The organism is Stenotrophomonas sp. HMSC10F06 (assembly GCF_001807865.1).
GTDB classification, from domain to species: Bacteria; Pseudomonadota; Gammaproteobacteria; order Xanthomonadales; family Xanthomonadaceae; genus Stenotrophomonas; species Stenotrophomonas bentonitica_A.
In genome coordinates, this window is record NZ_KV791306.1 from 14882 (window position 1) to 72552 (window position 57671).

The 57671-nt window shown below is 67.4% G+C and carries 45 protein-coding genes and 2 pseudogenes (1 of these 47 cut by a window edge); 34 read left to right on the top strand and 13 right to left on the bottom strand.

Going from position 1 to position 57671, the window contains the following annotated elements; genetic code table 11:
* The 4 genes and pseudogenes from HMPREF3113_RS19055 to HMPREF3113_RS16095 form a co-directional block, all read left to right on the top strand.
* Positions 1 to 71, top strand: a pseudogene (locus HMPREF3113_RS19055) (cytochrome o ubiquinol oxidase subunit III); the annotation flags it as partial.
* A complete protein-coding gene (gene cyoD, locus HMPREF3113_RS16085) occupies positions 68 to 421 on the top strand; it encodes a cytochrome o ubiquinol oxidase subunit IV (RefSeq protein WP_070473928.1) in 354 nt (117 codons plus the stop codon). The pseudogene HMPREF3113_RS19055 and the gene cyoD, both read left to right, overlap by 4 nt.
* Positions 418 to 900: a copper chaperone PCu(A)C gene (locus tag HMPREF3113_RS16090; protein WP_070473930.1), complete on the top strand. Its 483-nt coding sequence runs from the start codon at positions 418 to 420 to the stop codon at positions 898 to 900. Before cyoD ends, HMPREF3113_RS16090 begins: the two co-directional genes overlap by 4 nt.
* Entirely contained in the window at positions 897 to 1466 is a 570-nt protein-coding gene (locus HMPREF3113_RS16095) for an SCO family protein (RefSeq protein ID WP_083298830.1), read from the top strand. The genes HMPREF3113_RS16090 and HMPREF3113_RS16095 overlap by 4 nt, the downstream gene beginning before the upstream one ends.
* 82 nt (positions 1467 to 1548) lie before the next feature.
* Here the strand turns inward: HMPREF3113_RS16095 and HMPREF3113_RS16100 are convergent, their stop codons facing one another.
* Positions 1549 to 2382 carry a class I SAM-dependent methyltransferase gene (locus tag HMPREF3113_RS16100; RefSeq protein WP_070473932.1) on the bottom strand — a complete coding sequence of 278 codons (834 nt, stop codon included), beginning with the start codon at positions 2380 to 2382 and terminating at the stop codon, positions 1549 to 1551.
* 85 nt (positions 2383 to 2467) lie between these two features.
* On the bottom strand, positions 2468 to 3808 hold the full coding sequence (locus tag HMPREF3113_RS16105; RefSeq protein ID WP_070474109.1) for an Nramp family divalent metal transporter: 1341 nt from the start codon (positions 3806 to 3808) through the stop codon (positions 2468 to 2470).
* 116 nt (positions 3809 to 3924) lie between these two features.
* Between HMPREF3113_RS16105 and HMPREF3113_RS16110 the strand changes: the two genes are divergently transcribed.
* Together HMPREF3113_RS16110 and HMPREF3113_RS16115 are read left to right on the top strand one after the other, a co-directional pair.
* Positions 3925 to 4695, top strand: coding sequence for a hypothetical protein (locus tag HMPREF3113_RS16110; RefSeq protein ID WP_070473934.1), 771 nt, complete (start codon positions 3925 to 3927; stop codon positions 4693 to 4695).
* A gap of 51 nt (positions 4696 to 4746) precedes the next feature.
* Positions 4747 to 5724: a zinc-binding dehydrogenase gene (locus tag HMPREF3113_RS16115; RefSeq protein ID WP_070473936.1), complete on the top strand. Its 978-nt coding sequence runs from the start codon at positions 4747 to 4749 to the stop codon at positions 5722 to 5724.
* A gap of 160 nt (positions 5725 to 5884) precedes the next feature.
* On the opposite strand, the gene HMPREF3113_RS16120 is transcribed toward HMPREF3113_RS16115, so the two are convergent.
* Positions 5885 to 6778, bottom strand: coding sequence for a LysR family transcriptional regulator (locus HMPREF3113_RS16120; RefSeq protein WP_070473938.1), 894 nt, complete (start codon positions 6776 to 6778; stop codon positions 5885 to 5887).
* A gap of 203 nt (positions 6779 to 6981) precedes the next feature.
* Between HMPREF3113_RS16120 and HMPREF3113_RS16125 the strand changes: the two genes are divergently transcribed.
* From HMPREF3113_RS16125 to HMPREF3113_RS16135, 3 genes are all read left to right on the top strand, one after another.
* Positions 6982 to 7446, top strand: coding sequence for a (R)-mandelonitrile lyase (locus tag HMPREF3113_RS16125; RefSeq protein ID WP_070473940.1), 465 nt, complete (start codon positions 6982 to 6984; stop codon positions 7444 to 7446).
* Between the two features lie 87 nt (positions 7447 to 7533).
* Positions 7534 to 8181, top strand: a complete 648-nt coding sequence (locus HMPREF3113_RS16130) for an SDR family oxidoreductase (RefSeq protein ID WP_254665319.1) — start codon at positions 7534 to 7536, stop codon at positions 8179 to 8181.
* A gap of 65 nt (positions 8182 to 8246) precedes the next feature.
* On the top strand, positions 8247 to 9173 hold the full coding sequence (locus HMPREF3113_RS16135) for a M14 family metallopeptidase (protein WP_070473944.1): 927 nt from the start codon (positions 8247 to 8249) through the stop codon (positions 9171 to 9173).
* Here the strand turns inward: HMPREF3113_RS16135 and HMPREF3113_RS16140 are convergent.
* Positions 9146 to 10012 carry a LysR family transcriptional regulator gene (locus tag HMPREF3113_RS16140; protein ID WP_070474111.1) on the bottom strand — a complete coding sequence of 289 codons (867 nt, stop codon included), beginning with the start codon at positions 10010 to 10012 and terminating at the stop codon, positions 9146 to 9148. The two genes, HMPREF3113_RS16135 and HMPREF3113_RS16140, sit on opposite strands and share 28 nt — an antisense overlap.
* A 276-nt stretch (positions 10013 to 10288) precedes the next feature.
* On the opposite strand from HMPREF3113_RS16140, the gene HMPREF3113_RS16145 reads away from it, so the two are divergent.
* Together HMPREF3113_RS16145 and HMPREF3113_RS16150 are read left to right on the top strand one after the other, a co-directional pair.
* The gene (locus HMPREF3113_RS16145) at positions 10289 to 10660 is read left to right on the top strand and encodes a DMT family transporter (RefSeq protein ID WP_070473946.1); all 372 of its coding nucleotides are present in this window, start codon (positions 10289 to 10291) and stop codon (positions 10658 to 10660) included.
* Complete coding sequence (locus tag HMPREF3113_RS16150; RefSeq protein ID WP_019184628.1) at positions 10657 to 10977, top strand: SMR family transporter; 321 nt, start codon at positions 10657 to 10659, stop codon at positions 10975 to 10977. The genes HMPREF3113_RS16145 and HMPREF3113_RS16150 overlap by 4 nt, the downstream gene beginning before the upstream one ends.
* Positions 10978 to 10983: 6 nt before the next feature.
* On the opposite strand, the gene HMPREF3113_RS16155 is transcribed toward HMPREF3113_RS16150, so the two are convergent.
* Complete coding sequence (locus tag HMPREF3113_RS16155; RefSeq protein WP_139146390.1) at positions 10984 to 11817, bottom strand: isocitrate lyase/PEP mutase family protein; 834 nt, start codon at positions 11815 to 11817, stop codon at positions 10984 to 10986.
* A gap of 123 nt (positions 11818 to 11940) precedes the next feature.
* Between HMPREF3113_RS16155 and HMPREF3113_RS16160 the strand changes: the two genes are divergently transcribed.
* On the top strand, positions 11941 to 12141 hold the full coding sequence (locus tag HMPREF3113_RS16160) for a hypothetical protein (RefSeq protein ID WP_139146391.1): 201 nt from the start codon (positions 11941 to 11943) through the stop codon (positions 12139 to 12141).
* Positions 12142 to 12162: 21 nt separating this feature from the next.
* Here the strand turns inward: HMPREF3113_RS16160 and HMPREF3113_RS16165 are convergent.
* A pseudogene (locus HMPREF3113_RS16165) lies at positions 12163 to 13301 on the bottom strand (MFS transporter).
* Positions 13302 to 13326: 25 nt separating this feature from the next.
* Positions 13327 to 14109 (bottom strand): DeoR/GlpR family DNA-binding transcription regulator, encoded by a 783-nt coding sequence (locus tag HMPREF3113_RS16170; protein ID WP_070473952.1) that lies wholly within the window; start codon positions 14107 to 14109, stop codon positions 13327 to 13329.
* 600 nt (positions 14110 to 14709) lie between these two features.
* Here HMPREF3113_RS16170 and glgA point away from each other — a divergent pair.
* From glgA to glgX, 7 genes are read left to right on the top strand one after another with little or no spacing between them, the layout of a single operon-like run.
* A complete protein-coding gene (glgA, locus tag HMPREF3113_RS16175) occupies positions 14710 to 16269 on the top strand; it encodes a glycogen synthase GlgA (RefSeq protein WP_139146392.1) in 1560 nt (519 codons plus the stop codon).
* Positions 16266 to 18506 (top strand): 1,4-alpha-glucan branching protein GlgB, encoded by a 2241-nt coding sequence (glgB, locus tag HMPREF3113_RS16180; RefSeq protein WP_083298831.1) that lies wholly within the window; start codon positions 16266 to 16268, stop codon positions 18504 to 18506. The genes glgA and glgB overlap by 4 nt, the downstream gene beginning before the upstream one ends.
* Positions 18503 to 20239 carry a malto-oligosyltrehalose trehalohydrolase gene (gene treZ, locus HMPREF3113_RS16185; RefSeq protein WP_083298832.1) on the top strand — a complete coding sequence of 579 codons (1737 nt, stop codon included), beginning with the start codon at positions 18503 to 18505 and terminating at the stop codon, positions 20237 to 20239. Before glgB ends, treZ begins: the two co-directional genes overlap by 4 nt.
* Positions 20236 to 22128, top strand: coding sequence for a 4-alpha-glucanotransferase (locus HMPREF3113_RS16190; protein WP_070473956.1), 1893 nt, complete (start codon positions 20236 to 20238; stop codon positions 22126 to 22128). The genes treZ and HMPREF3113_RS16190 overlap by 4 nt, the downstream gene beginning before the upstream one ends.
* Before the next feature lies 1 nt (position 22129).
* Entirely contained in the window at positions 22130 to 24667 is a 2538-nt protein-coding gene (gene treY / locus HMPREF3113_RS16195; protein ID WP_070473957.1) for a malto-oligosyltrehalose synthase, read from the top strand.
* Positions 24668 to 24677: 10 nt separating this feature from the next.
* On the top strand, positions 24678 to 24842 hold the full coding sequence (locus HMPREF3113_RS18475; RefSeq protein ID WP_019184616.1) for a DUF2934 domain-containing protein: 165 nt from the start codon (positions 24678 to 24680) through the stop codon (positions 24840 to 24842).
* Positions 24839 to 26974 carry a glycogen debranching protein GlgX gene (gene glgX / locus HMPREF3113_RS16200; RefSeq protein WP_070473959.1) on the top strand — a complete coding sequence of 712 codons (2136 nt, stop codon included), beginning with the start codon at positions 24839 to 24841 and terminating at the stop codon, positions 26972 to 26974. The genes HMPREF3113_RS18475 and glgX overlap by 4 nt, the downstream gene beginning before the upstream one ends.
* Before the next feature lie 46 nt (positions 26975 to 27020).
* On the opposite strand, the gene HMPREF3113_RS16205 is transcribed toward glgX, so the two are convergent.
* Positions 27021 to 27929, bottom strand: coding sequence for a LysR family transcriptional regulator (locus tag HMPREF3113_RS16205; protein WP_070473961.1), 909 nt, complete (start codon positions 27927 to 27929; stop codon positions 27021 to 27023).
* Between the two features lie 104 nt (positions 27930 to 28033).
* On the opposite strand from HMPREF3113_RS16205, the gene HMPREF3113_RS16210 reads away from it, so the two are divergent.
* Both HMPREF3113_RS16210 and HMPREF3113_RS16215 read left to right on the top strand, forming a co-directional pair.
* Positions 28034 to 28795, top strand: a complete 762-nt coding sequence (locus tag HMPREF3113_RS16210) for an SDR family NAD(P)-dependent oxidoreductase (protein WP_070473963.1) — start codon at positions 28034 to 28036, stop codon at positions 28793 to 28795.
* 205 nt (positions 28796 to 29000) lie between these two features.
* Entirely contained in the window at positions 29001 to 29303 is a 303-nt protein-coding gene (locus tag HMPREF3113_RS16215) for a DUF3817 domain-containing protein (protein ID WP_037553548.1), read from the top strand.
* 47 nt (positions 29304 to 29350) lie between these two features.
* On the opposite strand, the gene HMPREF3113_RS16220 is transcribed toward HMPREF3113_RS16215, so the two are convergent.
* The 4 genes from HMPREF3113_RS16220 to HMPREF3113_RS16235 all read right to left on the bottom strand — a co-directional run bounded on the left by HMPREF3113_RS16220 (position 29351) and on the right by HMPREF3113_RS16235 (position 33696).
* Positions 29351 to 29674 carry a thioredoxin family protein gene (locus HMPREF3113_RS16220; RefSeq protein WP_070473966.1) on the bottom strand — a complete coding sequence of 108 codons (324 nt, stop codon included), beginning with the start codon at positions 29672 to 29674 and terminating at the stop codon, positions 29351 to 29353.
* Complete coding sequence (locus HMPREF3113_RS16225; RefSeq protein WP_070473968.1) at positions 29668 to 30132, bottom strand: flavodoxin; 465 nt, start codon at positions 30130 to 30132, stop codon at positions 29668 to 29670. Before HMPREF3113_RS16225 ends, HMPREF3113_RS16220 begins: the two co-directional genes overlap by 7 nt.
* 12 nt (positions 30133 to 30144) lie before the next feature.
* Entirely contained in the window at positions 30145 to 31185 is a 1041-nt protein-coding gene (locus HMPREF3113_RS16230) for a ribonucleotide-diphosphate reductase subunit beta (protein WP_070425230.1), read from the bottom strand.
* 132 nt (positions 31186 to 31317) lie between these two features.
* Positions 31318 to 33696 carry a ribonucleoside-diphosphate reductase subunit alpha gene (locus HMPREF3113_RS16235; protein WP_070473970.1) on the bottom strand — a complete coding sequence of 793 codons (2379 nt, stop codon included), beginning with the start codon at positions 33694 to 33696 and terminating at the stop codon, positions 31318 to 31320.
* A gap of 472 nt (positions 33697 to 34168) precedes the next feature.
* Here HMPREF3113_RS16235 and HMPREF3113_RS16240 point away from each other — a divergent pair, with 472 nt between their 5' ends.
* The 13 genes from HMPREF3113_RS16240 (at position 34169) to HMPREF3113_RS16300 (ending at position 55395) form a co-directional block, all read left to right on the top strand.
* Complete coding sequence (locus HMPREF3113_RS16240; protein ID WP_070473972.1) at positions 34169 to 35368, top strand: MFS transporter; 1200 nt, start codon at positions 34169 to 34171, stop codon at positions 35366 to 35368.
* Positions 35365 to 36543, top strand: a complete 1179-nt coding sequence (locus HMPREF3113_RS16245) for an isochorismate synthase (protein WP_070473974.1) — start codon at positions 35365 to 35367, stop codon at positions 36541 to 36543. Before HMPREF3113_RS16240 ends, HMPREF3113_RS16245 begins: the two co-directional genes overlap by 4 nt.
* 16 nt (positions 36544 to 36559) lie before the next feature.
* Positions 36560 to 38212, top strand: coding sequence for a (2,3-dihydroxybenzoyl)adenylate synthase (locus HMPREF3113_RS16250; protein WP_070473976.1), 1653 nt, complete (start codon positions 36560 to 36562; stop codon positions 38210 to 38212).
* Positions 38212 to 38847 carry an isochorismatase family protein gene (locus tag HMPREF3113_RS16255; protein WP_070473978.1) on the top strand — a complete coding sequence of 212 codons (636 nt, stop codon included), beginning with the start codon at positions 38212 to 38214 and terminating at the stop codon, positions 38845 to 38847. Before HMPREF3113_RS16250 ends, HMPREF3113_RS16255 begins: the two co-directional genes overlap by 1 nt.
* A complete protein-coding gene (locus HMPREF3113_RS16260) occupies positions 38844 to 39095 on the top strand; it encodes a phosphopantetheine-binding protein (RefSeq protein WP_070473980.1) in 252 nt (83 codons plus the stop codon). The genes HMPREF3113_RS16255 and HMPREF3113_RS16260 overlap by 4 nt, the downstream gene beginning before the upstream one ends.
* Positions 39092 to 43006 carry a non-ribosomal peptide synthetase gene (locus HMPREF3113_RS16265; protein WP_070473982.1) on the top strand — a complete coding sequence of 1305 codons (3915 nt, stop codon included), beginning with the start codon at positions 39092 to 39094 and terminating at the stop codon, positions 43004 to 43006. The genes HMPREF3113_RS16260 and HMPREF3113_RS16265 overlap by 4 nt, the downstream gene beginning before the upstream one ends.
* Positions 43003 to 43773 carry a 2,3-dihydro-2,3-dihydroxybenzoate dehydrogenase gene (locus tag HMPREF3113_RS16270; protein ID WP_070473984.1) on the top strand — a complete coding sequence of 257 codons (771 nt, stop codon included), beginning with the start codon at positions 43003 to 43005 and terminating at the stop codon, positions 43771 to 43773. Before HMPREF3113_RS16265 ends, HMPREF3113_RS16270 begins: the two co-directional genes overlap by 4 nt.
* Positions 43774 to 44059: 286 nt before the next feature.
* Positions 44060 to 44767, top strand: coding sequence for a response regulator (locus HMPREF3113_RS16275; RefSeq protein ID WP_167390380.1), 708 nt, complete (start codon positions 44060 to 44062; stop codon positions 44765 to 44767).
* Between the two features lie 156 nt (positions 44768 to 44923).
* The gene (locus HMPREF3113_RS16280; RefSeq protein ID WP_070473988.1) at positions 44924 to 45427 is read left to right on the top strand and encodes a CS1 type fimbrial major subunit; all 504 of its coding nucleotides are present in this window, start codon (positions 44924 to 44926) and stop codon (positions 45425 to 45427) included.
* 51 nt (positions 45428 to 45478) lie between these two features.
* On the top strand, positions 45479 to 48202 hold the full coding sequence (locus HMPREF3113_RS16285) for a TcfC E-set like domain-containing protein (protein ID WP_070473990.1): 2724 nt from the start codon (positions 45479 to 45481) through the stop codon (positions 48200 to 48202).
* Entirely contained in the window at positions 48199 to 49332 is a 1134-nt protein-coding gene (locus tag HMPREF3113_RS16290; RefSeq protein WP_070473992.1) for a CfaE/CblD family pilus tip adhesin, read from the top strand. The genes HMPREF3113_RS16285 and HMPREF3113_RS16290 overlap by 4 nt, the downstream gene beginning before the upstream one ends.
* Positions 49333 to 49349: 17 nt before the next feature.
* Complete coding sequence (locus tag HMPREF3113_RS16295) at positions 49350 to 50048, top strand: pilus assembly protein (RefSeq protein ID WP_070473994.1); 699 nt, start codon at positions 49350 to 49352, stop codon at positions 50046 to 50048.
* 70 nt (positions 50049 to 50118) lie between these two features.
* Complete coding sequence (locus HMPREF3113_RS16300; protein ID WP_083298834.1) at positions 50119 to 55395, top strand: ESPR-type extended signal peptide-containing protein; 5277 nt, start codon at positions 50119 to 50121, stop codon at positions 55393 to 55395.
* Positions 55396 to 55515: 120 nt separating this feature from the next.
* Here the strand turns inward: HMPREF3113_RS16300 and HMPREF3113_RS16305 are convergent, their stop codons facing one another.
* Positions 55516 to 57671 carry the 3' portion of an ATP-binding protein gene (locus HMPREF3113_RS16305; RefSeq protein ID WP_167390379.1) on the bottom strand. It continues 184 nt past the right edge of the window, so 2156 of the gene's 2340 nt are visible here — the last part of the coding sequence; the start codon falls outside the window, past its right edge — the gene reads right to left on this strand; it ends in the stop codon at positions 55516 to 55518.

The following is a 57671-nucleotide window of genomic DNA, read 5'->3' on the forward strand; positions in this document are numbered from 1 at the left end:
TGTTCTGGCACTTCCTGGATCTGATCTGGATCTGTGTGTTCACCTTCGTCTACCTGAGGGAGTTTGTATGAGCGCGAACGCGCCTGATGCCGATCACGGTGGCGGCCACGCCACCCTGACGGGCTACCTCCTCGGCCTGCTGCTGTGCCTGGTGCTCACCGGTGCCTCGTTCGGCGTGGTCATGACCGATCTGGTGCCGCAGCCGCTGCGCCTGACCGCCATCGTGGTGCTGTGCGTGGTGCAGCTGGTCGCCCAGCTGGTGCTGTTCCTGCATATCGGGGCAGGGCGCAGCCAGCGCGAGAACACCGGCATCTTCCTGTGCACCGCCTTCCTGATCGCCATCGTGGTGGCCGGTTCGCTGTGGGTGATGCACAACGCCAACCTCAACATGATGCCGATGCAGATGTCGGGCACGCCATGAGCCGCTCATCCTGCGCAACCCTGCTGGCCGGGCTGCTGCTCTCCTCTCCCGTGATGCCGGTGGTGGCTGCGGCCCCGCAGGCCCACACCGCGGCAACGGTGTCGGTCAGCGGTCCCTGGGTCCGCCTGCCACCGCCGGCGGCGAATGTCGCCGCCGGTTATGTGCTGCTGCATAACGGCGGCGCTGATGACCGGCTGCTGTCGGCCGCGTCCTCGATGTTCGCCGAGGTGCAGATCCATGCCATGCGCATGGACGGTGAAGTGATGCGCATGCAGGCGCTGCCCGATGGCCTGGCTTTGCCGGGGGGGCAGACCGTCGCGCTGGAGCCCGGCGGCTACCATCTGATGCTGCTCAAGCCGAAGCGGCCGTTGTCGGCCGGGCAGACGGTGCGGGTGAGGCTGCAGTTCGCCCGCAGTGCACCGCAGGTGGTGGAGTTCAGCGTGCGCGATGGCCTGGTGCTGCACGGAGCGGCGAAGTGAGGCGCTGGGTCGCGGCGGGCATCATGACGGTGGCGCTGCTGGGCGGTTGCGCCGATGATCAGGCACCGGTAATGGGCCAGGCGGCACTCGGCGCGGTCAAGCTGGAGAGCAGCGACGGCCGAACGCTTGCGATCCGCGACCTGCAGGGCACGCCGACGCTGCTGTTCTTCGGTTTCACCCACTGCCCCGAAGTATGTCCGCTGAGCCTGGTCAAGGCGGTGCAGATCAAGCGGCTGCTGGGCCCCGCGGCAGAGCAGCTGCAGGTGGCCTTCATCACCGTCGACCCGCAGCGCGATACGCCCGGGCACCTGCGCGAGTACCTGGCGGCCTTCGATACGACCTTCCTCGGCCTGGCCGGCGACGAGGCCGGTACCCGCGCCATCGCCGAGAGCCTGGGCGTGAGCTATCGGCGCGTCGGCGAAGGGGACAGGGCGACCTTCGAGCACACGGCCTCGTGGTTCCTGCTCGGTGCTGACGGCCAGCTGCAGGACGTCTACGGCTATGCAATGAGCGAACAGGATATCGTCGAGAAGCTGCGCGTTCGGCTGGCCGAGGCCGGCACGTAAGCGGGCTGCAGGCCACTCCCCACGCCGTCGCATGGCCATGGACCGTGCAGGCGCGCACCGCGCGGATGGATCCGCCCGGTGGTCACCACGCGCGGGCGCGCACGTCCCAGCAGGCCGCGGTGAAGGTTACGGACTCGCCGTCGACGAACGGCTCGAAGACATGCAGCACCTCCTCGAGCACCTTCGTTCGTACGTCCGCAGCTAGGTTGTTGTTGCGCAGTGCGCTCCCGACCGGTCCCAGCAGCGAGACGTACGTCGCCAGATCCGCTCGGTTGATCCGGCACACGACATCCAGCGGCAGCAGCTCGATATCCTCCCAGCCGCCGTCGCCCAGGATCTGCTCGACCCGGGCCTGATCGGCAAACGCAAACTGACCCGGTGCGCCGGGCTGGCGCGGTGGCAACGGCAGCCAGGGCGCCGCGGCGCGCTCGGCGGTGGTCATGAAGGCATTCTCGTCCGCCCCACGCCAGACCAGCGCCTGCAGCACCCCGCCGCGTCTGGCGGCGCGCTGCAGTTGGCCAAAGGCCTGCACCGGCTCATCGAAGAACATCACGCCGAAGCGCGACACGATCCGGTCCAGGCTCCCCGGGGCGAATGCGTGCTGCTGCGCGTCGGCGACGATGAACTCCACGGCCAGGCCGGCGCGCTGCGCGCGCACGCGCGCCAGGGCGATCATCGGGGCGGAGATGTCGACCCCGGTGACGTGTGCCTCCGGCCCCAGGCGCCCGGCCATGCCCAGCGCCACTGCGCCGGTGCCGCAGCCGACATCCAGCACCCGCAGATCGTCGCCCGGCGGGATCGCGGCCAGCAGATGGTCGGCCAGCGGCGCGAACATCTGGTCGAGAAGGCGCTGCGCGTCCACCCAGGCCTCACCGGCCGGGCCATTCCATAACGCGTGCTGCGAGGTATCGGTCATTGAACGGCTCGATCTGGGCGTGCCAGTGGTATGAAGAGAATGCACTGTGCCACCTCAACCAACGTTGAGGTCAAGTAGCCAGGCCTCAGCCCCGCCACACATCCACGAGCAGTTTCACGTTCAACACGATGATCAACCCGCCGATCAGCCACGACAGCACGATCAGCCAGCGTGGCGCCACCAGCGCCCCCATCTTGGCCTTGTCCGAGACGAACCGCACCAGCGGCACCACCGCGAACGGCAGCTGCATCGAGAGCAGCACCTGGCTCAACACCAGCAACCGTGCGGTGCCTTGCTCGCCATAGATGGCCGTGACCACCACCACCGGCACGATCGCGATGCCGCGGGTGATCAGCCGCCGCGCCCACGGGGCGATCCGCAGCCGCAGGAAACCTTCCATCACGATCTGGCCGGCCAGCGTCGCGGTCACGGTGGAGTTGATGCCCGAAGCGAGCAGGGCGACCGCGAACAACGTCGAGGCCAGGCCGACGCCCAGCATAGGCGCGAGCAGTTCGTAGGCCTGCTCGATCTCCTGCACATCGGTCCGGCCATGCGCATGGAACACCGCGGCCGCCAGGATCAGGATCGAGGCGTTGATGAACAACGCCAGCATCAGCGCGATGGTGCTGTCGGTCACCGCCCAGTGCAGCGCGCTGCGGCGACCGGCATCCGTGCGCGGGTAGGCGCGGGTCTGCACGATGGAGGAGTGCAGGTAGAGATTGTGCGGCATCACGGTGGCACCGATGATGCCGATCGCCAGGTACAGGGCCCTGGGATCGGTCACCACCTGCGCGTGCGGAATGAACCCGGCCAGCACCGCCTGCAGCGGCGGGGCGGCGATGAAGATCTGGATCGCAAAGCAACCGAAGATCACCAGCAGCAGCGCGATCACGAACGCCTCAAGGGCACGGAACCCACGGTTCATCAGCAGCAGCACCAGCACCACGTCCACCGCGGTGATGATCGCGCCGGCCAGCAGCGGGATCCCGAACAACAGCTTCAGCGCGATTGCCGTGCCGATGACTTCCGCCAGATCGCAGGCGATGATCGCGATCTCGCACAGCAGCCACAGGCCCAGGTTGACCGGCTTTGAATAGTGGTCGCGGCAGGCCTGCGCCAGATCGCGCCCGGTGGCGATGCCCAGGCGCGCCGAGAGCCCCTGCAGCACGATCGCCATCAGGTTGGAGAGCAGGATCACCGAGAGCAGCAGGTAACCGAACTGCGCACCGCCGGCGATGTCGGTGGCCCAGTTGCCCGGGTCCATGTAGCCGACCGAGATCATGTAGCCCGGGCCGAGGAAGGCCAGCAGCCGGAACCACCAGTGACCGCCACTCGGGACCGCGACGCTGGCGTTCATCTCGCCCAGGCTGGGCGTATGCCCGGCCGAGGACGGCCAGGCGGGGGCGTTTTCTGGGCGGCGTTGGATATCCACGGCCGCAATATAGCAGAGGCTATGTTAGTAAGGCTTTGCAATCCGTGGCCTCCCAACGCCTTAACCCTGAACCGCGTATCGTCACCGCTCTTTTCAGCTGGAGTGGATGCATGCGTTGGATCGTGTTGTTGGCCGCATTGGCCATGCCCGTGGTGGCGTGGTTCTCACAGACCGGCGCGTTCGGCCCGACCAACGGTGCAGTGTCCGACCAGTACCCGACCCTGCTGGTCGCGGCCGGTTATGCCTTCGCGATCTGGGGTCTGATCTTCCTGTGGGACGTGCTGTTCGGATTCTGGCAGCTGCGACTGCGCAAGCCGGACATCACCGGGGTGCGCCCGTGGGCGGCGGCCGGTTTCGCGTTGACCGCCGCCTGGATGCCCGTGTTTTCCAACCAGTGGTTCCTCCCGGCGCTGGCGATCATCTGGGCCGCCTTGCTCTGCGTGATCGTGGCCGCCTACCGCGCCTCGCCGGTCACCGCGCCGGGTGGCCAGCGTGCGTGGGCTGCCTATCCGTTGGCGCTGCATGCCGGTTGGTTGTCGCTGGCGGCCTTCCTCAATACCGCCCAGGTGATCGTCGCCCATGGCTGGCTGCCGACCGACAACATGCTCGGCTGGAGCCTGGTGCTGCTGGTGCTGGCCACGCTGCTGGTGCTGGTGGTCAACCAGCTGCTGCGCGGGCACTTCGCCTATCCGGCCGCCGTCATCTGGGCGCTGGCCGGGATGTACGTCAAGCAGTCCGGCTGGGATCTGCCGGGGGCCCACAACATCGCCATCCTGGCGCTGGTGCTGATCATCATCGTGGTGATCCAGACCATCTGGCTGCGCGTGCGCGCCTGGCACCAGCCGCGCGCCATCGTCGCCGCCCATCGTCATCGCCGTTGATTCCTTCTGCAGGAGATACCCCATGAACATCGCAATGAAGGCGCGCGGCTGATGCGCGCTGCCATCCACACCACCTTCGGTGACCCGACCCAGGTCCTGCACGGCGGCGACGTGCCGCAGCCGGCCCCGGCGGCCGGCGAGGTGCGCATCCGCACCGTGCTGGCGCCCATCCACAATCATGACCTGTGGACCGTTCGCGGTCAGTACGGCTACAAGCCCGAACTGCCCGCCGTCGGTGGCAGCGAAGGCACCGGCGTGATCGACGCGCTGGGCGAAGGCGTCGACGGCCTGAAGGTCGGCCAGCGCGTCAGCGCCGCGTCGGTGCACGGCACCTGGGCCGAGTACTTCATCGCGCCGGCGCGCATGGTCATTCCCATGCCCGACAGCATTGATGACAACGCGGCGGCACAGCTGATCGCCATGCCGCTCAGTGCCTTGATGCTGCTGGAGTTCCTGCAGGTGAAGCAAGGCCAGTGGATTCTCCAGAATGCGGCCAACGGCGCGGTCGGCAAGGCGCTGGCGATGCTGGCCAAGGCACGTGGCGTGCACTGCATCAACCTGGTGCGGCGCGACGCGGGCGTGACCGAGATGGCCGGACTCGGCATCGACCACACCATTTCCACCGCGCAGTCCGACTGGATGGCCCAGGTGCAGGCCACGGTCGGCAAGGCATCGATCGCCGCCGCCGTGGACTCGGTTGGCGGGCGCGCCAGCAGTGAGTTGATGACCCTGCTGGGCGATGGCGGCACGTTGGTGTCGTTCGGCTCGATGACCGGTGAGCCGATGCAGCTCAGCTCGGGCGATGTGATCTTCAAACAGGCCACGGTGAAGGGCTTCTGGGGCAGCAAGGTCAGCCAGGCGATGGCGCCGGAAGACAAGCGGCGCCTCGTTGGCGAACTCCTGCAGCTGGCCGCACGCGGTGGATTGAGCCTGCCGGTGGACGGCGTGTTCGGGCTGGATGAGGTGGCCGCTGCCGCCAAGGCCAGCCTGGAGCCAGGCCGTAACGGCAAGGTGCTGCTGCGCCCCTGAGAAGGACCGGTAGAGCCGACCGTTGGTCGGCTGCCCTTGACCCGGGCGCTGCGTCAGCCGACCAACGGTCGGCTCTACGTGGGATGTGGCGCCGCCTCAGCCGACCAACGGTCGGCTCTACGTGGAATGTGGCGCTGCGTCAGCCGACCAACGGTCGGCTCTACCTTTCTGCGCGCAATGCTTCGATCACCACGCGCATCGCGCTGGAGGATTGCCGGCGGCTGGGGTAGTAGGCGTAATAGCCGTCGAAGGGATCGCACCAGTCCGGCATGACACGCCGCAAGGCACCGGCGGCGATGTCCTCGAGCACCATGTCCTCGGGCAGATAGGCCAGTCCGGCACCGGCCAGGGCGGCGCGACGGATCGCGCTGCTGCCGTTGAAGGTCCATTGGCCGTCCACGCGCACGTTCACCTCCTCGCCGTCCTTTTCCAGGTCCCACACCATCAGCCCGCCGTGGGTTGGCAGGCGCATGCCGATGCAGTTGTGTGCGGCCAGATCGGCCGGCACCTGCGGCGCGGTATGCGTGGCGAAGTAGGCCGGGCTGGCCACGATCGCCATGCGCTGCGGCGGGCTGATCGGCACGGCGATCATGTCCTTGGCCACGCGCCCGCCCAGACGGATGCCGATGTCGTAGCGCTGGGCGACGATGTCGGCCAGGCCGTAGTCGATGGTGAGCTCCACACGCAGGTCGGGGTAGGCGGGCAGCACGGCCGACAGCCGCGGCCACACGATCGTGTTGGCCGCATGTTCGGCGGTGGTGATGCGGATCGTGCCGGCCGGGCGGTCGCGGTACTCGCTGATCGCGGCCACTTCGGCCTCGATCTCCTGCATGCGCGGCGCGACGGTGTCGTACAGCCGCTCGCCAGCCTCGGTCATCGAGACGCTGCGCGTGGTCCGGGTCAGCAGGCGCACGCCCAGGCGCTCTTCCAGGCCGCGGACGGTGTGGCTCAGCGCAGACTGCGAGACGCCGAGCTGGGCGGCCGCGCGGGTGAAGCTGCGCTCGCGCGCGACAGTGACGAACACCTGCAGATCGTTGAAATTCTCGCGGGCCATGGAGCGGGGGCCGAGGGCGCATGGCAGTCATGCGCGCCCATGATGCGCGGGCCCGACTGATGAACTCAAGTAGCGTTGTTTACCCATTGATGAGGATCAGTCATGGCTGCATCCCGGTTGCGATGGGTAGTTCCCGCGCGGGGCCAGGCCTAGAGTGAGGGTGCCGGCGGCGTGCTTCGTCGCTCCCCACAGGAGATCGCTTCATGGACTTGTTCACCGCCGCGCTGTCGCTTTCGATGGCCGCCACCGCGCCCGCCGAAGCGGCGCCCATCGCCATCACCCGCGCCGGCAGCACCGCCTCGGCGGCCGGCCCGGCCGATTACTTCACCGGCCGCGTGCGCATCGATGCGCCCTTCCAGGCCGATGCGCCGGCACGGGTCGGCGGAGCGACGGTCACCTTCGAGCCCGGTGCCCGCACCGCATGGCATACCCATCCGCTGGGCCAGACCCTGATCGTGACCGCAGGCGTGGGCAGCGTGCAGGAGTGGGGCAAGGCTGCGCGCGAGATCCGCCCCGGGGACATCGTCTGGATTCCACCGGGCGTCAAGCATTGGCACGGCGCGCAGGCCACCACGGCGATGACGCATATCGCGATCGCCGAAGCGGTGGACGGCTCGCCGGTGACGTGGATGGAGCAGGTCAGCGACGCGCAGTACAGCGGTAACTGAACCACGCTCCGTGACAGGGACGGTCATGTCACATCCGCCTGCGTACCCTTACAGGCGGGTTGAAACAGGAGAACCGTCTTGAGCAATGTGTTCATCGTCGGCGCAGCCGGCAAGGTTGGCCGTCATCTGGTCGAACAGCTGGCCGACAAACAGCATCGAGTGCATGCCCTGCATCGCCGCGCCGAGCAGGGCCCGGAACTGAAAGCACGTGGCGCCACGCCGGTCACCGGTGATCTCACCGCCACCGACGTCGATACGCTGGCCGGCCAGATGGCAGGCAGCGACGTCGTCGTCTTTACCGCCGGCGCGGGTGGCGCCGGCATCGAAGTGACCAACGCCATCGACGGCCGCGGCCTGGAACTTGCCGTGGATGCCGCCCGGCAGGCGGGCGTGCGTCGTTTCCTGTTGGTCTCGGCATTCCCCGAAGCCGGCCGCAACAAGGCCATGGGCGAGGGCTTCGAGAATTACATGACGGTCAAGAAACGCGCCGACGTGTATCTGGCCGCGACCGATCTGGACTGGGTCATCCTTCGCCCGGGCACCTTGAAAGATACAGCAGGCACCGGCCGCGTCACCGCGGGACCGGCGATCGCCTACGGTGATATCCCGCGCGCCGATGTGGCCGCCACCCTGGTCGCGCTGGTGGAACAGCCGCAGCTGCGGCGGACGATCATCGAGCTGACCGAAGGCGACCAGCCTGTCGATGCAGCGATCGCGGCGCTCGCCCACGCGTAAGCGGGGCTGCCTGGTGCGGCAATGGTAAAATCGCGCTTCCACACCGCAACACAGACGAGCACGCCATGACCAACGCCTCCTTCTATCCCATCGGTACCCCTGGCCAGCCCTGGGGCGCTGAAGAGAAGGCGCAGTGGCGTGCCCGCCAGGTGCCGCAGCGGCGCTATGCCGATGACGTGCTGCCGGTGCTGGAGGCATTGCGCGGCCGCTTCGATGTCAGCCAGTACGGCACGTTGGATTACGCCCCGGACCAGTACCCGCTGTTCGCCGTGCGCAGCCGCGACTGGAACCCCGCGCTGCCGACGATGCTGGTCACCGGCGGCATCCACGGCTACGAAACCAGTGGCGTGCAGGGTGCCCTTCAGTTCCTGCAGACCCGCGCGGCCGAGTACGCCGGGCGCGCCAATCTGCTGGTGGTGCCCTGCGTCAGCCCGTGGGGCTATGAGCGCATCCAGCGCTGGAACGCCGAGGCGATCGATCCGAACCGCTCCTTCATGGTCAACAGCCCGGCGGCCGAAGCGGCCGCGCTGATTGCTCTCGTCGCGCCGCTGAAGGGCAGTATCGTGATGCATATCGACCTGCACGAAACCACGGACAGCGATGAAACCGAGTTCCGCCCGGCCCTGGCCGCGCGCGACGGCAAGCCGTTCGAGCCGGGTCTGATCCCGGATGGTTTCTATCTGGTCGATGACAGCGAGAACCCGCAGCCTGCGTTCCAGACCGCCGTCAACGCGGCCGTCGAACGGGTGACCCACATCGCCCCGGCTGACGACAAGGGCGAAATCATCGGCTCGCCGGTGGTCGCCCCCGGCGTGATCGAATATCCGCTGGAAAAGCTGGGTCTGTGCGCCAGTGTCAGCGGTGCGACCTTCACCTCCACCACCGAGGTGTACCCGGACAGCCCGCGCGCCACCCCGCAGCAGTGCAACGATGCCCAGGTGGCGGCGATCTGCGCGGCGATCGATTACGCGTTGGCCGCCCCCAGGAACTGATCCAGCAACCACAGCGCGGCCGGCCCCAGCGGCGCGCCCTTGCGCCACACCGCATCGGTGGAAACCAGCCGTGGCCAGCCCGGCAGGGGCAGCTCCACCAGCATGCCCCGGCCGTAGCGCGTGACCAGCGCGCGCGGCAGTTCGGCCCAGCCGAAGCCGTCCTCGGCCATCTCCAGCACCATCAGGTAGTCCGAGGCGGACCACGTCCGCCCGCGTGCGTGGCCCTCACGGCAGGCGTCGCCGCTCAGGCAGATCTGGCGATGACCGGCCAGGTGCAATTCCTCCGGCGCGGCCACGGCGGCCAGCGGGTGAGCGGCGGCCACGAATACCGCCATCTCCGCACGCAGGGGCAGGGCGCGTACCGCCAGTTCGGAAGGATAGGGCGGCTGATGCGGGATCAGCCCGAGCTGGGCACGGCCGCGCTGCACCACGTCCAGCACGTCACTGCCTTCGGCATCCAGCCATTCCAGTTCGATATCCGGAAAACGATGCTCGAACCGACGCAGCAGATGCTGATCCGGATTGAGCTGGTAGATGTCCGAGAACACCAGGGTCAGGCGCGGTTCGACCTCGTCGGCCAGGCGGATGCTGAGCTGCTCGAGGCGGTCGGCGGCGGCCAGGATTTCCTGCGCATGGCCGAGCACTTTGCGGCCGTCTTCGGTCAGCACCGGGTAACGACCACTGCGATCGAACAGGGTGAGGCCCAGATCCGCTTCCAGCGTGGCGATCGCGGTGCTGATGGTGGATTGGGTCTTCTTCAAACGGCGTGCGGCGGCGGAGAACGAGCCGAGGGCCGCGGCCTCGACGAACGCGTGCAGGGATTCAGGGCCATAACGCATGGATGTATCGCCTTTGTCGATGGATTCCATCTTGGGACTGATGGAAAAGGCGATGATAATGGGCGCGTCGCTTGGGTGCCATTGACCGGCTGCCGTACCGACCAACGGTCGGTACCTACCGGACTGCATGCCCGGATTTACCGGACCACGTGCCGACCCGGTGTCGGCAGCCATGTCACCCGGCCAGCAGCGACGCATGCGCATCCGCCATCCCGGCCGATGCCCCGGTGCCCGGCATTCCGCCGGCGCGTACCGGCCGCAATCAAGGAGCTTTCCATGCACACACAGGTGCATTCGCAACCCCGTGCCCGCGGTGGACTGATCGCCTGGGCCTGCCTGACCATGGCGATCGTCGCCGAAGTGGTCGGTACCTCGTTCATGGCCGATGCCGCCCGTCATGGCGGCTATGTGGGCTATGCCGTGATGGCCGTGGCCCTGGCCATTTCGTATTACTTCCTTGCGCTGTCGGTGCGCGGCATCGCGGTCGGTGTCGCCTACGCGGTGTGGGAAGGCCTCGGCCTGACCCTGCTGACCCTGGTCGGTATTTTCGTGTTCAAGGACAGCCTGTCGGTGCAGCAGATGTTCGGCCTGGTGATGGCGGCGGTCGGCATCGTCTGCGTCACGCTCGGCGAGGAGCACACGTCATGAATCTCACCGCCTTTCTGTTCGTGGTCTGCTCGGCCCTGATCGACATCGCCGCCAACATGATGGTCGCCAAGTCCGATGGCTTCCGTAAGCCAGCATGGGGCGTCGCCGCGATCGTGCTGGTCTGGATCGCGTTCGCGATGCTCGGCCAGGCGGTCAAGACCCTGGACCTGGCCACCGCTTATGCGATGTGGGGTGCGATCGGTGTGATCGGCACCGCGCTGTGCGGGCGCGTGCTGTTCGGCAATCGTCTGCGCCCGATCGGCTGGGTGGGCATTGCGCTGGTCACCGCGGCGGTGGTGGTGCTGTCCAGCCACTGATCCCGCTCAGCGGAACAACTGGTTCAGCACCGTGCCGGAGGCCGCGTCCGCGAAGCCGTCGAAGCGGCCTTCGTCCTTGAGCAACTGCGAGGCGCGCATCATCCCGCCCCAGGCAGTACGCGCCATCGCACCGCCAACGCTCACCCGGCGCACGCCCATGGCGGCAATGTCCTGCAGGGTGAACGGCAACGCGCTGCCCACCAGCAGGTTGACCGGTCGCGGTGCCACTGCGGCCACCACCGCCTCGATCTGCTCGCGGGTGCTGATGCCCGGTGCGTAGAGGCAGTCCGCACCCGCCTCGGCATAGGCGCGCAACCGCGTGATCGCATCCTCCAGGTCCGGGCGGCCGACGAAGAAGTTTTCGGCACGGCCGATCAGCAACACATCCTCTCCGGCCTCGTCGATCGCACGGCGCGCCGCGCGCACCCGGGCCACGGCATCGTCCAGCGTGCGCAGCGGATGGTCCGGGTCCGGGCTGGCGTCTTCGATGGAGATGCCAGCCACGCCCGTGGCGATGGCAAGGGCGACGTTGCGGCCGACCTCCTGCAGCGTGCCGAAGCCATCGCCGAAATCGGCGTTCAACGGCAGCGGGGTCGCGGCGGCGAGGGAGTGGAGATGGGCGAGCGTTTCCTCCAGCGTCAACGTGCCATCGGCCTGGGCCTGGCTCCACGCATAGCCGGAACTGGTGGAGGCCAGTGCCTGGAAACCGAGGCTGTGCAGATAGCGTGCGCTGCCGGCGTCCCACGGGTTGGGCAGCACGAAGCAGCCGTCATCGTGCAACGCGCGGAAGGCCGCGCGGCGCGGGCGGGGGTCGAAGGACAGGTCCGTCATCGTGCGCATCCGGTAAACAGTGGCCTGATGGTAACGCCCGCCGCTGCCACGCCCATGCTGCGCTTGCCCGGGTGCCTTTTGCGTGCAAGCCTGGTGCTGCGCCGGGCGGCCGGCGCAGCCAAGGAGGCGCGCATGCTCGAGGTGATCGATCTGCTGTTGGCCCCGCTGTTCAGGATCAGCCCGGTGCGGTGCCTGCGCGATCCGGCCTACCGCCAGCGCATCCACCGCGAACAAGGCAAGGCCGGGCGCTATCGCATGATCTTCCTGATGCTGCTCGTACTGGCCGCGATCGCACTGTTGGCGCTGGTGATCCTCGCGCGCTACGGGCGTTAGCGAGGAACAGTCAGGGCAGTCTCAGGCGCGCACCCACCGCGCGCACAGCCCCACCAGCACCAGCGTCACCGCCACCGCGCTGAAGGCGAACACCAGGCTGCTGGCCTGCGCCACGAAACCGATCAGTGCCGGGCCGGCCAGCACACCGGCATAGCCGAGCGTGGTGATCGCCGGGATGGCCAGGCTTTCTGGCATGACCTTCTGGTTGCCGGCCATCGAGAACAGGGCCGGCACGATGTTGGCGCAGCCCAGGCCGACCAGGGCATAACCGCACAGGGCCAGCGGCATCCAGGCAGCGAACGTTGCCAGCGCGAAGCCCGACGCCGCGACCAGGCTGCCGATCAGGATCGAACGATGGCGGCCGAGCCTGGCCACCACGCCATCGCCGACGAGACGGGTCACGGTCATCGCGATGGCAAAGGCCAGGTAGCCCAGGCCGGCGCGCGAGGGATCGACCTGCTGCACTTCATGCAGGAACACCGCGCTCCAGTCCAGCACCGAGCCTTCGGCCAGGAACGCCACGAAACACAGCACCCCGATCGTGAGCACCACGCCGTGCGGCACCGCGAACATCGGCGCATCACTGGGGGCCTTGTCGGTCCGCCAGTGCGGCAGCGAAAGGGCCAACAGCGCGGCCATCACCGCAGACGCCAGCAGGCAGACCAGCCACGGCGGCAGGTGGAAGGCGAGCAGGGCGGTCATCGCGCCGGCACCGACGGCGCCGCCGATGCTGTAGAAGGCGTGGAAGCCGGACATCATCGGCCGGCCGCTGTCGCGCTCGACCATGATCGCCTGCATGTTCATCACGCAATCGCAGGCGCCCACGCCGGCACCGAACACGAACAGCACCAGGCCCAGGGTCAGCGGCGAGGGCGCGACGGCAAGCAGGGGCAGGGTGGCGATCACCATCACCAGCGTGGCGATCATGACCGCGCGGCAGCCGTGGCGTGCGGCGAGCATGCCGGCGATCGGCATCGCCAGCAGCGAGCCGGCGCCCAGGCACAGCAGCACCAGGCCCAGTGATCCTTCATCCAGCCCGGTGCGGCGCTTGGCGAACGGGACCAGCGGCGCCCAGGCAGCGGTGGCGAAGCCGGGCAGGAAAAGGCAGCGCGGGTGGCGTGCTGCTGCCCGCGGGCGGCAACGGAAGAGAGCGGGGTCATTGGTCTGGAGATTCCTGGGAAAGTGTCAACGGCGCGAGGCGAGCTGGATATCCACGCCGCGACGGACGAATGCGTCGATCTGCGGCGCAGGCGCATCGGCTTCGAGCACCAGCACATCGATGTCATCGACGGTGCCGATGCGATGGCTCGCCTGGGCGCCGAGCCTGTCGTTGGTGGCCACCACCACGCAGCGGCTGCTGGCGGCCAGCATCGCCCGCTTGAGGGCGGCTTCTTCGCCATCGACTGCCCACAGCCCCTGCTGCGCATCCACTGCGCAGGTGCCGATGAAGAACAGATCCACGCGTAGTCCGCCCATGGCCTCCAGTGCCTGCGCGCCCACGGTGGCGCCGATGCGAGGGTCAAGGCGGCCGCCGATCAGCGTGACCTCGATGCCGCCGCGCGCCATCAGGGTGAGCGCGATATCCGGTCCATTGGTCAGAATATGCAGGCCTTCCAGCGCTGGCAGGCAGGCGGCGATGGCGCTGTTGGTGGAACCGGCATCGAGCAGAACGGTGTCGCCGGCCCGGATCTGAGCGGCGGCCTCGCGTGCCAGTGCCTGTTTCTGCGTTTTCTGCACGGTTTGGCGGGCACTCAGCGGGGGAAAGTCCGGGGTTGCGGGCAGTGCGCCGCCATACACCTTCCGGCACAGGCCCTGCTGCGCGAGATCGCGCAGATCGCGGCGGATCGAGTCCTCGGAGACCTGAAGGTCCACTGCCAGCTGGGCCGAAAGAACCCGGCCGTGTTGCTGGAGCAGGCCGAGGATGGTCTGCTGGCGTTCGCTGGGGAGCGTGTCCGGGGCGGGTGTCATGGCGAAAGCGGCCTGTGCTGCGTCTGCGTGTTGATGCGCATTCTATTGATATGCGCATGAACGTGCAAATGCCCGGAGCGGCCGCATTCAACCGTCTTGCTCGCGTGTAAGCCCGCTGGTCGAACGTGTCCTTCGCTGGCGTCGCGGGCGTCTATGTCGACTCTGGCGTCGCTGCCATCGGTGCGTCACCGCCATCGCCGCCATCACTGCCATCAACGGCACGGAGGGCTGGAGGATGTTCTGGGTCACGACATTGGTTTGGTCCAGAACCAGAAGGCATGTCGATATGTATTGCGCACCGCACTCGCCAACGGTAGGTGCGCACACGGTTTTCATCGAATCTGAAAGATTCATCGAGCGCAATGCGCGCGGCGTGCAAGGCGTTGTGGACCGTTTTCGGCAGCGACGTCCCGCGTAGTCAACAAATCGTCGCCGAGGGTTCACAGTCCATTGATTCAGCGGGAGTGTAGATTCGATCCACAGGTCGAGGTTGTGTCTCCGACCGATTCTTTTTCCAGGCAGATCACGCTTCGTCCTGTGCGTATCACGCGCGGGGCGGCGAGTGGCTGCGCCATGCCTCCCCCGTTGAGTCTTCCCCCAATGTCCGCTCGCAATCGCACCCGTGAGGTCTCCGCCGCCAAGGCCGAGGCCCTGGTCAAAACCGATGCCCTGCGTGCGCGCCGGCGCCGCATCACGCAGACCGTCGTGCCTGGCGACCACATCGAACGTGCCAGTGGCCGCGACCATCGCGTGCTGTTTGTCGTCTCGGAGATGGCCGACTACATCAAGGCCGGCGGCCTGGGTGATGTCGCCGCCTCGCTGCCGCGTGCGCTGCGCGACCGCGCGGACATGCGCGTATTGATTCCCGGCTATCGCGAGGTGCTCGAGCGCACCGGGCCGATCCAGGTGATCGGGCAGACCCCGGCGCACGCGGCGTTGCCAGCCTGCGTGATCGCACACACCGTGCTGGACGACGGACTGCCGGTCTACGTGCTGATCTGCCCGGAGCTCTATGAACGCGACGGCTCGCCGTACGTCGACGCGGCCGGGGAGCCGTGGGCCGACAACGCGGTGCGCTTTGCCACGCTGTCGCGCGCGGCGGCGGTGATCGCCGCAGGTGAGGCCGGCATGGACTGGACGCCGGGCCTGCTGCACCTCAATGACTGGCCGTGCGCGCTGGCCGCAGCCTACGTGCGCTGGTCGGGCAGCAAGGCCTCGTGCCTGCTCACCATCCACAACCTGGCCTACCAGGGCCTGTTCCCGGCCAGCCTGGCCGCAGACCTGGGCATCGCCGAGGCGCAGCGCGAAGCGCTGGATTTCCACGGGCAGCTGTCCTTCCTGCGCGGCGGCATCGTGCATGCCGACCAGGTCAATACGGTCAGCATCAGCTATGCCGCGCAGATCACCGCGCCGGCGGAGGGCTGTGGTCTGGACCGGCTGCTCTCGCGCCGTGCAGCGCTGGGGCACCTGAGCGGCATCGTCAACGGCATCGACAGCAGCTGGGACCCGCGCACCGACCATCACCTGCCGGTGCACTTCAGCGTGCAGTCCTGCGAAGGGCGCGACCACAACGCGCGCCATGTCCGGCGTGCGTTCGGCCTGCCCGAAAGCCGGGGCCCGCTGTTCGCGGTGGTCTCGCGGCTGGTCCACCAGAAGGGCCTGGACCTCACCTGCGACGTCGCCCCGCAGATCGTGGCCGCCGGTGGCCAGCTGGTCATCATCGGCGGTGGCGAGCCACAGATCGAAGCGCAGGTGCGTGAACTCGCGCGCCGCTATCCGGGTAGCGTCTCGGCCTACATCGGTTTCGATGAAACGCTTGCGCGCCGCATGTTCGCCGGCGCCGACTTCCTGCTGATGCCATCGCGGTTCGAGCCGTGCGGCCTGAGCCAGATGTACGCCCAACGCTTCGGCTGCCTGCCGATCGCGCACGCCACCGGCGGCCTGATCGATACCGTGGACGATGGCGTCACCGGCTTCCTGTTCAACGGCGCCGAAGCCGATGCGCTGCGCCGCTGCGTGCAGCGTGCATTCCGCACCTTCCGTCAGTCCGGGCTGATGGCGGCGATGCGCCGCGCGGCGATGCTGCGCCCGAGCGGCTGGGATATCGCCGGCACGCATTACCTGGATCTTTATCAACGCACCACGGAAGCACGCGCATGAGCACGCAATGGGAACTGGATGCCGGGATCGAGCCCGGCGGTGAGAGCGTGTCCGCAGCGCCATTGGCCGAGGCGGCGTTGTTGCCGGCGCGGGCGTCGATTGCCGTCGGCGCGCCTGGCGATGCCTTCGCGCTGCTGGGCCCCCACCGTGATGCCACCGGTGCCTGGCGCCTGCACGTGCTGTTCCCGGCCGCACTCGCGGTCCTGCGCCGCGACGCGGCCGGCCACTGGCGGCCGATGGCCGCCATGGGCGAGGGCATCTTCGAGGCGCCCATCGAGGGGCCCGTGGTGAGCCTGTTGCGGGTCGATTGGGGTGGCGTGCAACAGGAGATCGAAGACGTTTACGCCTTCGGTCCCGTGCTGGACGAGGACGCACTGGCCGGCATCGCCGCCGGCGACCCGAACAGCATCCGCGTGGCGCTGGGTGCACACCAGGCACAGCAGCAGGGCATCGATGGCGTGCGTTTCGCCGTCTGGGCCCCGAACGCGCGCCGTGTTTCGGTGGTGGGCGACTTCAATGGCTGGGACGGGCGGCGTCACCCGATGCGGCTGCGCCATGGCGCTGGCGTGTGGGAGATCTTCCTGCCGCGCGTGGAGGCCGGCGCGCGCTACAAGTTCGAGATCACCGCGGCCGACGGGACCCAGCTGACCCACAAGGCCGACCCGATGGCCCGCCAGTCCGAGCTGCTGCCGGGCACGGCCTCGGTAGTGGCCGATGGGGCGCAGCGTGCATGGCAGGACGACGCCTGGATGCAGGCGCGCGCATCGATGGATGACCGCGCGATCTCCATCTATGAAGTGCACGCCGGTTCCTGGCGGCGCGGTGAGAACGGCGACGTGCTCGACTGGGACCAGCTCGGCGACCAGCTCATTCCCTACGTGACGGGCCTGGGCTTCACCCATATCGAACTGCTGCCGGTCAGCGAGCATCCGTTCGGCGGTTCGTGGGGCTATCAGCCGCTCGGCCTGTACGCCCCCACCGCGCGGCACGGCGGGCCGGACCGTTTCGCACGCTTCGTCGATCGCTGCCACCAGGCTGGACTGGGGGTGATCGTGGACTGGGTCGGCGCGCATTTCCCATCCGATGCGCATGGCATGCAACGTTTCGACGGCACTGCGCTGTATGAGCACGATGACCCGCGCCAGGGCCTGCACCCGGACTGGGACACGCTGATCTACAACTTCGGCCGCAGCGAAGTGACCGGCTTCCTGATCGGCAGCGCACTGGAGTGGATCGAGCGGTTCCATATCGATGGCCTGCGCGTGGATGCCGTCGCCTCGATGCTGTATCGGGACTACAGCCGCGAGGACGGGCAGTGGATCCCCAACGCGCACGGTGGCCGCGAGAACCTGGAAGCGATCGCCTTCCTGCGCGACCTCAACGATGCCATCGCCCGGCAGGCACGCGGCGTGCTGGTGATCGCCGAGGAATCCACTGCGTGGCCGGGCGTGACCGCCCCCAGCGGCGAGGGCGGGTTGGGCTTCACCCACAAGTGGAACATGGGGTGGATGCACGACACGCTGAGCTACCTGGGTCGCGACCCGATCCATCGCTCGCATCATCACAGCCAGATGACCTTCAGCGCGATGTACGCCTTCTCCGAGCAGTTCGTCCTGCCGCTCTCCCACGATGAAGTGGTGCACGGAAAGGGATCGCTGCTGGGCAAGATGCCCGGCGACCGCTGGCAGCAGCTGGCCAACCTCAGGGCCTACCTCGGTTTCATGTGGGCCCACCCGGGCAGCAAACTGCTGTTCATGGGCGGCGAATTCGCGCAATGCACGGAATGGAACCACGATGCCCAGCTGGACTGGGCACAGGCGTCCGAGCCGGCACACGCGGGCGTGGCGCGGATGGTCGGCGACCTCAACCGGCTGCTGCGCGAGCTGCCGGCGCTGCAGCACGGCAACCGGACCGAGCAGGGATTCGAGTGGAGCGTTGGCGACGATCACGTCAACAGCGTGCTCGCCTTCATCCGCCACGATCCGCGTGGGAGCGCCGGCCCGCTGCTGGCGGTCAGCAATTTTACCCCGATGGCGCGCCACGGCTATCGCGTAGGGGTGCCGCACGCCGGGCGCTGGCAGGAAGTGTTCAACAGCGACAGCCGTTTCTACGGTGGCAGTGACATCGGCAACCATGGGCAGGTCGATACCCTGCCGATCGCGATGCACGGGCACGCGCAGTCACTGGCCTTGACCCTGCCGCCACTGTCCACCGTGTTCCTGCAGGTGGAGGGGTGACGGCGGGAGAGCGATTCGGCGCCTGGCGGCAGCCTGGAGGTGACCATGTCTTCCGTCTCTGGGCACCGGCCGCGCAGTCCGTGGAGCTGCTGCTCGACGGCGAGGCGCTGCCGATGCAGGCAGCCGATGACGGCAGCTACTGGATCCGGCTGGCGTGTGCAGCGGGGGCGCGCTACCGCTACCGCATCGACGGGACGCTCAGCGTTCCCGATCCGGCCTCGCGCTGGCAACCCGAAGGGCTCAACGGCCCCAGTGCCGTGCTGGACGAAGATGGCCATGCATGGCAACACGCCGATTGGGCGGGCAGGCCGTGGGAGGAAGCCGTCCTCTATGAAGTGCACGTGGGTGCTGTGGGCGGCTACGCCGCGCTGCAGGCGCAACTCCCGGCACTGGCAGCGATGGGCATCACCGCTCTTGAACTGATGCCCCTGGCCACCTTTCCGGGTACGCAAAACTGGGGCTACGACGGCGCATTGCCCTACGCGCCGGCCGCGGCCTATGGCAGCCCGGACGAGCTCAAGGCGCTGATCGACCACGCACATGCGCTGGGTCTGATGGTGCTGCTGGACGTGGTCTACAACCACTTCGGCCCGGAGGGCAATCATCTGCCGCAGTATGCGCCCGCGTTTTTCCGTGACGACGTCACCACCCCGTGGGGTGCGGCGATCGACTTCCGGGAACCGCACGTGCAGCGCTTTTTCATCGACAACGCGCTGATGTGGCTGCGCGAGTACCGGTTCGATGGCCTGCGCCTGGACGCCGTGCACGCGATCCAGCCGCCGTCGTTCCTCGCCCAGCTGCGCGAGGCGATCCAGACGCACGGGCCGTCGCACCAGGTGCACCTGATCCTGGAGAACGAGCACAACACCGCCTCGCTGCTGGCCGATGGCTACACCGCGCAGTGGAATGACGACTTCCACAACGCGCTGCACGTGTTGCTGACCGGCGAAACCGAGGGCTACTACGCTGATTTCGCGGCCAACCCGACCGCACAGCTGGCGCGGGTGCTGGCCGAAGGATTTGCCTGGCAGGGGGAAGTCAACCGCCTGGGGCACCGGCGGGGAGAACCCAGTGCGGGGCTGTCGCCGGCGCACTTCGTGATCTTCGCGCAGAACCATGACCAGATCGGCAATCGCGCCTTCGGCGACCGCCTGCAGACACTGGTGTCGTCCGAGCGGCTGCAGGTGGCGCTGGCGCTGACCGCCCTGACACCGATGATTCCCTTGTTCTTCATGGGTGAGCCATGGGGCGCGCGCGAGCCTTTCCTGTACTTCACCGATTTCGATGCGCCGCTTGACCAGGCGGTACGCGATGGACGCCGTGCCGAGTTCAGCCACTTCAGTGCCTTTGCCGATCCGCAGGCGCAGGCCTCGATCCCCGACCCGAATGCCCTGGCGACCTTCCAGGCGTCGCAGGCGCCGCTGCCGTCGGCCGAAGCACGTCAGCAGAACCCGTGGCTGGCGGCCTTCCGCAGCGTGCTGACCCTGCGCTGGCAATATCTGGTGCCGCAATTGCGGCACGCACGCAGCCTCGGCGCGAGCGTGCTCGGCGACGGCGCGGTACGCGCAGGCTGGCAACTGGGCGATGCCCAATGGTGGCTGGCCTTCAACCTTGGCCAGACCGCCGTGCTCGCCGATCTGCCTTACGGCGAAACCGTGCTGCAGCTGGGCGAGGTCGGGCACGGCCAGCTGCTGGCACCGGCCGCGCTGCTGGTGCGGCGCGTGGCGGCATGAATGCCACGCCCGCGCTGGCCAGCCTGGCCGAGGCCGCCGGGCTGCTGATCCGCTGGGAGGACGTGCACGGCACGCCGCGCATCGTCGAACAGGACACACTGCAGAGCGTGCTGGACGCATTGGGCTGGCGCGCGGGAACACCGGCGCAGTGCCAGCAGAGCCTGCAGCATTGCCTGCACGAGCGCGCCGTCCCGTCGCTGCGCACCGTGCAGCTCGGTGAGCCCCTGCTGCTGGACGTGGACGGCGCGGGCGAGTGGTGCGATGAACGCGGACACACCATGCCGGCGACGCGGGCACGACCCGGTGTCTGGGTAGTGCCGGAGCAGCCCGGCTACTGGCGCCTGCGCGTCGGGCAGGATGAGCATGCCGTGGCAGTCGCGCCGACGCGCTGCTTCAGCGTGGCCGATGCCACCGGTCTCGCCGAGCCGCGCAGCTGGGGCGCGGTGCTCCAGGTATACGCCGCGCGCCGTGCCGGAGATGACGGCATCGGCGACAGCAGTGCTGCGCAGCAGTGGTGTGAGCGCATTGCCGCCGCCGGTGGCGATGCGGTGGCGCTGAGCCCGCTGCACGCCGCGGGCCGGATCGATGCGTCCTTCAGTCCCTATTCGCCGAGTGACCGTCGCTTTCTCGAGCCGGTGTATGCCGGCACGCTGGAGGAGTGGGACATTGCCGAGGACGATGCGCCGGACCCGACGCCGGCGGATGGCCTGATCGACTGGGCCGGCGCGGCGGCACGCAAGTGGCATCGCCTGCAGCAGTCGTACCAGCGTTTCACCCAGGCACCAGAGGCACTGCAGCGTGATCTGCGTGGCTTCGAGCAGGAGGGCGGCGCCGCACTGGCCGCGTTCGCACGATGCAACGCCGCCGCGATGGGCCAGCGCGATCCAGCGTTGCAGGTGCATGCGCAATGGCGCGCTGCACGCAGCTGGCAGCAGGCGCAACGCCGCGCGCAGGAGGCCGGCATGGCACTGGGCCTGATCGCCGACCTGGCGGTCGGCTTCACCGCTGACGGCGCCGAGGCGGCCGCGGCTGCCGACACCGCCCTGCGTGGGCTGGTACTGGGTGCACCGCCGGACGCCTTCGCCCCTGACGGACAGGTCTGGGGCATCAGCAGCTACTCGCCGGATGGATTGCGCCGCAGCGGCTTTGCGCCGTTCATCACCCTGCTGCGCGCCGTGATGCGTGACCGGGGCGGGGTGCGTATCGACCACATTCTCGGCCTGCAGCGGCTATGGGTGGTGCCACACGGCGCGGGCTCCGGGCAGGGGGTGTACCTGCGCTATCCGCTGGCCGATCTGCTCAATCTGCTGGCGCTGGAATCCTGGCGCAACCGCTGCATTGTCATCGGCGAAGATCTCGGGGTCGTGCCGCCCGGGATTCGTGACACGTTGGCCGCGCGCGGCGTGCTCGGCATGGATGTGCTCGCCTTCACCCGCGCGCCGGACGGCGACTTCCTGCCGCCGGCGCAGTGGCGGCGCGACGCCGTCGCACTGACCGGCACCCACGATCTGCCGACGCTGGAAGGCTGGCAACACGGCGATGACCTGCGCTGGCGGGCGCGCCTAAGCGCAGCGCCCGCCGCCGATACCGCGCAGGCCATGGCCGCGCGGCGCGAGGACGTGGCGCGGCTGGCCCGCGCGGTCGGCACCGATGGCGCTGCGCCGGATGCCCTCCGGCTGGCCGCGCTGCGGCAGGTCGCCGCCAGCCCGGCGCCGTTGGCGTTGTTGCCGGTGGAAGACGCGCTGGGCCTGCGTGGCCAGGTCAATCTTCCGGGCACGGTCGCCGTCCACCCGAACTGGCGCCAGCGCCTGCCATCCCCGTTGCCGTTGCGGACGCTGGACCGTTCGCTGCAGCAGTTCGCCGCGGCCCGCCGCCGCCAGGAGCATTGAGATGGTTCCATTCCGCGCCACCGCCCGCCTGCAGCTGCACGCCGGCTTCGATTTCGATGCGGCCCGCGCGCAGGTGGATTACTACGCTTCATTGGGCATCAGTCACCTGTACCTGTCGCCGATCGCCAGCGCGGTGCCCGGTTCCACGCATGGCTACGACGTCATCGATCCCACCACGGTCAATCCGGAGCTGGGCGGGGAGGCCGGGTTGCAGCGTCTTTCCGACGCCGTGCGCGCACGCGGGATGGGTCTGATCCTGGATATCGTGCCGAACCACATGGCGGCGCATCCGCTCAATCCGTACTGGGCCGATGTGCTGGCCCACGGCAAGGCCAGCGCGCATGCCGGCTGGTTCGACATCGCCTGGCGCGCACCGGGGCGTGACGGCAAGCTGTGGCTGCCGGTGCTGGATCGGCCGCTGTCCAGCGCGATCGCCGACGGCGTGCTCACCGTGCAGCGCGCCGCCGACGGATCGGCGGGCGTCGCGCACCACGGCACCGTGTATCCGCTGGCGCCCTCTACCTGGGCCGCAGGCGGGTCGGAGCTGACGGCACCGGCCCTGGCCGGCGTTCTGGCGGCGCAGCCGTACCGGCTGGCGTGGTGGCGCAGTGGCGATGACCGGATCAACTACCGTCGCTTCTTCACCATCGCCTCGCTGGTCGCGCTGCAGATGCACCGCCGCGATGTCTTCGAGACCGTGCACGCACTTCCGCTGCGCCTGGTGGCGGAGGGACGGGTGGATGGCCTGCGCGTGGACCACGTGGATGGACTCCGCGATCCGGCCGGTTACCTGCACCGGCTGCGCGCAGCGCTGGATGCTGCCGGCGCCCGCCGTGGGCTGTCGCCTGGCGCGCTGGGCCTGTGGGTGGAGAAGATCCTGGCGCCGGATGAAGCCTTGCGGGCGGACTGGCCGTGCGATGGCACCACCGGCTACGACTTCATGGACCAGGTCGGTGCATTGCTGCACAGCGGTGCCGGCGGCAACCCACTGACGCGGCACTGGCAGCAGGTCACCGGTGATCCCCGCAGCTTCCGCGAGGTGGAACTGGAGGCCAGGCGCGACGTGCTGGAGCAGGGCCTGCGGGCCGAATTCGATGCTTTCGTCGCGCGCCTCGTCCGCCTTTCGCGCCTCACCGGCGGCATCGCCGCCGATTTCGGCAGGCCCCTGCTGGCGCGCGCGGCGTTGTCCCTGTTGAGTCACTTCCCGGTGTACCGCAGCTATCTCACCCACGCGGCCCCGGGCGCCGAGGATCGGCGGCTGTGGCAGCAGGCCATCGAGGCGGCCATCGCCGGCAGCGCGCCGGATCAGGTGGCTGCGATCGAGCAGGTCGCCGCGTGGGTGCTGGCGCAGGAGGATGACCCGGTGCTGCATCGCCGCTGCCTGGCGCTGCGACAGCGGGCCCAGCTGCTCAGCGCGCCGCTCAACGCCAAGGCAGTGGAAGACAGCAGCTTCTATCGGCATGCGCCGCTGTTGTCCCGCAACGAGGTCGGCAGCCATCCAACGGTACTGGGTGTGTCGGCACCGCGTTTTCATGGGTTCATGCGCGCCCGCCACGACCAGCACCTGCGCAGCCTGCTTGCCACGGCCACGCATGACCATAAACGCGGCGAAGACGCCCGGATGCGATTGGCGGTGGTGTCAGCGTGGCCCGAATGGTGGCTGCGCCAGGTGCGTCGCTTCGAACGGCTCGCAGCGTCCCTCGGTGCCGGTGCACTGCACGCGGCGGACCGCGAGATGCTGTGGCAGACACTGGTCTCGGTCTGGCCGGCCGAGGGCGGATCAGGCGCTGATCTCGCTGCGCGCGTGGTGCAGTGGCAGGCCAAGGCGCTGCGCGAGGGTGGCCAGCGCAGCAGTTGGGGCCATCCGGATGAGGCTTACGAGTCGTGCGCGGCGGCCGTGGTGGAAGCATTGATCGACAGCGAGGCCGGGCAGCCGTTCCGCGCGGCCGTGCAGGACGTCGTGGCGCGCATCGCGCCGGCCGGGGCGCGTTTCAGCCTGAGCCAGACCGCGCTGCGGCTGAGCGTGCCGGGCGTGCCGGATCTGTACCAGGGCACCGAAGGCTGGGATCTGTCATTGGTGGACCCGGACAACCGGCGGCCGGTGGACTATGCGCTGCGTGGCCACTGGCGCCGGGATGGGCGTGCGTGGCCGGTACTGCTGCAGGGGTGGCGCGATGGCGTGGCCAAGGCGCGCCTGGTGCAGACCCTGCTGCAGGCCCGGAGCAGCGCCCCGGAGCTGTTCGCGCTGGGCGGCTATGTGCCATTGCCGACCACGCTGCCCGAACGCGTGCTGGCCTTCGCGCGCGAACACGGCGCGCAGCGGCTGATCGTGGTCGCCGCGATCGCCACCACCGTGCGTCCCGCGCAGGAAGTCACTGCGGCGTTGCCTGCCCGGTTCTGGGGCACGGGCCGCGTGACGATTCCGCAGGGGCGCTATCGCAATCTGCTCACCGGCACGTCGGTAGAAATCACCGACCCCGATATTTCCCTGCGGGCGCTGTCCGATGGCAGCCCCGTGACCCTGCTGATCAACGAGTGAAGCAAGCGCAATGGACGAAAACGAACGACGTGAACGCATCGGGGCCCTGGCCCGCCAGATCTGGGAAGCCGAAGGCCGTCCGGACGGGCAGGACCAACGGCATTGGTTGATGGCCGAACGGCTGTTCGATGCCGAGCTGCAGGCCGCGGGCCACACCGTCGAGACGCGCCGATGAGTGCCCGCCAGTTTGCCCAGTCCTCGCGCCTGCGGGGCGGACGCCCCTTCCCGTTGGGGGCCACCTGGGATGGCCTGGGCGTCAACTTCGCGCTGTACAGCCGGCATGCGACCAAGGTCGAGCTGTGCCTGTTCAACGAGCGTGGCCGTGAGGTCGAGCGCATCGTGCTGCCCGAGTACACCGATGAAATCTGGCACGGCTATCTGCCAGACGCACGGCCCGGCCAGCGCTACGGCTACCGGGTGCATGGTCCCTACGCACCGGAAGCCGGCCACCGGTTCAACCCCAACAAACTGCTGCTGGATCCGTATGCCAAGCAGATCGTCGGCCAGCTCAAGTGGGCGCCGGCGCTGTTCGGCTACACGATCGGGCACAAGGACAAGGACCTGAGCTTCGACAAACGCGACAGCGCGCCGTACATGCCGCGATGCGCCGTGGTCGATCCGGCCTTCACCTGGGGCCGCGACACCGCACCGGCCACGCCGTGGGAGGACACGGTCATCTACGAAGCCCACCTGCGCGGCCTGTCGATGCTGCACCCACAGGTGCCTGAGCAGGCACGTGGCTCCTTCTCCGCGCTGAAGCAGGACGCGCTGCTGGATCACCTCCGCCAGCTCGGCGTGACTGCGCTGGAACTGCTGCCGATCCATGCCCACGTGGACGACCAGCATCTGCTCGAGCGCGGCCTGCGCAACTACTGGGGCTACAACACGCTGGCCTTCTTCGCGCCCGAACCGCGCTTCATGTCCACCTCCACCATCGCCGAGTTCAAGCAGATGGTGGCCTGCGTGCATGACGCCGGGCTGGAAGTGATCCTGGACGTGGTCTACAACCACACCGCCGAAGGCAACGAGCTCGGCCCGACGCTGTCGTTCAAGGGCATCGACAATGCCAGCTACTACCGGCTTGCCGATGACCCGCGCTACTACATCAACGATACCGGCACCGGCAACACCTTCGACCTGACCAACGCCGGTGCGCTGCGGATGGTGATGGACTCGCTGCGCTACTGGGTGCAGGACATGCACGTGGATGGCTTTCGCTTCGACCTGGCCACCATCCTGGGCCGCGAACGCGCCGGCTTCGATCCATCGGGCAGCTTCATGGATGCCGTGCGCCAGGACCCGGTGCTGAGCCAGGTCAAGCTGATCGCCGAGCCGTGGGACATCGGGCCGGGCGGCTACCAGCTGGGGCAGTTCGCACCGGGCTGGGCCGAATGGAACGACCGTTTCCGTGACAACGTGCGGGCACTGTGGCGCGGCGATGGCGGCCAGCTGGCCGAGTTCGCCACCCGCCTGATGGGCTCTGCCGATCTGTTCAACCACAAGGGACGGCGGCCGGCCGCGTCGGTGAATTTCGTCACCGCCCACGATGGCTTCACCCTCAATGACCTGGTCAGCTACAACGACAAGCACAACGAGGCCAACGGCGAAGACGGGCGCGACGGCAGCGACAACAACATCTCCTTCAACCACGGCGCCGAAGGCCCTACCGAAGACGAGGGCATCAACACGATCCGGGCGCGGCAGATGCGCAACATGCTGGCCAGCCTGCTGCTCGCCCAGGGCACGCCGATGCTGCTGGCCGGGGACGAGTTCGCGCGCAGCCAGGGCGGCAACAACAACGCCTACTGCCAGGACAACCCGCTCACGTGGATCGACTGGCAGCAGGCCGCCAGCCCGGCAGGCCGCCAGCAGTCGCTGTTCGTACGCCGGCTGCTGTCGTTGCGCCGCCGCTACCCGCAGCTGCGCCGCGGCCGCTTCCTGGACGCCCGCGACGAGCAGGGAGAAGGCTATGACGTGCGCTGGCTGCGCCCGGATGGCCAGCCCATGGAAGATGGCGACTGGCATGATGGCGAGGCCCGCAGCCTGGCGCTGCACCTGGGGGCCGCCCGTCAGGAAGACACGCCGCGCGGTCCCGAGCATGCGCACCTGCTGTTGATGTTCAATGCCTCGCACGCGCCGCAGGCGTTCGTGCCGCCCTTGATCGACGATGAACACTGGCGCGTGCTGATCAGCACCATCGACGGTGCGCCGCTGCAGGCGGATGCGGAAGGCCACTGGCCTCTGCCGGACCGCGCGATCGTGGTGCTCAGCAGTCGCCGCAACCGCCATTCCGACACGGAAGGGTGAGCTGACGCTGCCCTCCCGGCACGATGCCGTGCCGGGAGGTCCCAGGTCAGCGCTCCTGGTCCAGCTCGCGCCGGACCACGCCGGCGACCCAGTCCATGAACGCCGCCACCCGTCGCGGTAGATGACGGCGTTGCGCGTAGAGCAGGGTCACCGGCATCGGCTCTGCTTTCAGGTCCGCGAGGATCTCCACCAGGGTGCCCGAGGCCAGTGCCTGGCGCACGCCGAGCAGCGGGACCTGGATGATCCCCAGCCCGGCCAGGGCTGTCGCGGTATAGCCCTCGCCACTGTTGACCGTCACCGCACCGCCCATGGGCAGGCTCTGATAGGTCTGCCCGTCGTAATACTCGAATCCGGGCGAACGCTGACCGAGGGTGCTCACGTAATGCACCAGCGCGTGGCCGGCCAGGTCGGCCAGCGTGGTCGGCGTGCCCCGGGCGGCGAGGTAGGCCGGGCTGGCGCAGTTGATGATCGGCAGCTGGCCCAGCGGGCGGGCCACCAGCGTGTTGTCGTCCAGTGGACCGACCCGGAGCACGCAGTCGAACCCTTCGCGGATCAGATCGACCCGGCGGTCGGTACCGCTCACTTCCATCTCCACGCCAGGGTGCTGGGCCAGGAAGGCAGGCAGCTGCGGTATCACCAGTTGCCGGGCCAGCCCGCTGGACATATCCACCCGCAGCCGCCCCTTCAGCTGCGCCGTATCGACCCGGAACATGCCCTGCAGGTCGTCCATGTCATGCAGCAGATCGTGTGCCCGCGCCTGGAACTGGGCACCGTCAGCGGTCAGCTGCACCCGGCGGGTGGTCCGATGCAGCAGTTGCACACCCACATCCGCTTCCAGTCGCTGCACGGCCAGCGACACGCTGGCCTTGGGTAGGCCCAGGCTGTCGGCGGCGCCGGTGAAGGAGCCGAGTTCGGCCACCCGGAGGAAGCAGCGCAGGTGATCGAGGCGATCCATGGATTGTTCGTGATTATTGGATAGTCAAATCAGCATCCGCCGATTTATCCGCGCACGCAACACCAATAGGCTGACAACCATTCCCACAACGCAGGTGTACTGACATGCGCAACGCAACCCGAGTCGTCCTGATCACCGGCGGCAGCCGTGGCCTGGGCCGCAATGCCGCCCTCGCACTGGCCGCCGACGGCGCCGATATCGTGCTCACCTATCGCAGCCAGGCCGGCGCCGCCCAGGAAGTGGTCGCGCAGATCGAAGCACTCGGCCGTCGCGCGGCCGTGCTTCCCTTGGACATGGCCGACAGCACCGGTTTTGCTGACTTCGCCAGCCAGGTCCGCAGCGTGCTTGATGGCTGGGGCGAGACCCATCTGCAGGGCCTGCTCAACAATGCCGGCGAAGGCCTGCACGCGATGATCGCCGACACCACGGTCGATCAGTTCGACGCCCTGGTCGCGGTCCATCTGAAGGGACCGTACTTCCTGACCCAGGCGGTGTTGCCGCTGCTTGCCGATGGCGGCCGCATCCTCAACGTCTCCAGCGGGCTGGCACGCTTCTCGCTGCCGGGCAGCTCGGCCTACGCGATGATGAAGGGTGGCATCGAAGTGTTTACCCGTTACCTGGCCAAGGAACTGGGCGCCCGCGGCATCAGTGCCAACACGCTCGCCCCCGGCGCGATCGAAACCGACTTCGGTGGCGGCCGCGTGCGCGACGACGCGCAGGTCAATGCGATGGTGTCCTCGGTCACCGCGATGGGCCGCCCGGGCAAGCCGGACGACATCGGTCCGGTGGCGGTGGCGCTGCTGTCGCCGCAGACGGCGTGGATCAACGCGCAGCGGGTGGAGGCGTCGGGCGGCATGTTCGTCTGAGATCGCGGGCGGTCAAAGCGGCCATCGTGTGGCACGCGCGGTTCTCATTGCTGGCAGCGGATCGAGGGCCGGTCACGACCGTGGGTCGTGACGCGCTCGGTTGATCGAGTGAGAATGGTTCGCATCAAGCGCCGTCAATGGCTATGATGCGGGTCCTTTCGCCACGCTCGAGCCTGCCTTGAAGACTGCTTCGCCACTCAGCCCGATGGGCCGCGTCTTCGCCACGGTGGCCTTCGTCGAAGCCCTGACGTGGGCCGGCCTGTTGATCGGCATGTACTTCAAGTACCACGCAGCGGATCCAACGCCGGTCGGCGTCAAGGTGTTTGGACCGGTGCACGGCGTCGCCTTCATGGTCTACGTCGTGGTGTCGGTCCTGGCTGCAATCCGCTTGCGTTGGCCGTGGTGGGCCGCACTGCTGGCACTGGCCGCGGCGGTGCCGCCATTGGTCACGCTGCCACTGGAATGGTGGTTCAAGCGCCGGGGGCTGTTGTCCGCGCCGCTGCGTTGAAGCTTCCACGGTAAGCCCGCGCAACCGCGGGCCTGCCCTCCAGGGCGTCACCCATCGCCCAACACCGCCAGGATCTGCTTCGGCGTCTGGAACCCCGCCAGTCGGGCGGTTTCGTGACCGTCGCGCACCACCAGCAGCGTCGGTGTCTGGCGCAACCCCAGCTCGCGGAACAAGCCCTCACCCACAGTTTCCAGCTTCACCTTCAACACCGTCATCCCTGCGTCTGCGATGGCGCCGGAGACACTGGCCAACGACATCTCCAGCATCCGGCACCCGGGGCAATCGTCCTTGTGGAAGTCCACCAGCAGCGCAGGGTGTTCGCGCAGGGCGGCGTGGTAATCCTCAGCGGTCCGGGCGTGCAGGGTCAGCATGTCGTGAATGTCTCGGTAGTGGCCAACACGGCGTCGGTCCAGTGGTGGATGGCGTGGGTGTCGGCGGCGCCGTGCGGCATCTGCTCGATCTCCAGCACGGGGTACGGGGAGTGGAAGAAGCGCGCCAGGCGGTGCGCGGCGCCGCAGTAGTACTCTTCGCCCCATTGGGTCTCGCCGGTGCCGAACACCGCGGCCGGGAAGGGCAGGGGCAACCCGAAACGATCCCGCAGCGCGGCCACGCAGTCCTTCATTTCCGCCGGGGTGCGCCCGGCGTTGTCCGTCCATGAGCCAAGCAGGCACAGGGCGGGGGGATCGGCGGGCAAGGCCAGGGCGATGTCGCCGGTATCGACGTCGAGCCAGTCCACGCGGTGGCCCAGCGCTTCGCAGCGGGCCCGGACCAGCATGGCGACCTCGCGGGTGTTGCCGCTCAGCGAGACGAACGCCAGCAGGATATGCATCGGCATGCGTCCTTACAGATCGTCGAAACCGTTGTCCGAATTGGTCTTCTTGTAGCTGGCGTTGCGCATCTCGAAGAAGTCGGTCTTGGTTTCGGTGAAGTTGTCGGCGTAGGCCTTGATCCACGGCATCACGTTGACGTTGGTCTCGCTGTACAGCTTCTCGATCCCGAGCATGCCGGCCATCTTGTTGGCGCGGTACTTCACGTAGCGGATCATCTCGTCCACATCGATGCCGTCGATGCCGTCGAGCACTTCCCCGGTCCAACGCGTCTCCAGCTGGATGGCGTGCTCGAAGGCCTCGTGTACGTAGGCGGTCAGCTGCTCGCCCTGCAGCGCGGGGTTCTCACCGATGATGGCGCGGATCAATTCGCTGATGAACTTGGTGTGGGCCAGCTCGTCGCGGTTGATGAAGCTGATGATCTTGCCGGTGCCGGTCATGCGGTTCTGGCGGACCAGGTTGTAGAAGAACGCGAAGCCCGAGTAAAAGTTGATGCCTTCCAGGATCGAGGACTGGATCAACGCGCGGATCAGCGTCTCGGCGGTCTTCTCGCGCATGAAGTCATCGTAGGACTGCATGATCGGCGCATTGCGGGCCAGGATGGTCGGGTGGGTACGCGCGATCTCGAACACCCGGTTCTGGTCGGCCAGGCCGGCGATCGAGGCCAGCACGTAGCTGTAGCTTTCGTTGTGGATCACTTCCTGCTGGCCGATGATCGCCGCGTTGGCGTGCGCGGCCGGGTCGGTGATGTACTCGGCGACGTTGTAGATGAACCGCGTCTGCGGCGAGTCCAGCGTGGCCAGCAGGCCGATGATCGAGTCGTAGGCGTTCTTCTCGCGGGCATTGAGCTCGCCGTACTGGCGCGCGTCACCCTTCATGTCGACTTCGTCGGGAATCCAGAAGTTGGTCGATAGCTCCTTGTACGCCCGGTAGAACGACGGGTAGGGGATGTCGTTCCAGTTGAGGATGCCACTGGTGCGGCCGTTGATGATGCCGGTGGAGCGGTTGGGGTGGCGCGGTTCGAGGATCTTGATGCGTTCGAGGGGGATGGCCATGGGGGTGTGTCCTGGAGCAGAGCCCCCTGAGTCAGGGGGCGGGCGCGAAGCGGCGGGGGTCTGGGTGGTTGTAATGCGGGGCCCATGGTTTGCACAGCGAACCATGGGAGCGTCAGCGCGAATGCGATGCGCCTACCCGCACCATTCGCATTCGGCGATGTCGATATCGTTGGAGCGCACGTAGTAGGTCGTCTTCAGGCCTTCGCGCCAGGCACTCATGTGCAGCGCGAGCAGGGTGCTGGCGCGGATGGTGCTGGGCACGTACAGGTTGAAGCTGATCGACTGGTCCACGTGGCGCTGGCGGCGGGCGTTCTGGCGGATGCTGGCGAACTGGTCGACCCGGTAGGCGCCTTTCTCGTAGTACGGATAGGTCTCCAGCGACAGGTCCGGCGCAGCCACCGGCCGGCGGAAGTCCTTCTTCTCCTCGTAGTAGAAGGCGCCGTACACCGGGTCGATCGAGGCCGTGGAGCCGGCGATCTGGGCGGTGCTCATGTTCGGGGCCACCGCCATCAGCCAGCCATTGCGCAGGCCGTTGACGCCGACCTGCGCGGCCAGTTCGCGCCAGGCCGGGTTGTCATAGCCACGGGCGCGGAAGTACTCGCCGTTCTGCCACTCGCTGCCGACGAACGCGCTGTAGCGCCCCTTTTCCTTGGCCAGGGTCATGCTGGCCTGGATGGTGAGGTAGTTGATGCGCTCGTACAGGCTGTCCGCGTAGTCTTCGGCCTGGGACGAGTTCCACTCGATCTGCTGCAGGGCCAGCAGGTGGTGCCAGCCGAAGGTACCCAGCCCGATCGCGCGGTACTTGCGGTTGGTGATGGTCGCCTGCGGCACCGGCAGCTGGTTGAGGTCGATCACGTTGTCCAGCATCCGCACCTGGATCGGCACGAGGCGCTCGAGCACGTCGCTGGTCAGCAGGTCCGGTGCGGCCGTGACCGCACGGCCCAGATTGATCGAGGACAGGTTGCACACCACGAAATCGCCGGCCTGTCTGGTCGTCACGATCTGGTCGCCGCTGATCATCTCCTGGATCATGCGGGTGGGGCTCATGTTCTGCAGGATCTCGGTGCACAGGTTGCTGGAGTAGATGCTGCCGGCATGCTTGTTCGGGTTCTTCCGGTTCACTTCGTCCCGGTAGAACATGAAGGGATTGCCGGTCTCCAGCTGGCTCACCATGATCCGCTTGAACAGGTCGATGGCCTTGATCGTGCGCCGGCTGATCCGCTCGTCGGCCACGACCTCCTGATACTTCTCGCGGAAGCTGCCCTGTCCACGCTGCTCATCGTGGAAGTCCTGCAGGTACCAGCCCTTGATCCGCTTCACCTCATACGGGTCGAACAGACACCAGTCGCCGCGCCGTTCCACCGCTTCCATGAACAGGTCGGGCAGGCACACCGAGGTGAACACGTCGTGTGCGCGCAGGCGCTGGTCGCCGTTGTTCAGGCGCAGATCGAGGAAGGCCTCGATATCGCGGTGCCAGACATCCAGGTACACCGCGATCGCGCCCTTGCGCTGGCCGAGCTGGTCCACGCTCACCGCAGTGTTGTTGAGCTGCTTGATCCACGGCACCACGCCGCCGGAGGAATTGGCCACGCCGCGGATCGCCGAGCCCGCCGAGCGCACATAGCCCAGGTACGCACCCACCCCACCGCCGTGCTTGGAGACGCGCGCCACGTCGGTGTTGGAGTCGTAGATGCCCTGCAGGCTGTCGTCCACCGTGTCGATGAAGCACGAGGACAGCTGGCCGCCGACCTTGCCGGCATTGGCCAGGGTCGGCGTCGCCACCGTCATGTACAGGTTGGACAGCGCCCAGTAGGCCTCGCGCACCAGCAGCATGCGCCGGCGGCGCGAGCGGTCGCCATGCTCGTGTTCGTGCTGCATCAGGTACAGCGCGATGGTCAGCCAGCGTTCCTGCGGCAGCTCGTACACGGCACGCGAGTGATCGGTGGCCAGGTAACGGGTCGCCAGCAGGTACAGCCCGTTGTAGGCGAACAGCGTGTCGCGCTCGGGCTCGATCATCTGCCCGGCTTCCTCCAGTTCATCCTTGGAATACGCCTTGAGGATGTCGATCGAGTAGACGTTGCGGTCGGCCAGGCTTTCCTGCAGCCCCACGTACGAGCCGTACTTCAGCGTGGCATCGTAGAAGCGGTTCTTGCTGGCGCGCTTGTACAGCCGCCGCAGGTAGAGGCGGGCGGCGAAGTGCTCCCAGTCCGGCGCGGTCAGGTCGATGCGTGATTCGGCCTCGCGGATCAGCAGGTCCACCATCTCATCGGCGCTGAGCTGCTGCCGCCGGGCGATCTGCCCGAGCACGCTGCGCAGATAGTCGGCCACGTCCAGTTGCGGGAACTCGGCATGCACGCTGTGCACCGTGCGTTCCAGTCGCGCCTGGTCGAAGGGCATGCGTCGGTTGCCGCCCTCCTTGGTGATCCACAGTGTTTCACCGCCGGTGGCGGCATCCAGGGCGGTGTCGGTGGGTGGGGTGGCGGTCGAGGCGACGGTGTCGTCGGTGTTCATGCGTTCTCCATGCATGGCGCAGTGCCCAGCAGGCGGCGCGGCAGAGCCGTGCGGCAGCCGGACAGAAGGCGTGATTGGTGGGCAGGCCCTGCGTGTGCAGGAATACGTCGCCAGAGGCTCACATCGGTGGCAACGGGCCTTGCTTCCAGGCGCCGGTCAGGGGATACGACGGGGCGTTCTACTGCGACGCGGCGTCGTCACGGTGCACCGGGCCTGGCGGAAGCGGGGAGCCGATGGACACAACATAGTGGGGTCGTGGTGGATCGTCAACCGTAGATGTAGTGCTTTTTTGTCGCAGGGGGCGGCGGGCCCGGCGACATGAACACCCCGTACAGCCTGCACTATCAAACGCAAATGCGAGCCGTTATCATTTGATGGATCACAGGGCGGTGATGCATTCGCAACCGGATGGCAGACCCGCGCGCGCCCCGGCGCACCGCGTGGTTCAACTTCTTATTGGCTGTGGTGTTCAATGTCTGCACGTCCTGTCGTATCCGGTTTGCCCGCCCTCGTTTCCGCCGCGCTGCTCGGCACCATGGCAATGATGGCGTTCGTGTCCGTGATCGGCCCGGTGGTGCGGGTGTTGGGCCTGGCCGAATGGCACGCCGGGCTGTCGGTCACCGCGGCCGGCGTGTTGTGGATGCTCGCCGCCCGCCGTTGGGGGGCGCTCAGCGATCGCATCGGCCGCAAGCGCGTGCTGCTGATCGCACTGGCCGCTTACGCAGTGATCTATCTGGGGCTGGCGGTCTTCGTGGATGTGGCGCTGACTTCACCGCCGGCCATCTGGGTTTCGGTGCTGGTGCTGGTCGGCACGCGTGCTCTGGTCGGCCTGTTCTACGCCGCCGTGCCACCGACCGCCGCAGCCATCGTTGCCGACCAGGCTGCGCCTGGGCAGCGCGGCAGCGTGATGGCCAAGCTCGGCAGCGCCAATGCGCTGGGCATGGTGCTGGGTCCTGCCGCCGCCGGCTGGATCGCCTACAAGAACCTCTCCCTCACGCTGTATGTGGCCGCGCTGTTGCCGCTGCTGTCGTTGTTGATGATCTGGTGGCGCCTGCCGAACACCCCGCCGGTCGCGCCGACGCACAGCGGCCCCAAGCCAACGCTGGGGCTGGGCGATGCACGCCTGCGGCTGCCGTTGCTGGCCGTGTTCGCCGCGATGATCTCGGTGACCATCGCCCAGGTCACGGTCGGCTTCTTCGCCATCGACCGCCTTCAACTGTCGCCGGCAGATGGCGCACGCATGGCCGGGCTGGCGCTGACCGCGGTCGGCGTCGGCCTGATCTTCGCCCAGGGCCTGGTGATGAAGCTCAAGGACATCCGCCCCACGCGCTGGATCGTGGTCGGCGCGCTGATCTCCGGTCTCGGCTTTGCGTCGGTCGCGCTGGTCAGCGTGCCGTGGCAGCTGCTGGCCAGCTATGCGGTCGCGGCGTTCGGGATGGGCTTCGTGTTCCCCAACTTCCAGGCGCTGGCCGCCGATTCGGTGGAGGCGCACGAGCAGGGCGCCGCCGCCGGCACCGTGGCCTCGGTGCAGGGCATGGGCATGGTGGTCGGGCCGATGATCGGCACACTGCTGTACCGGTGGTCGCCCAGCGCGCCGTATCTGCTGGTTGGCGCGGTACTGCTGATCCTGGCGGCCGCTGCGGCCCTGCATCGCACGCGGGGTGCGGCATGAACGAAATGCTCGCCACCGGCGTGCCTGATGAGATGGCCGACACCGCCACGCTCGACACGGCTGACGCGCCGTATTTCCTGCTGCGCAGCCCTCAGCAGGCGATGGAAGCGCAGGGTGTGCGTGCGCGGCTGCCGTCCGGCGCCACCGCCACGCTGGCCGATCGCGTGGCCACGTTCTTTGCCGCACCGCGCTCCGGCCCGCGCCTGCTGGTGGGCGCGGTGCCGTTTGATCCGGAGCAGGGCCATGCGCTGTATCAGCCGGATCAGGTCTCCGGCCAGCCCACAGTGGTCCGTGTGGAAACGCCGACGCTGGTCGGTGATGTGCTCGCCGAACCGTCTGCGGAGGCGTACGCGCAGGCAGTAGCAACTGCTGTCACGGAGCTGCAGCGCAGCGACAGCCCGTTGGAAAAAGTCGTCCTGGCACGCAGCCTGCGGGTCACCACCGCGCAGCCGCTGCATCCGCGCGTACTTGCCGCGCGCCTGGGCAAAGACCCGAGCGTGGCGACGTACGTGGTACCAGTGCCCGCGGGACGCGGCAACGCCCCGGCCTGGCTGGTCGGCGCCACCCCGGAGCTGCTTGTCTCCAAGCGCGGTGACCGCGTGCTGTCGCATCCGCTGGCCGGCTCGGCCCGTCGTTCGGCCGACCCTGCCGAGGATGCACGTGCCGCGGAAACGCTGCTGGCCTCGGCCAAGGACCATGACGAGCACCGCCATGTGGTCGAGGCCATCGTGGCCGCGCTCGCGCCGCTCTGCCATCAGGTCGAGGCACAACCACGGCCGACGCTGCACGCCACTGCCACCATGTGGCATCTCGGTACCCGCATCCACGGCACGCTGAAGGATGCTGCGGTGTCCTCGGCTGCCTTGGTCGCGCTGCTGCATCCCACCCCGGCGGTCTGCGGCACGCCGCGCCAGCCCGCGCTGGAGCTGATCCGCCAGGCCGAGCCGGTCGCGCGGGGCTTTTATGCCGGCGCTGTCGGCTGGACCGATGCCCAAGGTGATGGCGACTGGTACGTGGCGATCCGCTGCGCTCGCGTGCAGGGCACCGAAGTGCGCCTGTATGCCGGTGCCGGCATCGTCGCCGAGTCCCAGCCCGATCTCGAGGTGGCCGAAACGGCTGCCAAGTTCATGGCCCTGCTGACCGCGCTCGGCGTCCGTGACGTTCGTCCTTTCTGATGTGCGGGAGCTGTCCATGAACACATCCTTCTCTTCTTCCCGGGTGCCGCTGCGCCAGGTATGGCCGCCGGCCCTGGTCTCGCGCTATCGCGCGGCCGGCCATTGGCGCGGCGAGACCTTTCCGGGCTTCCTGCGCGAACGCGCCGAGCGCTTCGCCGGTGATATCGCGGTGGTCGGCGGCGATACGCGCCTCACCTATGCCCAGCTGTGGCAGGAGGCGGGTCGCATCGCAGCCGGACTGCTCGCGCAGGGCCTGATCCCGGGCGACCGGGTCGTGGTCCAACTCGGCAACGTGCCCGAATTCGTGACCGTGGTCTGCGGGCTTTTCCGTGCCGGCCTTATCCCCGTCTATGCCTTGCCCGCGCACCGCATCACCGAGGTCGCACACTTTGCCCGCAAGGCCGAGGCCAGTGCCTATGTCACGGCTTCCAGCTACGATGGGTTCGATTACCGCACCCTGGCCCGCGAACTGCAGGCGCAGGTGCCTGACGTGCAGCACATCATCATCGCCGGTGACGCCGCGGCGTTCACTACGCTGGCGTCGCTGGCCGGGGATGTTGAACAGCTGCCGCCCGATCCGGATCCGCAGGCGGTCGCGTTCCTGCAGATCTCCGGGGGCAGCACCGGCCTGTCCAAGCTGATCCCGCGCACGCACGATGACTATCTGTATTCGTTCCGCGCCAGCAACCCGATCTGTGGCATCACCCGGGACAGTGTGTACCTGGTCGCATTACCCGCCGCGCACAACTTCCCAATGAGCTCGCCGGGGTTCTTCGGCACCCTCTACGCCGGTGGCAAGGTAGTGCTCAGCCCGGGTGCGGGCCCGGAGACCGCGTTCGGCTTGATCGCGCGCGAGCGGGTCACCTGTGTTGGCCTGGTTCCGCCGCTGGCGCTGCTGTGGGCGCAGGCCGCTGCCACGACCACCCACGATCTCTCCAGCCTGCAGGTCGTGCAGGTTGGCGGCGCCAAGCTGGTGCCGGAAGCGGCGCGCCGGGTGATCGCCGGGCTGGGCTGCACGCTGCAGCAGGTATTCGGCATGGCCGAGGGCCTGGTCAACTACACCCGTCTGCACGACAGCGAAGAGATCATCGTCTCCACGCAGGGCCGCCCGATCAGCGAGGACGATGAAGTGCTGGTGGTCGACGACCACGGTCATCCCGTCGCAGAAGGTGAGACCGGGCATCTGCTCACCCGCGGCCCGTACACCATCCGCTGCTACCACAACGACCCGGCGGCCAATGCGCGCGCCTTCACCGAGGACGGTTTCTACCGTACCGGCGACATGGTGCAGCGCCTGCCCGGCGGTTATCTGGTCGTGCAGGGCAGGGCCAGCGATCACATCAACCGGGCCGGCGAGAAGATTTCCGCCGAAGAAATCGAAGACCATCTGCTCGCGCACCCCAGCGTGTTCGATGCGGCCGTGGTCTCGATTCCCGACGCGTACCTTGGCGAGCGCAGCTGCGCCTTCATCATTGCCCAGGGCGAGCCGACCAAGGCCGCCAGCCTCAAGGCCTGGGTGCGCAGCCGCGGCCTGGCCGCGTTCAAGGTGCCGGACCAGATCGTGTTCGTCGATGCCTTCGGCACCACGGCGGTCGGCAAGATCAGCCGCCGCGAGCTGCGTGCCCAGCTGCGCGAACGTTTCATGCAACAGACAGGAGAAACGCGCTGATGGCGCTGCCAACGATCCAACCGTACCCCCTGCCGACCCAGGCCGAGCTTCCCACCGCGCGCGGCGCCTGGCAGCCGCAGAGCGAGCGCCTGGCGCTGCTGGTACATGACATGCAGCGGTACTTCCTGGCCGCGTTCGCGCCGGACACCGCACCGCTGGCCCCCGCCGTGGCCAACATCGCGCGCCTGCTCGCGCATTGCCGTGCGCGTGGCATGCCGGTGTTCTATACCGCCCAGCGCGGCCACCAGGACCGCTGCGATCGCGGCCTGCAGGCGGATCTGTGGGGCCCGGGCATGTCCGCAACCGACGAGCACGAAGCCATCATCGAGGCGGTGGCACCGCAGCCGGGCGACCATGTGCTGGTCAAACACCGCTACAGCGCCTTCCAGCGCAGCAACCTGGAAACGATGATGCGCGCCCGTGGACGCGACCAGTTGCTGGTCACCGGTGTCTATGCGCACATCGGCTGCACCGCCACCGTGGCCGAAGGCTTCCAGCGCGACATCGAGAGCTTCATCGCTGCCGATGCCGTCGCCGATTTCTCGCGCGCCGACCACGACCTGGCCCTGCATTGGATCGCCCGTACCTGCGGCATCCCGATGACCACCGATCACCTGCTGGAGACGCTCGCATGACCGCACTCACCCTGGAGCGCATGCGCGCCGATGTCGCCGAGATGCTTGGCGAAGCGCCGGAGGACATCGGCAACGATGAGAACCTGATGGACCTGGGGTTGGATTCGATGCGGGTGCTCGGGCTGGTGCTGGCCTGGGGCAACACCGGCATTGCGCTGGAGTTTGGCCATCTGGCCGAGCACGCCACCCTTGGCGGCTGGTGGAGCGTGGTGCAGCGCCTGCAGAACCGGGGCACGGCCGACGCATGAATGCCAGTGCGGTGCCCGACGCGGCGTGGCCACAGGCGCGCGGCCTGACCGAGGCCCAGGCAGGCCTGTGGTATGCACAGCGTCTTGCGCCGGACAACCCGGCCTTCAATACCGCACACGCGGTGTGGATCGAGGGGGCGCTGGATGTCCCCGCCTTCACACGCGCCGCGGACGGTGCTGCGCTCGAAGCGCAGGCACTGTCGCTGCGCATCGCCGAGGGCGGGCAGGGCACACCGGTGCAGTGGATCGACGCGCAGCATCGTCCGCGGCTGGAAGTGGTTGATCTGTCCTCGCATGCCAACCCGCAGCAGGCGGCGCAGGCTGCCATGCAGCGTGACCGCCTGACGCCGGTCGATCCCGCGCGCGACCGACTCAGCCAGCAGCGGCTGTTCGTGCTGGGTCCCCGCCGGTACGTCTGGTACCTGCGCGTGCATCACCTTGCCGCCGATGGCTATGGCATGGCGTTGTTCTCCGAGCGGGTCTGCACGCGATATGCGCAGGCCCACGACGACGGCACGCTGGCGCCACTGCTGCCGGTGCTGGACGAAGATGCACAGTATCGTGACGGCGAGCGCCGCGTCCGCGATGCCGCGTACTGGAAGGACGCCATGGCCGCTGCACCGGCGGCCGCAGGCCTTGGCGCAGGCATCGCCCCGGCCGCTCCGGATGCGATCCGCTTCGTGACGCCGATGGCACCAGCACTGCGCCAGCATGTATTGGAGGCAGCCACGCGGATCGGCCAACCGTGGCCGGATGTCTTGACCGCGCTGTCCGCCGAATACTCCCGCCGCATCAGTGGCGAAGCCGAGGCCATCATCGGCGTGCCCTTCATGGGTCGGCTGGGCAGCGTCTCCGCGCGCGTGCCGGCGATGGTGATGAATGTGCTGCCGCTGCGGCTGGCGGCCACGCAGGGCAGCGTCGATGATCTGGTCCGCGAGGTGGCCCTGCGCCTGATGCGCGGCCGCCGACATGGCCGCTACCGTGGCGAGCAGCTGCGCCGTGACCTCGGCCTGATCGGCGGCCAGCGGCGTCTGCACGGCCCGCTGGTCAATGTGCAGCCGTTCTACCGGCCGCTGCAGTTGTCTGGTGTGGAGGCGTCGCTGGAGGTGCTGTGCACCGGTCCGGTGGACGATGTGACCCTGGGCTTCCGGGGCGATGGCACGGCCGTGCTGGATCTGGAAATCGAGGCGAACCCCGCGCTGTATACGCCCGCCCAGATCGAGGGGCACGCCGCGCGCCTGCTGCACTTCATCGCGGCCGCGCTGGATGCTCAGGCCGCGGGTGAGGCGCTCAGCACGGTGCCACTGGCCACGCCAGCGGAACAGCAGCGCTATCTGTACGACGTCAACGCCACCGATCATCCGGCGCCGGATGTCAGCCTGGTGGAGCTGATCACCGCGCGCATGGCGCAGACGCCCGACGCCATCGCCGTCGTCTTCGGCGAGGCGAACCTGTCCTTTGGCGAGCTCGAACAGCGCAGCCGGGCTTTGGCGGTGCAGCTGCAGTCGCAGGGCGTGGGCCGCGAATCGCGCGTGGTCGTCGCGCTGCCCAGGTCACTGGAGCTGATCGTCGCCTTGGTCGCCATCCAGCGCGCTGGCGGTGCCTACCTGCCGGTGGACCTTGCTCATCCTGACGCGCGCATCGCGCGCATCCTGCAGTCTGCCGCGCCCGTGTGCGTGCTGGCACTGCCCGAGGATCGCCACCGGTTCGGTGCTGCGCCTGTCCTCAGCCCCGCGGCGTGGTCGCAGGCCACCGACACCCGCCTGGCTACCCAGCCGGCGCCGGGCGACGCGGCTTACGTCATCTACACCTCGGGCTCCACCGGCGAACCCAAGGGCGTGCTGATCGAGCACCGCGCCATCGTCAATCGCCTGGAATGGATGCGCGTCCACTACGGTATCGCGCCGGACGACCGCATCCTGCAGAAGACACCGGCCACCTTCGATGTCTCGGTGTGGGAGTTTTTCCTGCCACTGATCACCGGTGCCACCCTGGTGGTCGCGCCACCCGAGGCGCATCGCGATCCGCTCCTGTTGGCCGCGCTGATCCGCGCGCAGGGCATCACCACCCTGCATTTCGTGCCGTCCATGCTGGAGGCCTTCCTCGCGGCACCGGCATCCCACGGTCTGCAGCTGCGCCGCGTGTTCACCAGTGGCGAAGCACTCGATGCCGATCTGCGCGACCGCTTCCATGCACGCGTGCACGCCGAGCTGCACAATCTCTACGGCCCGACCGAGGCCGCGGTGGATGTCAGCTTCTGGCCGGCCAGCGCGGACGACGCGTCGCGCCCGGTGCCGATCGGCCATCCGGTATGGAACACCCGCTTGTACATCCTCGATGCGGGCATGCAGCCATTGCCCCCGGGCGTGGCGGGCGACCTCTACCTCGGCGGCGTGCAGTTGGCCCGTGGATACCTGGGGCGCGACGACCTCACCGCCGAACGATTCCTGCCCGATCCGTTTGTCAACGGCGGTCGCCTCTATCGCACCGGCGATGTGGCGCGCTGGCGCGACGATGGCGCAGTGGAGTATCTGGGCCGAAGCGACCACCAGGTCAAGCTGCGTGGCCTGCGCATCGAACTTGGGGACATCGATGCCGCGCTGCGTACCGCGCCCGGCATCACCCGGGCCGAGGTGCTCCTGCGCGAGGACCGCCCAGGCGAGCGCCGGCTGGTGGCCTATGTGCCCATCGGCGCGCCCGATGCAGCGGCGCTGCGCGAGCACCTGGTCAAAACGCTGCCGGACTACATGGTGCCGTCCGCCTTCGTCGCCATCGATCACTGGCCGGTGACAGCCAACGGCAAACTGGACCAAAATGCCTTGCCGGCCCCCGCACAGGCATGCACGGAAGGTGTCGCACCCCGGACCAGCACCGAGCGCGAAGTTGCTGCCTTGTTCGCGCAGGCGCTCGGCATCCAGGGCCCCATCGGCATCGAGGCCGACTTCTTCACACTTGGCGGTGACTCGCTGAGCGCGGTTCACCTCCTGCTGGCGATCCAGCAGCGCTGGCGCTGCGATCTGGGCCTGGGCACGGTGTTCGCTGCACCAACGGTCGCCGGTCTGGCGGCGCGCATCGATGCGCCACCGGCCGCGACCGATCATGGCCTCGCGCCACTGATCCAGCTGGCCACCGGCGATGCCGCGCTACCACCGCTGTTCGTCATCCATCCCGCGGGAGGCATCGCCTGGAACTATCGCGACCTCGCGCGTGCGCTGGCACCCGCCCGCGACGTGCATGGGCTGCAATCGCCCGCCCTGGATCTGGAGCAGCCCATGCCCACGACCATCGATGCCCTGGCTGCCAGCTATGTGGACCGGATCCTGGCGTTGAACACGCCGGGCCCGGTGCATCTGCTGGGCTGGTCGGTGGGCGGCATTCTGGCGCAGGCGATGGCGGTCCACCTGCGTGCGCGCGGCCGCGACGTCGGCCTGCTTGCGCTGCTGGATGCCTACCCCAGCGAGTGCTGGCGGGCTGAGCCGGAGCCGGACCCCATCGCGGCAGTGCGGGCGCTGCTCGCCATCGCCGGGCACGATCCCGATGCCCATCCCGAGCTGGACACCCGCGAGCGCATCCTCAGCTTCCTGCGTCGTGGCGACAGCGCGCTGGGCAATTTGCCGGATACGGTGCTTGATGGCGTGGTGCGGGCGGTCACTGGCACCAACCGGTTGATCCGCGCCCACCATCACCGCCACTTCGACGGTCCATTGCTGCACGTCCGCGCCGGGCGCGACCATCTTGCCCGGCCGCAGCTGCAGTCGCGGCTGTGGCAGCCTTACGCCGTTCACCTTGAGGCGCTCGAACTTCCGTTCCTGCATGCCGAACTGACCGGGCGCGACGCGGTCGCCCAGCTCGCCCCTCATCTCAATCACCGGCTCCAGCAATGGGACCGCCGCCTCAAGATGCCCGTATGAAACTCACCGGCTTCAACAACACCATCGCGTTGGTGACCGGCGCCGGGGGTGGCATTGGCGCGGCCCTGGTCAAACAGCTGCGCCAGAGCGGCTGCACCGTGATCGCCACCGATGTGGTGGCACCGGTCATCGCGGATGAGGCAGGGCAGCCCAAGGCCTACGCCAACGCGCTGGATGTGACCGACTCGGCTGCCGTGGATGCACTGGTTGGCTGGATCGAAGCGGAGATCGGCGCGATCGGCTTCGGCATCAACGTCGCCGGGGTACTGCAGACGGGTACCGTCGCCGAGACGGACGATGCGCAATGGCGCAGGGTCTTCGCGGTGAATACGGACGGCGTGTTCCATGTTTCCCGTGCGCTGGCACGGGTGATGTCGCCGCGTCGAAAAGGCGCCCTGGTCACGGTCAGCTCCAACGCGGCTGGGGTACCGCGCCACGGCATGGCCGCCTATGCGGCCTCCAAGGCTGCCTCGACCATGTTCACCCGATGCCTTGGCCTGGAGCTCGCACCGCTTGGCATCCGCTGCAATATCGTCGCCCCGGGGTCGACCCTGACGCCGATGCAGACGGGCATGTGGGCAGACGAGCAGGGCGCAGAACGTGTGATCCAAGGGAGTCTGGAGACATACAAGGCCGGGATTCCCCTACAGAAACTCGCTCGCCCGGATGACATTGTGTACGCCGTCATGTTTCTTCTCTCCGACCAGGCGGGGCACATTGCCATGAGCGACGTTTACGTGGATGGCGGCGCCACACTCCGCGGGTAATTCAGACCGGGTGATTCGATCCAATCACACCGATCAACAGGGCCAACAGCCTGCGCCGCGCCAACTGCGATAGAGCGCGCAGAAACCAATTTATGCAAGTTGGTTCATAGAGAATCGGCCGTCGCCTCGCTTAAGGTGCCGATCAGCCGCGTAGACACTGAAGCTGATACGGTGCTGCAGCTTCGTGCCTGCGTTTTAGCAGGCAGTACGGATGCGTGCTCGTCGCTTGGGGAAGCGGAAGAGCAGATCGACGCGTCTGTGCAGATTCCCTTCTCGAGGCAACGTCATGAAACGCATAGTGATTGCGGACGACCACCCGGTCGTGCGAACCGGGCTTCAATCGATCCTCTCGCGAGACCCGCGCTTCGAGGTCATCGGCGAAGCGGCCGATCCCGAGCAGCTGGAGGAGTTGCTCGCCACCCGCGCCTGCGAACTGCTCATCACCGACCTGTCAATGCCATGGAGCCGTCGCCCGGATGGCGTGCGCATGCTCGCTGCGATTTGCCGCGACTATCCCGGGCTGCCCATCTTGGTAATCACCGCCTTCAGCAACGAGCAGATTCTTCGTGCAGTAGCCAAGCTCGGCGTTAGCGGCATCCTGGACAAGACCAGCGCGCTGCCGGTGCTGATCGAGGCGGTCGACGCCGCGCTCGCAGGTGAGCGCTACTTCGCGCCGGTGCTGGAGCAGCGCCTGAGGTGCAAAGTGCAGCGTGGTGCTGGGCTCACCGCCCGTGAGTCAGAGGTGGTCCGGCTTCTCGCACACGGCCTGAGTGTCAAGGATGTCGCCGACATCCATCGGCGGACGATAAGTACCATCAGCCGGCAGAAGGGCGCCGCTATGCGTCGCCTGGGCCTCCACTCGGACTATGCGCTGCTTGATTACGCACAGTCGGTCGGGTTGTCGCCGGGGGGAGGTCCCGGCGGTGAGCGTTGTTCGTTGGCGTCGATCGGAAATCTGCCGCTTGGCCGGCGGACGCCATCCCGCAAGTCTTAACGACCAGCACGCGATGCACACATCCTGTTTTTATCAAGTTGTTGCATGGTGCGCTGCAGCTTGCATCTTTAGTGTTGCGTCCTGCCCGCGGTTGCCGGTCTTCGGCATCTCTCGCTGCGGTCAGTCTCCTCCATCACTTCGCAAGGATAGAACGCAATGACTCTGCTAAAGAAGCTCTCATTGGCCACTGCGCTGGCCGCTGTCTCCCTGTCCGCCAATGCTTTCGACGCCGACATCAAGGTCTGGGCCAATGTCGATCCGACCCTGGCCCTGCTCAAGGCCGATGGCACCGCGCTGGATTCGGTGGTCAACATGGTCCACAACCCGGTCACCGGTCTGGTGCCGTGGACCCAGCAGGTGCGTATCTACTCCAACGATGACGACAAGGACATCGAAGTGCGCGTCGGCAGCGCTCCGCAGCTGCTCAATACCGATGGCAGCGGTGCCCCGGTGCCGCTGACTGTCAGCCTCAACGGCAAGGCGCTGACCGTGGCCGCGCAGGACTTCGCCGCGTCCGACCTGTTCGACGGCGCACTGGAGGGCGCATCGATCCCGATGCCGCTGCGTATCGCGCAGACCAACCAGGCACCGATCACCAAGGGCGGTACCTACGAAGGCATCGTCACCATCGCCATGCAGCAGAAGACCACCAGCCCGTAAGGCGCCCGCGCCGGCCCGAGTAACGGGCCGGCCGCTTCCGGTAACACCCCCATGAAATTTCCCGCACCCGCCGTCACCCGGCTGGCGGTCGCGCTCGCCCTGTCGTTGGCCACGCCCCTGGTCGCGGCGCGAGGCGTTCCCGCCGGTTTCGAGGATCTGGTCGAAGGCCAGACCGAACAACTTGAGGTGCGCCTGTTCGGTCGCTCGACTGGGCTGGTGCCGGTGCGCGTGACTCTGGAACACGTGCAGCTGGAAGCCCCGGCCGAGGCGCTGCAGGCATTGCAGCTGCCCGCCGAGGCACAGGCCGCGTTGTTGCCAGCGCTGTCGCAGCCGCTGCCGCGCAACAGCCATCTGGCCTGCCGCTATGGTGGCGCCAGCGCCGGTTGCGGTTACATCGATCCCCCCGAGGAGCCCACCGCCGTGCGCGCGCTATACGACGAAGGCGAGGGCGCCGTGCGCCTGTTCGTCGCCCGCCAATGGATTCCCGGCGAACCGGCCGCCGAGCGCTACCACCAGGTCAGCGCCAATGCCGAAAATGCCTTCCTGCACCAGCACACGCTCAACGTCAGCGGCGGCCGCGGCTACCAGTCGCTGGCCGCGCAGGGCATGGGCGCGCTGGGCGTATTGCAGCGCGGGCACCTGTCTGCCGATTGGACCTTCAGCCAACAGCACTATCGCGGCGGCCGCGCCAACCGCGACTTCCAGCTGGACAACGCCTATTACCGCCATGACCTGGGGCAGCAGCACTACCTGCAGGCCGGGCGCATGGACCGCCGCAACCTGAGCAGTCCGCAGGGCGGCACCTTCAGCTTCAGCATGCTGCCGATGGACCGCTTCCAGGGCCTGCGCCTGGGCACCACGCAGGCCTACGTGGATTCGGCGGCCGCCGTACAAGCCACGCCGCTCACCGTGCTGCTGGCACGCGATGCACGGGTGGATGCGTTCGATGGCGAGCGCCTGCTGCAGACCTTCTACCTGCAGGCCGGTATCAACCAGCTCGATACGCGCCGGTTTCCGCTGGGCAACTACACCGTCACCCTGCGCATCTACGAAGCCGGTGTGCTGGTGCGCAGCGAGGACGCGCCGTTCGACAAGGGCGGCGACTGGACCGACAGCAGCGTGCAGTGGTTCATGCAGGGTGGCCGCCGTAACGAGCGCCGCAGCGACCGTTTCAACGACGAGCTGGCAGCGATGGCCGGCCTGCGCGTGCCGGTATCGCGCAACATGGCGGTGACCGCCGGTGTCGCCGACCTCGGCGGCTTCAGCTATGGCGAACTGAGGCTGGACCTGCGCCATGTGTTCGCCACCCAGGAGATTCGCGGCACCTTCAGCGGCATGCACGGCAGCGACGGCAGCCGCGGCCAGCAGCACCAGCTGTCCTACCGTCGCCGCGCCTCGTGGAATGTGTACCACCAGCGCATGCGCGGCCGCGCCTGCCAGTTCGAGGACGACGCGCGCGACCGGCTCGGCTGTGCCGACTCGCTCAGCGCCTCAATGGCGCTGCCAGTGGCTGGCGGCAATGCCTATCTGGCCTACACCCGCCGCCAGACCTGGCGCGCAGGCACCGTGCAGCCGGGGCTGGGGGATGATCCGCTGGCGGGGCTGGACCCGCTGTTGCCGCCGTGGATTCCACAGCCCACGCGCGTGCCGCAGCTCAGCCGCACCTGGCAGGCCAGCTACAGCCGCAGCCAGCGCTGGGGCGAGTTCAGTGTTTCCAGTCGCATCGGCGTGTGGCAGCAGACCAGTGGCGGTGGCCTGCGCGATGGCCGCGACCGCGGCATCTATTTCAACGTCAGCCTCAATCGCCTGCAGCGCGGTGACCGCGGGAGCTCGCAGCGTCGCTACGGCCTGGATGTGCGCCAGCCGCAGCACGCACGACCGGACGTCAACTACAGCGCCGGCCAGACCCTGCGCCAGGAGTACGAAGACCAGTACCGCGAAGTGTCCGGCGAACTACGCGGCAACAACAACGAACGGTACAGCGCCACGCTGAGCGGGCAGCTGCAGAACCGCATCGGCCAGACCGGTGCCACGGTATCGCGCTACCAGCACCAGGGCGGCAACGAGGTGGCGTACAGCGCCACACACAGTTCCGGCCTGGCCATCGGCTCGCGCGGGCTGTACTGGGGCGCAGGCGTGGGCGCCGATGCCGGGCTGGCGGTGCAGGTGGACGGCACTGACGATCTGGACCTGACCGGCGTTGCCGCCGAACTGCAGGTAGGCGGACTGCGCCGGCAGCGGCTGAAGCTGGGCGAACGCCGCCTGCTGCCGGTGTCCGCCTACCAATCGCACCGCGCCGAGGTGCAGGACGCCAGCGCACTGGACAGCATCGCCGCCGTGCGCGTGAGCGGTGTGGGCGGGGCGCGCCCGCTGTTCCTCTCGCCGGGGCGCCTGGTGCGCATGCCGGTGCCGATTGAAGTGACCTACACCTTCATCGGCAACGCCCACGACATCGCCGGCGCACCGCTGCGCGGCGCCCGCATTCTCAACGCGCCGGTGCCCGGCACCGGCAGCAATGGAGGCTTCGTGGCCGACTTCCCACGACGCGAAAAGACCCTGTACCTGCTGCAGGACGACCGGCTGCTGCACTGCCCGCTGCAGGTGCGCGAGCGCCGCAGCGTGGTGATGCTGGTGGGCACAGTGCAGTGCGAGCCCCTGGCCGTGGCGCAGCTGCCCGCCGACATCCGCCATCAGGCACGGGTGACGCGACTGCTGCAGGAGCAGGCATTGATTGCCGCCACGCCGCAGACCGCGGCCGCGGGAGGTGCGCAGTGAGCCGGCGGTTGTGGTGGGTGATGGTGGTTTTGTGCGCGCTGGTGGTGCTGGCGCCACGGGCGATGGCGCAGCGGCCGCCGGAAACGCATCCGACGAGTGAGCATCGCGACATCGTGATGAGCTGGGATCGCTCTGCGATGCCTGGGGATATCGAGTTGTGGGCGGCAGATACATTGCTCGCCTACCAATCAACAGGCGGACTCCCCTACGCAAAATCCCATCTTGTCTGCTCGTCGGCCAGCGAATCATCCAACGGCAAGTGCCCTGTGCTCGGCTCAGAGGCGAGCTTGCATGGCGCCGGAGAAATATGGATTCAGGCAATCGAAACCAGATCTGGCCTGCGAGAGGAAATCCGGGCAATCGGTAGCCGACGCCGCCCCATGACCGGGCAGGCCTGCTCGTCGGACTACTGGGCACCTGTAATCAGGCCTCTTTGGGCTGCGGACATCGATGTTTGCGGGAGAGACCAGTCGGCCGGCATTGGAGCGAGTCTCCGAGTCCCTGTCTCTGAGTTGAATCGGCTCGTAGCAGGAAAATGGCGTGCACAGCTGGTGCTTGGCATGTACAGCGAAATCGCGGGTGCGTTGCTGGCTGAATACACCTTTGCATTCGAGTTCTCCATCACCGACCACAACGCGGTCTCCATCTACTTCCCGCTCTTCGATCAGGTCACCCCGCACGTCGGCCTGAACCTGCAGTACGACCCGATCGCACAGACAGTCGGCGGCCGGGCCCAACTCGACATGTGCCTGTACGACGGACTGGGCTCGCAGAGCCAGTACCTGGGCGTCACCGTGCGCGACAGCGGGCCGCGTCCTCCGGGACCTTCCGGCTACTCGGTCTGGCACACCGATGGTGGCAGCGACGCCACGCAGCGCGTGGACTACACCGTCACCCTCGATCACAACGGCAGCGCCTTGCCCATGCGCAACGGTGTGGAGCAGCTGCTGCATGGCATCGATACCGCAAAGCTGCGCCTGGTGCTGTTACCTGGCATGACACAGCCGGTGTTCTGCGTGCCCACGCCTTTGACGCTGGACACCCCACGCGTGCCGGTCAGCGGTAAACGCCCCGGCTATTACGACGGCGATCTCAAAGTGGAACTGCGCGTTCCCACTGTCACGCCCTGATTCCCATGGAGCCCCCGATGAAGCCTCTCATTCGTTGCCTGCTTCCCTTGTCGCTGCTGATGGCGATGCCTGCCCACGCCAATCTCACCGTGCACCCCATGCGCACGTCGGTAGACGTGAAGAAGGGCGCGCAGATCCGCATCTATTCGCAGTCCACCCTGCCGCAGTACGTGCAGGCCTCGATCAAGCGAATCGTCAATCCCGCCGGTGCAGAAGAACACGAGGTCGAGGTCGAGCCCGGCGAAGCAGCCATCGCCATCACCCCCGGCAAGTTTGCGCTGGCCGGTGGTGGCAATCGCCTGATCCGGGTGATTCCACTGCAGCCGGTCGAGAAGGAAACCGCCTACCGCGTGTATTTCGAAGGCGTGCGTGGCCCTGACGTCATTGAGCGCGCAGACGAGGGCGAGCGCGCGCAGGCGAATGTCGGCGTCAGTCTGATATGGGGCGCACTGGTCAATGTGCTGCCCGCGCAGCCGGCCATGGCGGTGCAGGTGGAAGGAAACCGCCTGCGCAACACCGGCACGGTGCGCGTGGGCATCACCAGCATCGCCGACTGCGATGGCGCGCGCTGCACGGCGCACGACGTGTCGCGAAGCCTGTATCCGGACAGTGCGTTGGAACTGCCATTCCCCGTACAGCCGGGACACACGCTGCAGATGCGTTACCGACTGACCCGCGATGGCTATCGCGAGCATGTGCAGGCATTGGCTCCCTGAACCCCTCAGGCCGTCGTGGCGCAGTCCCGCCGCGACGGCACTTCTTCGTTTCCCTTGTTAAGGAGTTTTCATGAACAGGATTTACCGTCGTCTTTGGTCTACGGCACGCCAGTGTTGGGTGGTGGTCAGTGAACTCGCGAACAGTCGCGGGAAGCGATGCCAGTGCACTGGTACTGCGTTGGCTGCGGTTCTCTTGCTGGCCCCACCTCTTGCGCGGGCTTCGTCGGACAAGGTAGATGAGGAAGATGCGGTCAGCCGCAATCCAGTCCTCGAACAGGCTCTCCAATCCAGTCTGCTGCTGCAGGCGTTCCAGGGCGCGCGCGCGGCAGGGGTTTCGCCGCTCTCTGCCACGCCGGTCTACCAGGCAGCAATCGTCACCGATCCATCCTATGGAAACTCCACCGTGAGTGGCGACCAGCTGCTGATGCTTGGCTCACGCTCCTCATTGAATGGCACTGGCGGGGTTGCGTACGGAAACCTGATCAGCGCCACCGGCAACAACGTTGTGGCGGTGGGTTACCGGGTCAAAGTGACAAATGGCGGATACGCTACAGCCGTGGGTGCCAATGCCATTGCTGATGGCGTGGGAACCACTGTGTTTGGCAACCATGCAGAGGCCTATACAACCAATTCCGTTGCCGTCGGCAGTGGAGCACGAACCAATAACGGCGCTGGCATCTCCAGGATCGCAATCGGTGGGGATGCTTACGCCGGCTCCAGCGGCTGGACCGGCGCCATTGCGCTGGGGGGAGACGCCAATGCAAGTCACGACAGCGTTGCAATCGGCTATGGCGCAAGAACCACACAGAGTGGCTCGGTGTCCTTGGGGAGAGGCTCGGTTGCCAGTCAGGCCAATACCGTATCTGTCGGCAACGACACTACGAAGCGCCGAATCGTCCATGTGGCCGATGGCAACATCAACGGTACCAGTACTGACGCGGTAAACGGCCGACAGCTGCAGACGGCAAAAAATGATATCAAGACGGCCGCGGACGCTGCCGCCGGCGCGCAGCGAACAGCCAATACGGCCAACACTACCGCTACCACCGCCAAGTCCACTGCAGATCAGGCCTTGGCCAATTCGCGTGTGGTTACCCAGGCATCGGCCAGTGGCAGCGTACGTGTGGGCGGCGACAATACCGGCACCACTGTCAGCTTCGCCAACAAGAACAATGCAACGCGCTACCTCAATGGAATCCGCAACGGAGCGCTGAGCGCCAGCAGTACCGATGCGGTTACCGGACAACAGCTGTTTGCCACCAACTCCAATGTAACCAAGGCCCAGACCACGGCTGACGCGGCGAAGACAACTGCCACGGCAGCGCAGTCCACGGCCAACACGGCCAACACCAACGCCAACACGGCACTGGCTAAAGCCAATACCGTAAGCGGGCTCGTCAGCCAGGTTTCCGCGACCGGTAATGTACGGCTGGGCGGTGAGAATACGGGCACTGTTCTGGATGTCCGCAACAAGTCCGATGCTGTTCGCAGTATTACGGGCCTGAAGGATGGGACACTGAGCTCAACCAGTACCGAGGCAGTGACTGGCAAGCAGCTCAACGCCACCAATGCCAATGTCAGCAAGGCGCAGGCTGCAGCCGATGCAGCGGCTGCGCGGCTGAATGCCAGTGCCGTGGCACTGGGCGCGGGAGCTGTCGCGGAGCAGGCCAGCTACGGCATCAGTACTGCGCTGGGCAACAACGCCAAAGCCTACAACGGCAAGAGCGTCGCCATGGGCGCAGACGCTCGCGCGACGGTGGATGACGCAGGTAACAAGATCAGTGGCAATGGAGGTGTGTCCATCGGTGCTGGCACCCGCAGTGGCAACGGTGCGGTGGCCCTTGGATTGGATGCCGTCGCAACGGGTGATCGAGGCGTTGCAGTCGGTCATGAGGCATCCGGCAAAGGCATGCACGCAACGGCGCTGGGCTTCCAGAGCAACGCGTCGGCCAACCAGGCCACGGCGGTCGGGCGTGGCGCCGTAGCCAGCAGCCTGTATGCCTCGGCGGTGGGCAATCAGGCGAGTGCTACGGCGCAGAGCGCGTTGGCCCTTGGTGATCGGGCCAATGCGACGCATGCGGGCGCGGTTGCGCTCGGCAATGGCTCAGCCACGACTGGGACCAATCAGGTCTCGGTGGGCAATGGCTCGTTGAAGCGCAAAGTGGTCAACGTGGCCGACGGCGCCCTGAGCACGTCCAGCAGCGAAGCGGTGACCGGCAAGCAGCTGCATGCCACCAACACCAGCGTGGCTGCTGTGAAGGCGACCGCGGACGGTGCGCAGGCGCGGGTGGCGGTACTGGATGGCCTGGTGGGGCAGGTGTCGGCAAGCGGCAACGTGCGCCTGGGTGCAGACAACACCGGCACCGTCGTCGACGTTGCCAACAAGGCCGGTACCAAGCGCAGGCTGCAGAATCTGGCCAATGGCGTGCTCAGCACGTCCAGCACGGATGCAGTGACCGGGCAGCAGCTCAATGCCACCAACAGCGAAGTGACCAGTGTGCGCACGGCCGCTACTGCGGCGAAGACAGCGGCCGACGCTGCCCGTGGCGTAGCGGATGGTGCTGTGCAGAAGGCTGATGCCTTGGGCGGACTGGTGGGCCAGGTATCTGCCGGCGGCAATGTCCGCCTCGGTGCAGAGAACAGCGGCACCATTGTGGATGTCGCAAACAAGAGTGGTGCCAAGCGGCGCATCTACAACATCGCCAACGGAGCGTTGAGCGCGGGCAGCACGGATGCGGTGACCGGACAGCAGCTGTTTACAACCAACGCCTTGGTGGAGACACAGCGACAGGCCTTGGCCGGGCATGCGCAGCAGCTGACGGATCACGACGGACGTATCGCGGACAATCGGGTCGGGCTGGATGCTCTGCGTGCGGACTTCGATAACTTCGATCCTGATCTTGATGGCGTGGTGAAGTTCAGTGCTGATCGCGGCCTGGTGGATATGGAGGGCGCGCGCGTATCGGGTGGAGCAGCGGGGGATATCAGTTCTGCGACCAGTACGGATGCGGTGAATGGTGGGCAGTTGTTTGCGACCAACTCTCGCATAGGAGCGCTTGAGTTGAAGGATCGCTTGGTTGACTTCGGCAAGGAGCTTGGAGCTATGGAGGCAGAATCCGGTCTGTTTGGCGTCGCCCTTGGAAATGGTGCGCAGGCGTCGCTCCGTACAGAGGGAGGGACTGCAGTTGGCAGCTACTCAACTGCATTGGCCAAAAATTCGGTCGCATTGGGGCGTGGCTCGCTAGTCGAGGAAATTGCTGAAGCGGGTTTCGCGCTTGGTGCTGGCGCTTCAGTTGCTCAGGATCATGGCGTCGCCTTGGGGTCATACTCAGAGATAAGGGCTGGTGCCTTTAACTCGGTTGCACTTGGTGCAAATTCGATCGCCGAGGAGGAGCGAGTGGTATCCATAGGGAGCTCAACCCTGAAGCGCAGGCTTACGAATGTTGCGCGGGGTACCTCCGGTGACAACGCCGCAACCATCGCGCAATTGAGCGAGTCTGTCTCTGCCCTCGGTGGAGGTGCCGGCGTCGATTCAAACGGCAGCGTTGTTGCTCCTGTCTATGGAATGCAGGGCGGAACGCAGAATAACGTCGGAGACGCTTTGGCCGTCCTGGATGGCGCAGTGGTCAGAGTTGATAGTCGCGTAGAGAACATCGAAAATCATTTGCGCGCGACGTTCCAGCAGTCACCCTCAACTAGAGTGGATGGAACTGGTCAGCTGAATCTGGCAGGTGCGCAGGGCATGGTTCTGTCGAACCTTGCTGATGGTCGTATTGCCGCAGGGAGCCGTGATGCCGTAACCGGCAATCAGTTGTACGCCGCAGAGCAGAAGATCTCGCAGAATCGGAATGATCTGGAGGCCATGCGCAGGGAGCGGGAGATGGGTGAGGCGGCGATGCGTGGACGGGATGCGAGCGTCATCGACTATGGTGGCGCGCGCTTGACTGGTGTGGCTGAGGCGAAGCTGTCGGTTGACAGCGCGGACGTTGTGCGCGGTAGTCAGCTGTTCCGGACCAATGAGGTGGTAGCTAGTTTGGCTGATCGTTTCAACAACGTGATCGTGGATCACGATGACCTAAGTACTCCGGCTGAGGCGGCGTTCCTATCCGTGGCCGTTGGTGGAGACACTCGGGCTTTGGGGGAAGGATCGACTTCAGTTGGTAGCTATGCATCTTCACGTGGTAAGCAATCCACCGCAATTGGATACGGTGCGCACATAGCTGCCGATGCACTTACCGGGGTTTCGCTTGGCCAAGCCGCAGGCGTGTTCGCAGATTGGGGTGTTGCTCTGGGGAGTTACAGTAGGGTAGCTGTGGGGGCAAGATTTGCCGTTGCTGTGGGTGCGCAGTCGATCGCTGAATCCGAGATGGAGGCTTCATTCGGTAACATGTCGTTGAAGCGACGCCTCACCAATATTGCCAACGGCACCGCCAACCACAACGCAGCCACCATCGGCCAGCTCCGCGGCGCCCTGTCCGCCCTCGGCGGCAACATCGACGCCAACGGCAACGTCACCACTCCCGGCTTCAACATCCAGGGCCAGCACCAGAACACCGTCAACGACGCACTCACCACCCTCGACTCCGCCGTAGTCACCACCGGCTCCCGCATGGACCGCGTCGAAACCCAGCTCCGCTCGGTCTTCCAGGAAGCGCCCTCCACCCGCAGCGACGGCACCGCCCAGCTCACCCTGGCCGGCGCCAACGGCATGGTCATCTCCAACGTGGCCAACGGCCTGATCGCGGCCGGCAGCCGCGAGGCGGTCAACGGTGGCCAGCTGCACGCCGTGCAGCAGCAGCTCAATGGCCGCATGGATGGGCTGGAGCAGCGCGTGGATGGCCAGCCGCAGTCGCGTGCGTTGGCTGCGGCTTCGGCCGCACCGACCGAACAGGTCACGCCAACGCCGGAGGCCAGCGATTCGCCGCAGGTGGCCTCGGCAGGCGAGGGCGCGTCGCCCACGCCGCAGCCGAAGTCGAAGAAGGACGACACGCCGTCGCCCACGCCACAGGTCGATACCGCTGAACTGGAGAAGATGCTGGCCCGCGCCAACGAGTACACCGATGGCGCCATCAGCAACTTCGAACGCCGCCTGGACAAGATGGACAAGCGCTTCAACCGAATGGCCGCGATGAGCAGTGCGCAGACGGCCATGGCCATGAACACCGCTGGCTTGGCCACCTACAACCGCCTCGGCGCGGGCGTGGGCTATGCCGAGGGTGAGTCCGCCATGGCGGTGGGCTACCAGCGCGTGCTCAACGACAAGGGCTCAGCCACCTTCAGCCTCAATGGTGCGTTCACCAACAGCGGTGAGCAGAGCGTGGGCCTGGGTGTAGGCATCGGCTGGTAATCGTCCCCTCCCATTGCAGGGAAACACCGGCGCTCCCCGGTCCGTCATTGCGGACCGGGGAGTTTCTTTTTGTGTCGTGGCGTGCGGGCCCGGGCGGGCAGATGCCACGCCGCCGTGGGCTCAGGCGCCTGGGTCCATCTGCGCCAGCAGGCGGTCCATCTCGTCCAGGTCCGCGGCGCCCGGGTCGCCGTTGATGGCATGGTGCTTCAGGCAGCCGTCGATCTGGTCCAGCGTGACCAGCGTGGCCGCATCCCCGACCATCGAGGCCGCCCCGCGGATGCGGTGGCTCATCGCCAGCGCCCGCCGCCATTCGTGGGCCACGATGGCCTCGCGCAGTGCGGCAATATCCCGGGGGATCTGCGTGCGATACACCGCCAGCACATCCAACGGCGTCGCCGCCGCCGGCCGCAGGGCCCTGGCCGGGTTCATGGCCGTGCAGTGCGTGGCCACATCGAACGCAGGCCAGTCGATGGGCTTGCACAGGGTCGCCGCGATGCCGGCGGCCCGGTAGCGGGGTGGACGGGTGACGTCGGGTGATGCCGAGATCGAGACCACTCGGGCGCCCAGCCACGCGCGCGTCCGCTCCAGGGCGCGGATCGCCTCGATTGTTTCCAGGCCGCTGGCATCCGGCAGTGCATCGTCCAGGGTGATCAGGTCGAAGGGGCCGGCCTGCGCCAGTTGCTGCAGTGCCTCATGGCGACTGGTGGCGCCGCGCACCTCGAACCCGCGCTCGCGCAGCCGGTGGCTGATGACGTCGGCGATCAGGGGCTGGTCTTCGATGACCAGGGCGCGCGCGGGCCGGTCGTTGTGGTCGGACAGGTGGCCGGGCAGGGCCGGCGCCGGCTCCGTGCGCCGCTGCGCGGGCAGGGTGGCAGTGAAGGTGGACCCCACGCCTGGTTGGCTGCGCACGGTGATCTGCCCGCCCTGCGCCGTGGCGATGCGGCGGCACAGGGACAGCCCCAGCCCGGTCCCGCCGCGCTGCCGGCCGTCGCGGGTGGTACTGAAGGCGCCGAAGATGTCGTTCAGATCTTCGGCGCTGATGCCTTCGCCGGTATCACTCACACGCAGCACCATCCGGCCGCGCTCGCCCACGCCCGCCTCGAATCTCAGGCGCACCGATACGGTTCCGGCATCGCAGAACTTCACGGCGTTGGAAATCAGATTGCTGGCGATGTGGCGCAGGGCGCGGGTGTCGCAGCTCGCGTGCTCCAGCACCGGCTGGTCGAGATCGAACAGCAGGGCGGTGCCCTTGGCCGCGGCCACCGGCCGGGATGCGCTCAGGCAGCCGGCCAGTACGGTGGCCGCGCCGGGCTGCCACTCCACGGGTGCATGGCTGTGGCGATCCAGGAACATGAATTCCAGCGCATTGGCCAGGGTGTGGTGCAGCGAAGAGGTGGCCGCGCGGGCGGATGCGATCACGGGCGCGGCGGCCGGGGTGGGGACGGTGGATTCAATCAGGTCGATGGCGGAAATGACCGAGGCCACGCCATTGCGCACTTCGTGATTGACCAGGGTCAACATGCGCGCCGTGCTGGCCTGCAGCGCCGCGGTCGCCCGCGCATTGCGGTAGGCCTGGATGATCACGAAGGCCGCACCAAGGATGGACAGCACCAGCACGATGATCGGTGTGCGATAGAAAGAGAGGACGGCACGGAGAGTGGGAGGCGAGCGATACAGGGCATCCATCCACCGGCCGACCAGATCCTGCTGGGTGTCCAGCGGCAACGAGCGGAACGCCTGATGGGCCCGGTCCATCTCGGCGGCGCGCGCAGGATGGGAGGCGACCCGGATTCGCACGGAGGGGCCATCGCTGGCCGGATGCACCGCCAGCGTGGTGCTGTTGCCCCGGCGTGCGAGTGGAATCAGGATGGCGTCCATGCCCAGCGCCGCGTCCACGGTGCCGCTGTCCACCGCGGCCACCATGTCTGCCGCGGCAGGCAGTGGAAACACCTCGATCGCGGGGTGGTGAGCGGCCAGATAGCCGTGGTACTCCCCGTTGCCGATCACCGTGACACGCTTGCCCTCCAGGGCGGACAGGGCCCGCACGGGGGAGCTGCTGCGGGTGAGCAGGACCGAGTCGCCGGCATAGAAGACCGGTGAAATCACCGTGGCCGTGGGCAACAGTGCCGCGGTGCCCGGCAGCGCGAACGCCAGCCCGTCCACCTCCTGCTGCGCAAGCAGGCCGAGTGCGTCGCTGAAGGTGGTGGCCCCGGCCACCTGGATCTTGATGCCCGAGAGCGCCTCCACCGCCTCCACGTAGGCACGTGCACCGCCCA

Coding starts and splice junctions, on each gene's coding strand:
- HMPREF3113_RS16210 (WP_070473963.1), top strand. CDS start 28,034: ATGCGCAACGCAACCCGAGTCGTCCTGATCACCGGCGGCAGCCGTGGC.
- HMPREF3113_RS16170 (WP_070473952.1), bottom strand. CDS start 14,109: ATGACACCCGCCCCGGACACGCTCCCCAGCGAACGCCAGCAGACCATC.
- HMPREF3113_RS16145 (WP_070473946.1), top strand. CDS start 10,289: ATGCACACACAGGTGCATTCGCAACCCCGTGCCCGCGGTGGACTGATC.
- HMPREF3113_RS16155 (WP_139146390.1), bottom strand. CDS start 11,817: ATGCGCACGATGACGGACCTGTCCTTCGACCCCCGCCCGCGCCGCGCG.
- HMPREF3113_RS16220 (WP_070473966.1), bottom strand. CDS start 29,674: ATGCTGACCCTGCACGCCCGGACCGCTGAGGATTACCACGCCGCCCTG.
- HMPREF3113_RS16280 (WP_070473988.1), top strand. CDS start 44,924: ATGACTCTGCTAAAGAAGCTCTCATTGGCCACTGCGCTGGCCGCTGTC.
- HMPREF3113_RS16295 (WP_070473994.1), top strand. CDS start 49,350: ATGAAGCCTCTCATTCGTTGCCTGCTTCCCTTGTCGCTGCTGATGGCG.
- HMPREF3113_RS16215 (WP_037553548.1), top strand. CDS start 29,001: ATGGGCCGCGTCTTCGCCACGGTGGCCTTCGTCGAAGCCCTGACGTGG.
- HMPREF3113_RS16300 (WP_083298834.1), top strand. CDS start 50,119: ATGAACAGGATTTACCGTCGTCTTTGGTCTACGGCACGCCAGTGTTGG.
- HMPREF3113_RS16205 (WP_070473961.1), bottom strand. CDS start 27,929: ATGGATCGCCTCGATCACCTGCGCTGCTTCCTCCGGGTGGCCGAACTC.
- HMPREF3113_RS16110 (WP_070473934.1), top strand. CDS start 3,925: ATGCGTTGGATCGTGTTGTTGGCCGCATTGGCCATGCCCGTGGTGGCG.
- HMPREF3113_RS16100 (WP_070473932.1), bottom strand. CDS start 2,382: ATGACCGATACCTCGCAGCACGCGTTATGGAATGGCCCGGCCGGTGAG.
- glgB (WP_083298831.1), top strand. CDS start 16,266: ATGAGCACGCAATGGGAACTGGATGCCGGGATCGAGCCCGGCGGTGAG.
- glgX (WP_070473959.1), top strand. CDS start 24,839: ATGAGTGCCCGCCAGTTTGCCCAGTCCTCGCGCCTGCGGGGCGGACGC.
- HMPREF3113_RS16270 (WP_070473984.1), top strand. CDS start 43,003: ATGAAACTCACCGGCTTCAACAACACCATCGCGTTGGTGACCGGCGCC.
- HMPREF3113_RS16115 (WP_070473936.1), top strand. CDS start 4,747: ATGCGCGCTGCCATCCACACCACCTTCGGTGACCCGACCCAGGTCCTG.
- HMPREF3113_RS16160 (WP_139146391.1), top strand. CDS start 11,941: ATGCTCGAGGTGATCGATCTGCTGTTGGCCCCGCTGTTCAGGATCAGC.
- HMPREF3113_RS16150 (WP_019184628.1), top strand. CDS start 10,657: ATGAATCTCACCGCCTTTCTGTTCGTGGTCTGCTCGGCCCTGATCGAC.
- HMPREF3113_RS16125 (WP_070473940.1), top strand. CDS start 6,982: ATGGACTTGTTCACCGCCGCGCTGTCGCTTTCGATGGCCGCCACCGCG.
- HMPREF3113_RS16225 (WP_070473968.1), bottom strand. CDS start 30,132: ATGCATATCCTGCTGGCGTTCGTCTCGCTGAGCGGCAACACCCGCGAG.
- HMPREF3113_RS16240 (WP_070473972.1), top strand. CDS start 34,169: ATGTCTGCACGTCCTGTCGTATCCGGTTTGCCCGCCCTCGTTTCCGCC.
- HMPREF3113_RS16190 (WP_070473956.1), top strand. CDS start 20,236: ATGAATGCCACGCCCGCGCTGGCCAGCCTGGCCGAGGCCGCCGGGCTG.
- HMPREF3113_RS16140 (WP_070474111.1), bottom strand. CDS start 10,012: ATGCGTTATGGCCCTGAATCCCTGCACGCGTTCGTCGAGGCCGCGGCC.
- HMPREF3113_RS16285 (WP_070473990.1), top strand. CDS start 45,479: ATGAAATTTCCCGCACCCGCCGTCACCCGGCTGGCGGTCGCGCTCGCC.
- HMPREF3113_RS16255 (WP_070473978.1), top strand. CDS start 38,212: ATGGCGCTGCCAACGATCCAACCGTACCCCCTGCCGACCCAGGCCGAG.
- glgA (WP_139146392.1), top strand. CDS start 14,710: ATGTCCGCTCGCAATCGCACCCGTGAGGTCTCCGCCGCCAAGGCCGAG.
- HMPREF3113_RS16090 (WP_070473930.1), top strand. CDS start 418: ATGAGCCGCTCATCCTGCGCAACCCTGCTGGCCGGGCTGCTGCTCTCC.
- HMPREF3113_RS16250 (WP_070473976.1), top strand. CDS start 36,560: ATGAACACATCCTTCTCTTCTTCCCGGGTGCCGCTGCGCCAGGTATGG.
- HMPREF3113_RS16135 (WP_070473944.1), top strand. CDS start 8,247: ATGACCAACGCCTCCTTCTATCCCATCGGTACCCCTGGCCAGCCCTGG.
- HMPREF3113_RS16265 (WP_070473982.1), top strand. CDS start 39,092: ATGAATGCCAGTGCGGTGCCCGACGCGGCGTGGCCACAGGCGCGCGGC.
- HMPREF3113_RS18475 (WP_019184616.1), top strand. CDS start 24,678: ATGGACGAAAACGAACGACGTGAACGCATCGGGGCCCTGGCCCGCCAG.
- HMPREF3113_RS16235 (WP_070473970.1), bottom strand. CDS start 33,696: ATGAACACCGACGACACCGTCGCCTCGACCGCCACCCCACCCACCGAC.
- cyoD (WP_070473928.1), top strand. CDS start 68: ATGAGCGCGAACGCGCCTGATGCCGATCACGGTGGCGGCCACGCCACC.
- HMPREF3113_RS16230 (WP_070425230.1), bottom strand. CDS start 31,185: ATGGCCATCCCCCTCGAACGCATCAAGATCCTCGAACCGCGCCACCCC.
- treY (WP_070473957.1), top strand. CDS start 22,130: ATGGTTCCATTCCGCGCCACCGCCCGCCTGCAGCTGCACGCCGGCTTC.
- HMPREF3113_RS16245 (WP_070473974.1), top strand. CDS start 35,365: ATGAACGAAATGCTCGCCACCGGCGTGCCTGATGAGATGGCCGACACC.
- HMPREF3113_RS16275 (WP_167390380.1), top strand. CDS start 44,060: ATGAAACGCATAGTGATTGCGGACGACCACCCGGTCGTGCGAACCGGG.
- HMPREF3113_RS16120 (WP_070473938.1), bottom strand. CDS start 6,778: ATGGCCCGCGAGAATTTCAACGATCTGCAGGTGTTCGTCACTGTCGCG.
- HMPREF3113_RS16260 (WP_070473980.1), top strand. CDS start 38,844: ATGACCGCACTCACCCTGGAGCGCATGCGCGCCGATGTCGCCGAGATG.